The organism is Candidatus Campbellbacteria bacterium (assembly GCA_034521025.1).
GTDB lineage: Bacteria > Patescibacteriota > Minisyncoccia > Phycocordibacterales > JAXHMZ01 > JAXHMZ01.
This window is the reverse complement of the sequence record JAXHMZ010000004.1, coordinates 1-57,671: the sequence shown is the minus strand read 5'-3', so window position 1 is coordinate 57,671 and position 57,671 is coordinate 1. Positions and strand designations below refer to the sequence as shown.

The window sequence follows — 57,671 nt, the reverse complement described above, 5'->3', positions numbered from 1 at the left end:
TGTATAAAGGAATTGTAAAATAAAATGTGGTGCCCTTTCCCATCTGGCTTTCAAACCAAATAGTGCCACCATGCTTTTCCACTATTCTTTTCGCTGTATGAAGCCCCAGGCCGTTTCCGTCAGTTTCAACTCTTTTTGCGTTCTCTGCTCGGAAGAATTTTGTGAATATATTTTCGGATTCACTTTCTGAAATTCCTATCCCCTCATCGGAAACTGAGACAACCATATTGTTATCTTTGACCTCAGCTTTAACTGTAATATTACCTTCCTCTATTGTATATTTGAGTGCGTTTTCAATCAAGTTCTGCATTACCACCGTAAGTTGTTCTTGGTCCGCTTGGACATACGGCAAATTCTCACCTTCGTTTTTATAAACTAGCTCTATGCTCTTTTCCCGAGCCTGTATTGAAACCTCGGAAAATATCTTTTCTATGACCTTACTAATGCTCACCGGAGCAAAAACATAATCAACGTTCAAAGACTCCATAGCGTCCACATCCAAGAAGTTATTTACGATCTTGAGAATTCGCTGCGTAGATTCAAAGCCGTTTTCGGCGATCTTCTTTAGATCAGGAGCCATTTTTTCATCATCGCTTGATAGCAAAATTTCGAAAGCCCATTTGATAGCGGAAAGCGGAGTCCTCATCTGGTGCGTAGCTACTGAAATGAACTCTATCTTTAGATTATCGAGAGCTCTTTCCTTAGAAATATCGTGAAGAATTACAAGCCGACCCGTTTCTTTGTTTTTGTCATTTTTGACAGTCACCGTTGTAACCTCAACTATAAAATCTTCAGAAAAATTTAAAGTTTCTCTATCTAATTCATTTTCCGGAGAGATCATTGACCTCAGCTTCTCAAAACGCTCAGAGTCAGTGGGTTCAGATATGTTCGTACCTTCAACGTCTTCATTATGCAGTTTGAGCATTGCTTTAGCTTGCGGGTTGAGCATTTCTATATTTCCGTCTTTGTCGGTATAGATAAGTCCGTCGGTCAAGTTTGTAACCAGTGAACTTGTCTTATTCCTTTCTTCTTCAACTACCGCGAACGCTTCCATTATCTCTCTCTGAGAACGTTCCAATTCTTTTGTTCTTTCCTCTAGATCTTGCGTCCTTTCATTAACCTTTTCTTCTAGTTCATTTTGTAGGCGCTTTAGCTCGGTTATATTATTAATTCCCAAAAAGAAACCAATAAAATTACCTTCACGATCCGAACGCGTAGAAGCAGTAACACTAACAATGATCTCTTTACCCTCTTTTTTAACCAGAACAGCTTCAACGCTTTCCGCAAAACTGTCACCTTCTTTTAGGTGTGACAAAAAAGAATCAATTTTTTCCGATTCCTTAAAAAACCTAGTGACTTTCTCTCCGGTACCTTCAATGGCAGAGTAACCGGTCATTTTCTCAAAGGCAGAGTTTACGTCTATAAGTATACCCACGGGGTTCACGGTACAAACCGCCAGGGGCAAGAAGGCGTTATATTCGCGCAGATAGGTCTCGAGATCTTCGAGGTCTTCCTGCATTCGTTCTATTTCTTTATCTTCAGCCATATTTTATATTTACCAACTTATTTTATATTCGGAACTCTCTTCTCCCTGATAGATCGAACGCCGTACTTCCACTACAACATTGTCTGAGCCCGTAACTAACTCAACGATACCACCGAAATATCCTTTGTGATAATACTCGTTTATTGGATGCACATTGTATTCCTCGATTTTAAATATAATATACGAACCTTCATCAGAATACTCCACAGGCACAAGATCGCCAAAATCGTAATATTTATGCCAAACCTGAGAGCCACGACGTAATGTGACTTTCATTGATACAAAGCGCATTATAACCTTTATAAGCATTGAGCCTCGCGTCGACAATCTGCCCAACTCCTCTAGATCTTTTGGGCCCCAAGAGAAGAGATGAGCGGCGACAAGATATATTACCGGACCATAAGCAGCCGGATACCAGGAGTACGATTGAATTTTAGATAGATCGAAATCAACATCTATTTCATTCAAAAGCTTCTGAATTTTTTCTTGGGAGTCTTTGCCGGACATTGTCTTGATGGCGCCAAGCGAATCAGTCTTCAAAGAAATGCCGCGAACTCTACCATTGTTATTTTCTTGCCATTCCAATGCATTATTAACTTGATCGATCAACTCCTCACGTGTCGAAACGCTTGGAAAAGGAGCAAGGGAATTTCCGTTTTCTTTTTTTTCTAAATTATTACTCATCATTTCCATCTAACATCATAATCTCTACAATTATGCGCGTCTTCCTTGCAAGGTTTTCCTTCAAGCGATTCAAGGTCAGCGATGCCCAATAGCTGAAGTAGTCTTGTAAAAAAACCTTCGAAATACGCTTCCATATAATCAAAAAAGCCGTAGCCCGAAACTCTGAATTTCAAATATTTCTCCGAGCTATTTATTTCCAACGGTTCAAATTTGCCAAAATCATAATGTTTTTTCCAAACCGAAGGACCTTGTTCAAATGTACGTTCTAGTGAAATAAAGCGCATTATAGTTTTTACCAACAAGGAAGAGGTTGGCGCCGCGAATCCCATATCAAATATTTCTTCTTCGGACCAGCCGAAAATTTTCTTTGCCAAAAAGATACCTAAAACAGCTTGTGATTCCGGATACCACTCAAATCCCTTTACGTCTTTATAAGAAAACGGATAGCCCAGTACTGAGAGGGCTTCTTCAAGCGCCTCCAGCCCTTCTTCTCCTTTGCGCTCAAGAATAAACTGCATATCGGTATACAAAGAATTCCCTTTCGTATTACCCGATATGGACATAATTTCATCGGCTATGGGCTTGAGATCTAATATCTCTTCGGTATCCATAGTGCGAAGTATAACACTTATCAACCTTTAGTTTGTGTGTAAAAACCACTTATTTCATTTCCTTTTCCAAAGCATAGATCTCATCGCGCAATATCGCCGCCGTTTCAAAGTCGAGATCTTTAACCGCTTCATCCATGCGGCGTCGTTTTTCCTTTATGAGCGCGCGAGGATTTTTGTTGAATTCTGTTCTGTCCAGCTCAACTAGTTTTTCTACCGCCTTGTCGTGCTCGCTGCGCATGGTCTCTGCGATATCGTGAATGTTCTTTTCTATCGTCTTAGGGGTAATTCCATGTTCTTTGTTGAACGCGAGCTGTATTTCACGGCGCCTATCTGTTTCATCTATAGCTTTTTGCATAGATTCAGTTACTCTATCCGCGTATAAGATAACTCGTCCATTAACATTTCTTGCGGCACGGCCAATTATTTGCAAAAGACTTGTCTGCGAACGCAAAAATCCTTCTTTATCGGCGTCTAATATACCGATAAGGGCAAGCTCGGGAAGATCTAATCCTTCGCGAAGTAGGTTGACGCCGACTAGAACATCAAATTCACCCCTTCGAAAATTAGTAATTGTATCAATCCGGTCGATGGTCTTTATCTCGCTATGAAGATACTCGGACTTCAAGCCGCGTTCTTTCAGGTACTCAGACAGATCTTCGGCCATCTTTTTGGTCAGGGTAGTAGCTATGACCCTTTCACCTTTTTCGATCGCCGCCTCTGCTTCATTTATAAAATCTTTTATCTGCCCGGGGTACTCTTCATCACTGGTACCTGTTACCGCTCTCACATCTATTTTCGGATCTACAAGTCCGGTGGGGCGTATAACTTGCTCGGCAATAGTTGTTGACCTTTCTCTTTCATATGGCCCCGGAGTAGCTGAAACATAAAGCACCGGATTAACTCTTTTTTCAAATTCATCGAATTTCAATGGCCTATTATCTTTAGCGGAAGGTAAGCGAAAACCATACTCAACTAGAGTTTCCTTGCGAGATCTATCTCCTCCGTACATACCTCCGATCTGAGGTATGGTTACGTGACTCTCATCAACCACCGTCATAAAGTCAGGTGTTCCGTCTTCTTTATGGGGGAAATATGAAAGTAGTGTATTCGGCGGCTCTCCTTCGTTGCGCCCGGTGAAATGCCGTGAATAATTTTCAATACCGTTGCAATAACCAATTTCTTTAATTAGCGCTAGATCGTGCTTAGTTCGTCGTTTCAGTCTCTCTATTTCTAAAACCTTGCCCTCCTTTTCCAGATCTTTCACGCGAGTCTTTAGCTCCTCTTCGATTTTAGATATTATTTTATCTAGTTTATCCTTCTCGGTTACAAAGTGTTTGGCCGGAAAAATAAACAATGTTTCCGGAGTTTCTATTATTTCTCTCGTAGTAGCATCGATCTTTTCAATACTAGAAATACTAGAACCCAACAACTTGAAACGATATATAGAGCGTTCGTTTACCGGCATTATTTCCACACTGTTGCCAAGCGCCCTGAAAGTACCGGGAGTTAAGTCAGCATTCGTGCGCGAAAAATACACATCTATTAAATGCCTCACTAATTCTCCGCGTGAGATTTTGGCGCCTATATCAACTCGAAAATTTTTCTTTTCGTATTCTTCTGGAGAACCCAAACCGTAGATACAGGAAACCGAAGCCACGATTATTACATCATTTCGCGTTAACAAGGCCTGCGTTGAAGCGTGGCGCAAACGTTCTATCTCCTCGTTGATCATCGCCTCTTTTTCTATATATGTATCCGAGACAGGCATATACGCCTCAGGCTGATAATAGTCATAATAAGACACGAAGTAATGGACAGCGTTATTGGGAAAGAATTCTCGATATTCTTGGGCAAGTTGTGCGGCCAGTGTCTTGTTGTGCGCTATGACCAGAGTCGGTTTTTGTATCTCCTCAATAACGTTTGCAACAGTAAAAGTTTTACCCGTTCCGGTAGCCCCAAGCAACGTCACGTCTTCTTCTCCACGCCCAAATGCCTCTACTATTTCGTTTATAGCACGCGGTTGATCTCCGGCCGGTTTGTAGTTAGAAACTACCTGAAAGTGTTTTGTCATTACGGATTGATTGTATGCGAAAAATAGGAAGTTTCCAACAGCTAAATGCTTCAATCTATAGATTGAAGCATTTAGAACGGCTAAAATAAGTGTTTTTGGTATATCTACCGCGAATAACTATCTAAAAAGTTTTCTTTGAACTTCCAGTAGGAGTCGTTGTAAATAGAACTTCTAATATCCGCCACAAGCTTTATGATAAAACGAGCATTGTGAATAGTGGCCAAAATTGGACCCAGCATTTCTTTGGAGCGGAAAAGGTGTGAGATATAAGCTCGCGAATAATTCGAGCAGGTATAACAATCACAATCGCTGTCGATACTTGAAAGATCAGAACGAAAAGCATTGTTTTTAATGTTTATTCTCCCTTTATGGGTATACAAAGAACCGTTGCGAGCTTGTCTTGTGGGCGATACGCAGTCAAATGTATCCGCACCATTTTCTATCCCAATAAAAAAATCTTCGGGCTCGCCGATCCCGAGAAGATGGCGCGGCTTCTCTTCTTCTAGATTTTTAGCAGTAATACCGAGAATTTCTGGCAGATCTTCTTTCATATACGATCCGCCGATCCCATAACCATCAAATCCGAGATCTCTGATAGTACGGGCGCTCAAAGTACGCAAATCAGCAAAACTTCCACCTTGTACTATACCCCAAAGCGCTTGATGATCACTGTTCTCTTTAGATCTATGAAATTGAATGCAGCGTTCCGCCCACCTATGAGTACGATCCATAGCTTCGCGCTGATATTCTTTTGTTGAGTCAGCCGGAGGGCATTCATCAAATGCAAAAATTATGTCTGCACCTAAAGAATGTTGTATTTCTATAGAACGCTCCGGTGTTAGATAATGTTTAGCTCCATCTAAGTGCGAGCGAAAACTTACTCCATCTTCTGATACGCGGGCTAGTTGGCCTGATGATTCGGCTTTGTCGCGCTTTAAGCCACCGGAACTATCTAGCTCTTCTCTCGTCATAAATTTATTCAAACCAGTACCAAAAGAACCTCCCAATGACATAACTTGAAAGCCGCCTGAATCCGTAATAGTAGGTCCGTCCCAATTCATAAATTTTCCGATACCTCCCGCTTTTTCCACGATTCTTTCTCCCGGCTCAAGATATAAGTGATAGGTATTAGCTAGAACAACTTGTGCTTCAACATCTTTTATTTGCTCGGCGGTCATCGCTTTAACTGTCCCTTTGGTTCCTACCAACGTAAAAGCCGGAGTTTCTATATTTCCGTGCGGGGTAGAAATAGTACCGACTCGTCCCAAAGTATTGGTTAATTTCTTTTCTACTTTAAATGACATTGCGCTCATTGGAAAATCGTACCACGCGAAGTGTTCCTTTTCCATTTACTCTTTTGACAAAAAAACTCAATAGTTGTATTTTCAAAAAAGAAAGGAGGTGAGAAAGATGCGCAGGGTCGCCATAAGTAATTATTCGTGAGTCAGATCCGAATCGTTGGTAAGACCTACACAAGAGGATATTGATATACTCACCACCTCAGGACCTTTCGCCGAGAAGCTTGAGGAGGCAAAGAAGATAGTTAAAGAAGTCCTCGAGATCGAACATGACGCTCGAGAGATGGTCTTTGAAATAAAAAGATCAAGCAATAGAGGCCACAAGAAGAAACTAATGCCCTATCTCTATGGATACAGTTACTACAGAAAAGCCGCAGTAAAGGAGTTTAGAGATAAATTCCCCGTAAAAGATAGGGCATCGCCGTTTTACAGTTGTTTTCTCGTAGTTTTTGGCGATCTGTGCCTAGTGTGTGGCATCCAGAAGACAGCCATCGGGGAAACAGACGTAAAACTCAACATCTACGGCTCAGCTAAGCTTAACGGCAATATTCAAACCTAAATTTAGCCCGCGTCTGTTTCCAGGCGCGGGTATTAGTTTGAATATTACTCAAATACTGAAAGCAGTTCTATTTCAAAAATCAAAACCGATCCACCGGGGATAGGTCCGTAGTCTTCGAAGCCGTAAGCGAGCTGGGGAGGAATTGTTAATCTGCGTACACCACCTACCTTCATTCCTTCTATTCCTCTTTCCCAGCCGTCTATAACCTGACCTTCACCTAGAGTAAACTGAAAAGCGCTCCTCCCTGGTCGACGAGAAGAATCGAAAACCTCTCCATTTTCAAACCTTCCCGTGTAATGCACGCTTATAACAGCACCAACTTTTGCTTCTGGTCCGGTTCCTTCAACTATATCTTCTACTATAAACTCTTGTTGCGATCGTTTAATATCCAAAAGATCATGTTCACTTTCATTGCTCCTTTCAAAAGAACCCCCTAGGATATTTTCCCTCTGCTCTTCTGCGCGCTCTAAGTTACTCTCGATATGTCCTCCAGAACTGAAATAAAGAACTAACCCGGGTAAAACTACAGCCAAAGTGATCAATAATATAAAATAAAGAGCCATTTTCATAAGGTCTATGTTACTCTTTATACTATGAAAGACTCTAATTTTCCAGTGAGGATAAACAAATATTTAAAAGACAAAGGCATAGCGTCACGTCGCAAAGCTGATGATCTGATTCTTAATGGCGAAGTTACCATTAACGACGAAGCAGCCCAAATCGGACAAAAAGTATTTTTGGGAGACGAAGTAGCCGTTAGCGATAGAGCTCTGGAAGAATCCCAGAACAAAATTTACCTACTCGTGAACAAACCGGTTGGCATAGTAAGTCATAATCCACTGCCGGGACAAAAAGAAGTTTTGGATCTTTTGCCGCAAAATATGCGCGGCAAAGGGCTAGCCGTACTGGGTCGTCTAGACCGAGCATCAAGAGGCCTTATGTTGCTATCAAACGACGGCACGATTGTGGACAAATTACTTAATCCCAGATCCAAGCACGAAAAGGAATACATAGTAGAAGTAGACAAGCCATTGAGACACTTTTTCCTAAAACGTATGAGAGAGGGGATTCATCTCTCCGGCGGCATCACATCAAAACAAGCCGAGGTTGAAAAGATCAATGATACAACGTTTAAAATTGTTCTCACAGAGGGCAAAAAGCATCAAATACGACGCATGGCTGACGCGTTTGGTTTCGCTGTTCGAGACCTAAAAAGAATTAGAATTGCGACCCTTACTTTAGGAAAGCTAAAGGAAGGTGATCACAAAATACTAAAGGGTAAAGAATTAGAAAAATTCAGAAACGCGCTTGAGTGATAATTCCTATGAATTTTTATTATCGCGAGAGTCAAGAGAATCCAAGATCTCCTTGTCCTCAGGCGTCAACCCTTCTTCTCTTGAGTAATGATCAACTTTTTCGTTCCGTTCTTCCGTAGTTATTTCATCCTCTTCCGGCCCGTTCATGGCAAATAAAAATTCGTTGTTATGCTCTTCTTTATTTTCTTCTTGAAGATCACCAGATCCATCCTGTCTCGACTCGTTAGTTTCTTCTGTTTCTAATTTCTCGCGCGAATAACGTTCTGAGAACAAGACCGCGACTGAGATAACCAGAAACATAGTCGCCAGCCACCCGACAGAAGTCGGCTCGTCGCCAAAAACTATAACAAGAAACGACACCACGGAATATGCTCCGTAGCCAGCGATAACGCCATAAAGAGGATTGTATCTTAATGATCTTCCTAATTTCCGAGATATAAAAGGACATAGCAAGGAAAGTGCTCCCGGAAGAAAAAATAAAAAGACCCACAAACTAGAAGTAAGCGATAAACTTCCACCCGTTACCCAAAATGGGACAGTAATTACAAACAAGAGCAGCTAGAGAAGCTGCGCTTGCCGCACCGAGAGAGGCCAAATAGTATATTGACTCATCAATTACGTCAGCCTGTGGTGATGAATTGTATACTCCATTCATTACATGTAATTTTACCATCACTTTTTTGCTTTGGCTAGGATACAACAACAAAACCCGCGGTAAACCGCGGGTTTTGTACTAATCAGACTTTAAAGTTGCGCCAGACTATGTTTTTTTATCCAACATGGTCGTGAAGCACTCCAAGGCTGAAGACCTTTTTCTTCGTAAAGATGGCGTGCGTATTCCATATTTCCTTCTAACGTATGGATGTCATAACCGAGAGATTCAGACCTTTTTAGGTGGTACCCCTCATTTATCTGCATCACTCCTACGTCTTCACTTACAGCTCTACCTCTCAGTACCTTACCGTCCGAACCGTAATGTCTGAAAGTAGACTCACATTCGGCTACATAGATCATTTCCGGAATATCCGAAAAGTAGGCATAAACCTTCATCTCGGTTTCAGGATCTACCTGTGTGGATCTATACGGAACTTGGTTCTTAACTGTAGTCTCTGTTTTTTGCACGGCCACCTTACGAACTTTTGATTTTGAATCATCAGTACTTGCAGTGCTTTCACCATCTTCGGAATCTTCTTTTTCTTCGACAGCTATTTCAGCTGTCGAACGTATGGGAACATCGTCGTCAATACTAGCTTCTAATATTCCCTGTTGAGTAGCGAGTGAAAGCGCAAGCACTGTGACGGAAACCGTTCTAACAAATGCTTTGCGTGTCATTTTGTGTTCAAGTTTAATTTTAAGGAAAGAATAAAACCCCACACTAATGTGAAGCTGACAAGCAGTATATGGCCCTCAGCAAGAAAGTCAATTAATCGCAAAGTAGTAATACTTGACAAAAATACAAAAATGTTATAGGGAGCGATAATCGCTCTGTAGAGCCATGTTTTTTACTTTTTTACTAGTATTACACGTACTAATTTATATTTTGTTTACAATTAATGGTGTGAATTAAAGTATTTGTATTTTTATGTATACTCTTATTAGGGGAATCTTTCTTCCCTGGAAAGGAGGGATTTATGAGCGCTTTAGCTTTAAAAGCACTCCTTGAAAGCTCATTGAGTGAGAGGAGGTGATCCATTATCTAATTGAGTAAATAGGAGGTGGTACACCAGCCCATCTACAGCGCAGAGCTATGCTCTGCGCTGTTTCTTTTATATTGCTTTAAAGTTTGATAAGTCTACCAACTACCTCCTCCGCCGCCGCCTGCTCCTCCACCAGCGGAACCCCCGCCAGAACTTCCGCTTGAGGAAGGTGAGGAATAACTGGAAGAAACAGCAGTATCAAATCCTGAAAAAGAGCTATAGAAAGCTCCGGCCGTGAAGCTATCTCTGTTTGCGTCAGTATACCAGTCGGGTTCTAGATATATATCCTCCAATTCACTCGCCCACTGTTTATCTACTCCTAAAGCTATCGCGTACGGCAGAAATTTCTCAAAAAGTTTTGGGTTATTTCTTGGGTTAAAGTGAAACTCTAACCGATCTTTTTCAGCAATTGATAAATATTCTTTGAGTCCGAGAGTATGTTCTCGCACGGATACACCCTTTTTTGTCTTTTGCACCATTGCGTTCGCGAAAAAGATAACAAAAGCTATCATAAAGATAAGAATGAAGAATATTGATAGAGATAAGGCAATCCCGACAGAACCATTTAGGTCTAGAAGACCAAAAACAAAAGGAAGAAAGAACATTGCCAAAAAAGGCAGGATAAATAACAAATTATACTTTTTACGTACCTCGTTGGGATTTTGAGTGAAATACCCCACCTCGGTCATACTCCTTTCTAGTTCTTTCTTTATTGATTTTAGATCAACATAGAACTTATTCTTGAGATCTTTAATTGGTGTAATTTCAAGCGAAGATTCTATTTTACTTTTTATCTTTCCTCGATCTCCCCTTATTTCGCTACTTTCCGAGACCTTTTCCAATAGACTTTCTTTTTCTTCCCCAGAAAGTGTATATTTAGATGAAAATAGTGAAGATAAGATCTGTTGCTGGTGAGTCTTCAGACCTTCGTCTTCTTCTTTCATTTTTAGTAAGTAAAAGTTTACATTTTTAAAGAATAAAATCTTCTTGGGAATTGAAAGTATATGTAAATACCCTTGCTCTGCCAGATATACGATTTCGGCGGTAATGTCATGAGAATTTATCTTTTCATCGACCATAAGCCCAAGTTCAGCAGGAGAAAGGTCTTCAGGTACATCATATTGCCTGACAATAGTACCCCTTCCTTCCGGATCACGACCATACTTTCGCCAATGCGCTATCGCCCACCAAAAGAAAGCTATCAGCGCCGTAAAGAGACCGCCGATCATCAAAAATAGAGATGCGGTTGATATGCCCGCCAGCTCTTTTTCGGTCTCCGGTACAACTCCTTTAGGGAAACCAAGCGCCCCAGTCAAACCTTCTAGAGGAGCAAGGTTTGTAGCGCTAAATTGGACTCCGCTGACAGTTTCGTTCTCTGAGTTAGAGATCAAAGTAATATCGTCGCATTGTGTTTCAGCGCCCACTACACCCTGGTAGCAATCATACTGAATATCGTCTTCCGGTAATTCTTCAGGAAGTCTGATCGTAAAACTAGCTCTCTCGATCGGTACGTCCCACTCACTGCCTGTAGCATTCCAATAGATCTCATCAAATTCCTCATAAAACGAAACGGCATTTTCCGCTGTATAGGAAATTTTGTAAGTATGAAGCCCAGAGGAGATCGTCTCATTTGGATCTCCTATACGAAGTACATAACGTGAATTAGAATCTTCTCTTTTTATTTTATTTGGAGCTGTATCGCTATTAACCGAAAATTCAGGAATAATAAGCTTGTACTTCTCACCGTTCTCTTCATAGGTTTTAGGAATTTCTCGATAAATACCATGGCGGTCGTCTGAGACAAATCTGTAACGTATCGTTTCTTCTACTTCAAGCACTCCATCTTCACGAATTTCGAGCACTGTATTAAATTCCTCAATTGTTTCATTAGATTGAGCCTGTAAAAATGCAGGAAATGACAAAAGGGCCAACAATCCTATAATCCCTAGTACCTGTTTGATCTTATCCATATTTATAGATCGTTAGGCGCTCTCTCTAGGGTGACTTCTACGGCAATCTCTTCCTCTCCGCGTACTACTTTTAGAGTTACCGTTTCACCCACCTCTGATTCTCGGATTAGCCGAGCAAAAGAAACCTCGCTATTTATTTCTGTGTCGTTATATTCAACGATTATGTCCCCTTCTCGAAGGCCGGCAACGTCGGCTGGAGTTCCGGGCATCACCGCCGGAGATCCAATTCCTCCCGAAACGATGATCACTCCGTGCGATACCGGAAGGTCTTCTCTTGAGGCAGTTTGTTCGTCTACAGGCGCGTAGCGAACGCCTAGGAAAGGCCTAATGATCTCTCCATGTTCTTTAACAGAATCTACTATTGGCGAAACAACATCCGATGGTACGGCAAAACCAATATTTTCAGAACCCCGAGCCATTGCTACGTTGACCCCGATCACATTTCCTTTCAGGTCCAAAAGAGGGCCTCCGGAATTACCGGGATTAATACTGGCGTCCGTTTGTATAACATTTTCAAGTAATTCTGAGCGACCGGTTTGACTACCGGCGACAATGGAACGCGAAAGACCGGAAACTATCCCTGAAGTTATACTGTTAGAAAATTCAGACAGAGCGTTACCTATAGCTATAACGGATTGACCAAGCTCCAAATTCTCTGAGCTACCGAACTCCAGATAAGGAGCGTCGCTTATCTCTACGTCAAGCACTGCTACATCATAGACCGAATCAGTTGCCACTACACTGGCCTCAAGTTTCTCGCCTTCATTTGTAACCACACTATAATTTAGTGAGTCATTTTCTACCACATGGCGGTTAGTAATTACCATGCCGTCAGGAGAAACAAAAAACCCTGAACCCCCACCTATTTCTTGTTCTCCTGGATCATTTTCAGGCAACTCTAAATGCGGGGCAAAAAATTCAAAGAACCGCCTTTCTTCTTCACTGATCTCGGGCAGATCTCTTGTGGCAACAATTGATACAACCGCAGGGTTGGCTTTTGAGACAGCTCTGACAACAGCTTCTTCCTGTGCGACCTGATGACCCTCTTCCTTATGTACATCAGTGGTTCTTTTCTCGTACAGATCTTCTATCGATGTGTCAAAAATGAGACTAAGCGAGATCATTACCACGATCAAAAAGAACGCATTAAATAATACGGTTGTGATTATTATTTGCTTATTCTTCTTTAAAAAGTTTCTCAGATCATTAGGCATATAACTTCTTGGAATTTACTACGACTATTATAACAAAACTGCACTTGATCTTCATTTCAGTTCAAATGAAAACTGCTGTCCCTGGAGCACGTTAAAGTTTTTCACGTAAGCAAAGAGAAAAGTTGTCACTGGAGGCACAGTCATTTGCTTTCTCTTTAATGCTGAATTGCTCTCTCGTCTCTTCAAACGGGAGATCTGTATCGATAAGACCTAGGTCGTAGGCCAACCTATCGGATAATCCAGGCAAATACTGGGCTTTGTGCCACCATTTGATTTTGTTGGGAGAGGTCTCGTTAATGTGCCTGACCAATGTGGTTGTACAAGAACTTGTAATAGTATTATAAAAAGCTGGCTCACTTTCCAATTCGTCGGCTCTATTTGCTATGCGTAAAAATAAGTTTCTAACATTTTCTCTATTTGTATCTATCGGATACATATAAACCTCATGGTCTAAATGATCGGTCCGACGAAGGACCAGGTCGCGCTCACTTGCAAACAGATAATGCAGTTCATACTCTCGAAATAATCCGCGCAAGGCGGAATATTTCTCATTCTTTTCTTTGCGAGCTTCCACTGAAAACCCGATTGACTGACCGTCCTTAAAGTCAAATACAAAAAAGGTATGCGCCGCCGCTTCCCAGTCAGAAAATGGCTCAACTAAAAACCAAACCTTCTTTAATTCCGCTAGATCAAATATTTGCGAGTAGTATTGTATATTTTCTTCTCCGTCTTCATATGTCGAGTCTCTAATATTTTTTATACCCACCTTTGTTCCTTCTCCGCCTTCATAGATCTCCACCTGAGCCAGTTTAGCCAAATCGGGCGTCCATTCTCTGTCATTAGTAGGTTCTTTAAAGAAAACGAAGAGAGCAAACATCGCTATGGCAAAAAGAAGAATTTTACTTAGAAGTCTTAGCATTACCTGCATTATAGCTTAATAAAGCTAAATCAAAAAAAAATAAACCCGAAGATCAAGCGCACACCAAGATCTCGGGTTTATTTTTTTATAGAGCAAGATACATTTCTACAGATTCTTCCAGGTCGTCCGTTGCGTTACTTACTTGCTCAAGGAGTTCTTCTGCTTCTTCAACAGTGATCTCTCCCTCTTCAAGCTGTAACTCTATAACTGATAGAACAGTTGAGAGAACTTCAGCTTGAGCACTTAGCTCTGACCTTATCTCTTCTTTGTCTAACGTTGTGGTAGTGGTTATCTCAGTCCCACCGACTCCGTCAGTAAGATCGTCACTACCGCTCTGGGAATCTTCTTCACTCAGAGATCCTTCGGATCCTTGTGAAGTAGAACCTTCGGAATCTGATCCGCTTCCTGAGGTTTCATCAGAAGTTTCCCCTTCAGTAGAAGAGTCGGTACCCGTGTCAGTGTCTCCGTTTTCTTCAGAGTCACTATCACCATCGACTTCTTCGTCCTCCAAGTCATCTTCTGTATCACCCTCCGAGGCGTTTTCATCTTCCTCTTGCTCCTCTTCCGTTCGGTCTTCTTGTTGCTCTTCTTCTGTTTGCGTGGAAAGCGCGTACCAAGTACCACCAACCACCACAAGAAGCGCAATAAGAATATACAGAATTATATTTCTTTGCATGGTTCTAACTTATCCAATAAATCCGCTAGTAGTATAGCGTATTTATCTTTTTTTGTCTCTAGTTTTTAAAAACGAAGAGTAAAAGACTCGCTCCTATTTTGACCTAGGGCTGAAAGAGCTCTTCCGGCTCGATCACTACTTCACTCACTCTTTCGATAGATTCGGCGGTTTTCCTAATCTGAGAATAAAGTAGACCGACGCGGCATGAACCACCGACAGTTTGGTTTTGTGGATCTGAAAACGTCAAAGTCAGCGTACCATTATCATCAAGATCCGCAGATTCAAGCGTCAAACCTTCTAAAGGAAATTCGCTTGATAAGCCGTCTGAGACCTCACTCTCTGTAGGTCCATCTAGTAGTAAGTTTATATGCTTTTCGATTGTATATTCCGCGATTGAGCGCTCTGCAGGTACAACTGCTTCTTCGCTACACAGTACGTTCCCATCTTGATCCGTATCACTTTTCTCATCGTAGAAATAGAGCGACACATCTCTTGAGTCTACAACATCTTCTTGCTCATTGATCAGTCTGCTTCTTATTTCATCAAAAACACCATCTGTGACTGCCTCAGTTACTTCCCCCTCTTCTACTGTTACTACCGTTTCGTGCTCTGTAATAACTTGAGCTGACATTTCTCCGGACGACGGTTCGCCATAACCGGCTTCACTTGCCTCAAACGTAAATTCAAAACGAAAAGCGCTGTCGTTTACCTTTTCACTGCTATTCATTTCCAAGTTATCGCCGTTTCTTCCCGTATAAGTAGGTGATTCTTCGGTCATCCAAGTCCGAGCTGTTTGCTCATATTCACTTTCGAGACCATCTTCATCTCCTCCGACTACCATCCAAATTCCAAGAAGAACGAGAATGACAGCTATTATTCCAATTAGTTGTTTCATAAATATTTATTTAATTATAATTTTCGCCAAATCCCATTTAGCACCTAAATAGACGGCTGTACGTTCTAATATCTTACCACCAAACCTTTAAATAAAATACTTCTATGTACCCTTTTTCACGGGATTGCAGTCTTTACAAATACCCAACTCTTCCAATTTATCAAGGTATTTTATAACAGTTAGAACAAATTCAGCGTGACTCCAGGTCAATGGAGTAGCCGAGAGAGGCTTACCGGTGTGTGGATGAAGTTGTTCAGGCAAAACACCGGTTGAAAGAGAATACTTGACACACCAATCTAAATCTCTCTTAACGATTTCTAAGTCAGATTTTGTTTTAGCAGTATCTATCTTACATTGCGTCATCCAAAGCGTAGAGATTATCCATGGGTTGCCCGGAGTAGAATTGTCGATTCTGTAGTAACCGTCATTTTCATAACGAGCTAATCCCGACACTTCAGTTTTAACACTTAGATCCTGCTCAGTCTTTTTAAGAGAATTTTTTACTCTGGGATCTTCTGCATCTAATACTCCGAAGCTTATAACTCCATACACACTAGATACATCGATTGTCTTATCTTTTTCTTTAACACCGTTCTCATCAAGCGTCACCATTTTGACAAATGCTCCCAAATCTTCATCGTAGAGATGTTCTTCTAGCGCTTGTTTAACTTCAGTAGCTATATTCTTATATTGAGTTGCGGACTTGGTCTTTCCTAGTATGCCCGCAAATTGTGCAGCCGCTCTCAGAGCACCATACACGCTTGCTGCAGTGTAGGTATGAACGCCATACCTTTCTTCCCACAGATCATAACTGGGGAGCGGCAAACCTGTGTTTTTATCGCGATACACTGACAAAAAGTTGGCCGCCTTTTTAATAAACGAATTATAGATATTTTCTATAAATTCCAGGTCTTGAGAAAATTCGTAGTGTCTCAACAATGAAATAAGAGCCAGAGCCGTTTCGTCTTCTTGAATAGGTAAAGCCGGCTTTCCGTTCTGTACTCTGGGATGCCAAGAACTACCGAGTGTACGATCAGGCGCAAATCTGTGCATTAGGTATCCTTCTTCGGACATAACTTCCGCACTGAATTCAAAAAATCGCTTGGAAGTATAATAATAACCTGATCTATCGAGAGCTAAGCTGATAAATGCTCCATCACGCATCCACGTGTAGCTATAAGTATCCTTTCCCCTCTGAAGCATACTGGCGTCCGCTGAAGCTAAGATAGAGCCTTCGTCGTCAACAGCGGCTCGCATAAAAAGAAGGGATTTTTTAAATAGTTCAGCCGCCTCCTCTGAGAGGTCATAAAAGTTATAGTCATAACGATTTACCCACGCGCGCCAGTAGTCCTTGGTTGTTCTTGTCATGTATTGTGGATTTTTTTCGAGTACATACTGGTTTAATTTATGTGCTTCAGAAAATGACTCGGCAACACACAACCAATAGTAACCACTGGCCCTTTTACCAGACTCTATATTGAAAGAAAGCGCCACTACAGAGTCGGTGTTGCCATGCTCTACATTATTTAGCGCTAACATTCCGTCTTCGGCGTCCTTAAAACTACCCTGCTTACCGTAAGTATTGAATTCACCCACTGTATACTCATGAAACTGGCCTTCTGTCGTGAAAGCATTTATTAAGACCACGCGCTGCCCTTTGTAATGAACCAATCCCCTGCTGTAAGGGTCAAAATAAGCAGTATCGGCGCGATCGGATTCAGCAAGCTGAAACTCTTGGCAAAAATATAATTTGATTTCCCTATCACGCTCACTCAGATTTTCCACCTCCACGTTGCGAATAAAAATGTTTTTCTCGTTATATACCACATCGCCAAAGGATACTTTTACTCCAGCTTTATTATTTACCGCCCTTACTTGTCCAAGCAATGCGTCTTTAGCGCAAGTAATGGAAATTTCCCACTCGTCCTCGCTCAGCCAAGACATCTCATCATCAACATATACACCGATACGATGCACGCTGTCATGAGCTATGTGATTTTCTAGTCCAACGTAAGGAAAATACAAGTCACTCACTTGACCGCAAGAATCAAGTGAAACAAGCATAGAATTGTTGCCTAGGATAAGATTTCTGGCCATCAATAGAACTAATTACTCACTAATAAGAATACTTAACTAAATACTTCTTGACCACTGATCGCGCCTTTCTGCGAGTATTCGCACTTTGTAGGTCTTTAGCACAGGATTTGTCTTTAACAACATCTCGCACCCAATTGGCGAAGTGATTGCTCTCATCTCCGGCGTGAAAAGAAAACTCTTCATCACTCATTGTCGCAAGTTCATTATACAGATCCAATAGCGAATACAGCACAGCTCCATTGACAGCAAAAAAAGCAGTTTCAGGAGGGGCTATCACTAAACGCTTTTTGCGAGTTCGAGAGCTAGAGGACTTTTTTGCCGGGGCTTTCCTTACGGGTACTTTACGAGTTGTCTTTTTAGAAGCACCGGTATTTTTCTTTTTGGTTACATTTGTTTTTTTCATAGTTTTATACTCTTAGTGTTACATCATTTAATACATTCATAAAGGTGATAAAAGCATCATAAGGTGAATCATACGGGGAGAAATATTTGTGTACATCGCCGTCAGACCACCATTTTGTACACATATAATAAAAGTGGTCTGAGGTCGTTAGTGTACGCCAATCGTTGATCAACTTCTTATCCTTTGAAGCTTTTACTTTATCTTCTATCTCATAAAGTGACTTAATAGCGTCCTTCTGCATATCGTTGTGAAGCCAAGCCGAGAGATCTCGCTCTACGTCAGCCCAAGAAATATAATGGGGGATATCGATCTCATCACGTCTTTCATATCGATCTATTGCCTCCGTAGGTGTAACGAAATCATTGTCGGGATTTTTATACACTGCCGTCGGCAAGGCGCGGAGAAAGTCGAATATTCCGGTATCCTCCCACTGGTGCTCACCGAACGTTTCGTAGTCCATAAAAAGATTCACTATCTCGCCGGAGCCATTTACGGAGCTTATCCAATTTGCGAATTTCTCCGCCGTCAATGGATATTCAGCCCACTCGGAAGAAGAAAAACGAAATGCAATATCATCAGAAAGACGATAGTTTTTCAATAGCAAAGAAATGTTATCGGTTCCTTGTGGACGATATACAAAATTAGGACTCCTCCAGCCCAAAATATTATCCACGCCTTCTGCCAGTACGCCGCGATATCCCATTCTTTCCGCCGCTTTGGCTAATTCATTATTATATATTAACTCTGTGTTCCTAAATACAGTCGGCTCAACACCGAACAATTCTTTCACTCTCTCTTTATGCAATTGCGTCTGTTCTTCAAATTCTCTCTGTGAGTATAGAAACGCAAGAGAGTGATAGTAAGTCTCTGACAATATCTCCACTTGACCGGTATCCACAAGCTTTTTGAACGACTCCAATGTCTCCGGGCTGTATTCTTCGGCCTGATCTAAGAATATTCCGGTGATCGAAAAACTGAGTCTGAACTCTGGATGCTTCTTCAAAAGGTCTAGCATAAGGGAATTTGTGGGTAGATAACACTTGCGAGCTACTTTCTGAAAGACTTTACGATTATTTAGATCCGTATCCGATACATCGTCAAAGTATCCGCCTTTTGAGCCTATATCAAAGATCCGATATTTTTTTAACCTACGCGGCTGGTGAACCTGCATGTAAAGACAAATTGAAGTCATATTTTAATTATTTCATATTTTTAAATAACCTAGAAGTGAGCGAACGGTATATATCTTTGCATTTTTTCGCCGAGTTTGACCATGAAATATGGAAAAGTTCCTTGAATGCGTTGCGGCGCATTTCGTTGCCGAGGGATCTGTGAGAAATGACCGAAAGTATTTTATTCGCCATCTCTTCGATATCCCAGAAATCAGCCAACAGCGAATGCTTCACTACCTCTGATACTCCCGACTGCTTAGAAAGCAAAACCGGAGTACCGTTCTCTATCGCTTCTAAGGCAGTCAAACCAAACGGCTCTGAAACAGAGGGCATAACGTATAAATCAGCTGCCTTATAAGCGTAATCCAATTCATCTCCTCGAAGGAAGCCCGCGAAAAGAACATTTTTAGAGATACCCAAAGCTGCTGCCTCGCGTATCATCTGCTCTCTCATATCACCGGAACCGGCCACTACAAATAACGTATCCGGTCTGTATTCCAAAACGCGTTTGGCAGCGTTCAAAAAATACTCCGGGCCTTTTTGTAAAGTAACCCTTCCGACAAACAAAACAATTTTATTGCCTTTTTCTTTTAGAACACTTAAGGGAGTGTGAGGTCTTTCTTCTAGTTCTGTTGTCTCTTTGTTTTCATTTCTTATTACAGTACCGTTATGCACCACCCGGACTTTGCTTGGTGGTATACCATACTTCTCCACAATTATATTTTTTGTGAAATTACTTACAGCAACTACTGCATCAGCGATCTCCATTCCTTGTTTTTCAAGATTATATACGTACTGGTTAACTCCATTTCCACCGGTTCTGTCGACCTCAGTCGCGTGTATTTGGACCACCAACGGCTTCCCTGATATTCGCTTTGCGGCTATGCCCGCCCCAAATGACAGCCAATCGTGAGCGTGTATAACATCATATTCCTCGTATTTAGCTATTGCTTCGGCACGACGAGCATATATATTGACTTCCTCAAAAAGAGAGGCTCCGTAGAGATCTTTTTCTTCGGTTGTTAAGAGGTTGTAGCGATCGCTATACGATTGGCTGGTTAGATAAGGTGACAAAAGAGAGTCGATCGTTCTGACCTTCAGGTGTTTCAAAAAAGCATCGGCAAAAACAAAATTAGCCCCCACGTCGTCGGCAGCTTGTTTTCTGGGAAGGACAAAAGTTAGATCAACCTCGTCCTTGTGCTCGCCGAGGGCGCGCGCTAAACCCAAGCACGCCGTTCCCAACCCTCCGCTGTTATGGGGAGGAAATTCCCAACCGAACATAAGTACTTTTATTGCTCTATTGTCCATTTTGTTTAGCTAAATTCATATCCGGTTATTGACACTTAAAAACTCGGGTGGTTTTTCTCCAAACTTTTCATAAAGCTCGTGCCCCACATACAAAGCCATACCAAATAACAAATAACCCATCATCAGTCCCCAATAGCTCAATTCCGCGGACTCTACATAATCAATGAAGGTTATGGTCAGCCAAGAAGTTATTGAGATAGTACCGGCTATATTCGCAAATGTTGTCATTCGTTTCGACAACTCAATTCCTTTCTTCTTGATTGCTTTTGTCATCGCCCTTGTTATTGGACCGGAAAGGAGAATCCCATTGATTATTAATATCCCTATAACGGTTTGCATAAAGAAGAACTTCGGAGTGAACCTAAGAGCCTCCTCAAAAACCAACCATACGGAAAGAAAATCAAACCCAAGCCCAACCCATATCACGCCGGAAAGCACCGGAAACAGGGGAAAAATATGTTGTTTTAATATATTTGAAGACTGAGAAGAAAGGATCAAGAAATCCAACACGAGCACAGTGCCAACTGTAAAAATAGAGTGCACCGAATGCCCTATGTAAAACCATTGCGTCGGATCAAGTCTGCCTGTCCAAGCCGGGAGAGATATCAAGACCAAAGAAAGAACAAAGCCCGCAACGTATATATAAGGAAGAAATCTTCTGAAAAGAGCCGTTTTGGCAACACGCATCCATACAGTCACAAGGACAAAAGCTATAAAGAACGCGTAGAGAGGTAGAGTTAAGAAAACTGCTGAGCTTATCTCGCTCTTTGTCGGTACTATGACTATCCCTTCATGCGCACCCGCGGTACTAATGGAGTAAAGCTCAGAAAACGCAATTACAGCTACGGCGGCTCCCGCGCTAAACAGAGCAAATAATCTTAACGAAATCCATTCGAGAATTAACGACCCTGTCTCGTTGTGTCCGCCTTTTTTGGCTCTTACGCTTAAAAAATAGATTACGGCGCCCCAAAGCGCCGCTGCTCCAGCCAAAGCCAAACTGGCTTGTTTTATGAAAGAAACCAACTCAATGTACTCAACCGCGAGCATATTTTTTGATAGTTAAAACGGCTTCCACTAAAAAAACGGCCACCCCGAGACCGTACAGTACTTTCGCGATAACCCAAACTGCAAAGATCTCAAAGAAAAAAATAACCGGAACGCTAAGCAATATACCAACACCGGAAAGAAACAAAATTGCTTCAAAAGGACGCAATGATAGCCTGCCAGTGGACGATTTCATCGTATTAATCATACCATATAAGATATATCTCTAATTAAGAGACTCTGTGGACAGATTAGGCGGCTATTTTTGTTTTAGTTAACTTTTTCGAACTCGTATGTTCTTCCATCGTTAAGGTCAACGAGCATCATATTATCTTTAGTGATTTCAAGAATTTCATAATAAGTATGGTTACCGCCGACAGATTGTCTTAACACGGGACCGGATATATTCGGCAGTTCTTCCGGAACCACACTGGCGTCAGCAAAGATCTGATACGTCCCAGTTTCTTGGATTGCTCCACCTGAATATACAAACCTAAAAGTGCCACTGGCTTCAAAGCTCGTTATGCTTTGCTCATTTTGCGCATCCCTCCATGATCCTATTATATTTTCTTTAAGATCATTCTGGGAATTCTGAGAGACGTGATCTCGAGCTCCGCTACTTTCCTCAGACTCCGGATCTAAGCCCTCGCCTTCTACCTGTTCCCGGTTGGCAATTAGTGAATACTTATCGGTTTCCACCTGAACACCGCAAAACGTGCCCGATAGATTAAAAATAAGCACAATATACACAACAGCTAAAAATAAAAGTATGGCAAGAACTGTAATGATCAAATTTTTCTTCATAAAACTATGATTCTACGCAAAGCCAATCATTATTGTCATCCCAGTTCAAGGCGCCGTTTTCTCCGCCATTGTCGCCTCCAAATGTGTCAAAATTTTCCGGTTTAAACAAAAGCACATATCCGGTCGTTTGTCCCGAGGGCATATTACCACTACATGTGTAATTTTTTCTGTACAAATAACAGTGATTGGACTCATTTATAGGATCTCGCGGGAGACTTGAGATAAGCCCTTGGTTTACCAAATTTATAAGTCCCGAGTCTGGAAATGCTATCGAATCACCGGAATAACAAGAAGGATCACCTGAATCACCACTTACAGCATATGTTTTGCTGGAACCAACATCGGGATACTCTCCGTTTCTATCAAAATAGCGCTCAAGTGATGTCTGCATCTTTTTAACATCAGTGATCCTTTCCGTGTCTCGGCCTTTTTCTCTCATCCCGTTTATCTGCGGAAGAATAATACCACTAAGGAGGCCAATGATAACTATGACCCCTAAAAGTTCAACCAGAGTAAATCCTCTATTCATAGGTCTAATACTACACCCATTCACTAATATTTAGAAAGCGTTAACTGTGGAAACAATATTCTTTTGCTAAAAGATCTATATTGTTTCCAAATCAAGAGTCTTTGTCTCTCCTATTTCATTCACAAAACTGTCGTTGTGAGAAACCAAGATAACTACTCCCTTAAAATCTTTAACCGCTTTGGCAATTATTGGCAAATGGCGGAAATTTATATGATTCGTGGGCTCGTCCAAGACTATAAGAGCGGGCTCCTCAAGGACCAACCTTGCGAGCGAAACCAATCCCTTCTGACCTTCAGAGAGTGTGTGTATTTCCTTAAAAATAAGATCCGAGCCGATGAGGAATTTTGCCGCCGTGGCACGAATTTTCTCTTCATTGTTTTCAATTGCTGATCTTTTCAGCACTTCAAAAACGGTTGCGTCATGATCAAGGCGAGAAAAATCTTGCGAGTAGTATCCAATTTTAACTTCAGGACCTATCTCAGAAAACCGCGTTGGAGTTTCAATGAACTTTTCGAGAAATGTTGTCTTTCCTATACCGTTTGGTCCTTTTAGTAACAAAATGTCACCTTTGTGCAGCTCAAGACGCTTTTTCTTTTCCTTTTCTTCACCGCCCTTCATAAGGGAAATCGTGTGAAAGAGCACAACTGTGTCCGGAACATTTTCCTGTAATGGTATTTGAAAATTGGGTATCACTTTATCCTCTTTCCTGATCTCAACCTTGGATTCTTGCATCTCGCTTGCTTCTACGCGCATCTTTTTTGCGCGAGCTCGCATTTGCCCTCCTTTGCTGGCAAAAAAGTTGGCCTTGTCTTTCTTTTCCTGTATACCCTTTTTAAGTTGTGCGTTTTTTCTCTCTTCTGCCGCGATCCGCGAAGATATTTCTTTCACTACATCGTTATAGTTTCCAACATATTGCTCTACCTTATGAGTATGCACATCCAAATAGAGCACGCCGTTAGTAAAGTAGTTGAGAAACTCAGCGTCGTGAGAAATGACCACACATGTTCCTTGGTAATTTTTTAGAAAATCTCTCAGGTGCTCTATTCCTTTCTTGTCGAGATTGTTCGTCGGTTCATCAAGAAGTATAATATCCGGTTTCTGTATCAGAGCAAAAGCTAAGAGCAAACGCGCTTTCTGACCACCGGAAAATTTCCTAAGCGTTTTATCCTTATCAGCTTCGAGATTAACTATTTCAAGAACTTCGTCTATGCGCGGATCTATATCATACACAACCTCCTCAAAAGCATCCTGAAAATAATCACGAACTGTTTTATCGAGATCTTTCGTGTCTATCACTTGCTTCGCGACAGCAATTGAGGGATTTCGGTCGTTGGTTATCTTTCCTTCATGAGGTTTAAATTCACCGGTAAATAACTTGAAAAGAGTACTCTTTCCGGCGCCATTCTGTCCCATCAAAGCGATCTTAGAGCCGCGACGGATAGTAAAACTAACCTCATCCAATATCGGCTTTGTATAACCAAAATCGAAATCTACTTCGTCAAAACGAATAATTGTATTTCCAGACATAGAGGAGATTCTAACAGTTTTTAAAGTTGTGTGTAGTTGTCACTGTCATTATCAGTTTGTTTTTGACCCTTACTTCTCATTCCGTATGTTACTACCCTATAGACATACCACCCTATAAGACCAAATAAAATCATTTTAGAAACCGGATCAAGCCATTCCTCCACCAAAACATACTGCGCGTCTAGAACTAGACCCAAAATTGTAAGAATGGAAACCCAGACGAGAGAACCTATCGTTGTAAGCAAAAGAAACGTATACACCGGCATACGCGCGACTCCCGCCGGAACCGAAATTATTGTGCGAATACCCGGCAGTAATCTGCCCAATAGAACAGCTAACCATCCCTTTCGATCAAACCACCATTGCGCGTCGTCGATCTCTTTTTGAGTGAGCGTAAGCCAGCGCTCAAATTTTAGAGCAAAAGCCCTCACTCGCCTTTCACCAAACCAACGAGCCGCGATGTACCACAAAAAAGTCCCTAGAACGGACCCAAGAGTTCCCGCAATAACAACACCAATAACCGACATCTCGCCTCGCGCGGCAACAAAACCAGCAAAGGGCATTATCAACTCAGAAGGTATCGGAGGGAAGATGTTCTCAACCAGCATCAAAAGAGCTATGCCCAGATAGCTCCCCTCAGATATGGTCTCTGTTATAAAATCAACCATTTAGGATATTGTACCGCACTCACCAATAACTGCTTAATCGACTATTGTCGAATAAGCTTACTCAACAAACGTTAGAGCTTTTCCTTTCTTGTCTGCTCGGCCGGTTCTACCGATCCGATGAATATAATCTTCATCTGTGGCCGGCAAGTCAAAGTTTATAACGTGACTTATATTCGAAATATCCAGACCACGCGCCGCTACGTCAGTGGCTATCAAGACCTGAAGTTGATTTTCCTTAAACAAACCGAGCGCTCTTTGTCTTTGAAATTGACTTTTGTCTCCGTGAATACTGCCGGCCTTTATTCCCTTTTTCAACAGGGCGTTTGAAAGATTTTCCACTCCTCGCTTGGTCCTACCAAAAACGAGCACCTTTTCAAAACCAGGTTCATTCAAAAGTTCACAAAGTACGTTGACCTTTCCAACCTTTTGATCGATTTTTATGACATCCTGCTCCACGTTTTTTGCTGTTTCACCAGTTTTTACAGAAACTCTCACCGGCTTGTTCAAAAACTCATCAACCAATGATTCTATTTCTTTTGAAAAAGTAGCCGAGAAGAACATAGTATGACGCTCCGTTGGCATATGATTTAGAATAAATCTCATGTCTTCTATGAATCCCATATCAAGCATCCTATCTGCTTCGTCTAGAACAACAGAGTTATATTTTGAGACGTCAAGGATATCTTGATCCATCAGGTCTTCGATCCGTCCTGGAGTCCCGATAACGAACTTCGTGTAAGGTCGCTCGATCGCCCTTATCTGTCTTTCAATAGGAGCTCCGCCGACACAACATACCCCGAACACACTGGTCTTTTTAGTAAGTTCAATAAGTTCATCGTGAATTTGAATAGCCAGCTCGCGAGTAGGTGTAATGATCAGAATATTTTCGCTTGGATCCTTTAGAACCTTATCGATCAGAGGTATCAGGAAAGCAGCGGTTTTGCCGGTACCGGTATTTGCTATACCAACTACATCAAGGCCATCAAGAAGATGGGGAATGATCTTGTCTTGAATCGGAGTCGGGGTCTCGAAGCCCTTGTCTATTATATTTTTCTTAATTCGCTCATCTACCTCAAAATCATTAAATGAAGAATGCTCAGGTATCTCTTCCTGTTTTTCTTCTACGACTTCAGGTTTATTTATAAACTTATTTACGTCCATCTTTTGCACTTTCTTTCTCTGCTGGTGTGATCTAGAAGAACGTTTATTTTTGTGTTGTGACTTGTTTTTATACATATAAAACTACTACTTTTAAGAAAGTTTCCATAAACAAAATATAATGACTTTAACTAAAACCTTTACTCAATGTATTCTGAATATAAACGACTAGGTTTTGTTTTATTGAATAAAATAAATAGAATTTAATAGCTTAGCCCACAACAAAAACTAGTAGATTTTGAACTTACTCAACTAGTATGCGTTAAAATGATCGTTTGTCAACAAATATTATAGAAAACCCAATACGCTTACTCATACCTCAATGCTTCAATTGGGCTTTTCTCCGCCGCCTGTGTTGCCGGATAAATTCCAAACAAAAGACCCACTCCGGCAGAAACAAGAATACCAATTATTGCTCCCATAATAGGGAAGCTGAACGACCATCCAGATACGACAGTGCTTGCCAATATCACGGATACTCCGTAGGCAAGCAGACCTCCTATAACCACGCCGAGTATGCCACCTACTCCGGTTAAGATCACCGCCTCATAAAGGAACTGCCTGCGAATATCTTTCTTTGTGGCTCCCAGTGCTTTACGTAGACCTATTTCACGTGTTCTTTCCGTAACAGAGACCAACATAATATTCATGATTCCAACTCCACCAACTACTAATGAAATAGCCACGACTGCTGAGAGAAACGCCGTAAGGATCGCCACAATGGTTGAAACTTGATCAAGTAAAGCTTGTTGTGTTCGGACCACAAAATCTTTCTCTTCACCTGCTTCTATGTTATGAGTTTCTCGTAATGTAGCCTCCAGATCATATACCAGTTTATCGACATTTTCCGGACTATCAGCCTTGACTACTATTTCGTTAAAGTGATCCTGACCCAAAAGATAAATTTGCGCTGTTGTCCAAGGAATTACAGCCATTTCGTTAAAATTGAAAAACCCTACCTGTCCAACGTCTGGGAAAACTCCCACTATGCGAAAATTCTGATTTTTGATCTTTACATTTTCCCCTACAGCGGCATTCGGACCAAATAACTCTTCTTTGACGGTGGATCCGATCACAGCAACTCTTCTATTTGATTCAATATCGCTGTCGTTAAAAGGTATTCCTGATTCCGGATATACGTCAAAAGTATTAACAAAAAACTCCGCCGCAGCTCCAATTATCATCGGGCGATAGGTATTGCCGCCACGACTAATAGAGCCAGGAACACTTAAAACAGGCATGGAATCGACCAAATTAGGCACTCTTCGCTTGTCTCGAATCGCCTCCAGGTCCTTTTCTGTTATCGACTCTAAAAGAAAGCCGCTAAAATCATCGCCGGTGCCCGGTTGTATTACCGCCGTTTCGGCCCCCAACGAACTTATTTCTCCCACTATCAAATTCTCGGCGCCTCTACCTAAAGCCATAACGATAATAATAGCCGCCACACCGATAACTATTCCCAAGATAGTCAAAAGAGATCTTGTAGTATGAATCCAGAGTGCTGCAAATGCTGTCTCTATTGTATGTTTGATATTCATCTCTATTTCTTAAAGTTCTCTTTTGCTATACGCCGTTCACTGACAAATGAATCGCTCTCTATCTTTCCATCTTTCAGATATATGATCCTTTCGGCGTGCTCAGCCGTATATGTTTCGTGGGTTATAAGCACGATAGTATGACCCAGATCATCGTGCAGAGCTTGCAAAGTTTCCATAACCGCCCTTCCTGAGACAGAATCCAAGTTACCGGTGGGCTCATCGGCAAAGATCACATTGGGATTGTTTACTAACGCTCGAGCTATCGCCACGCGCTGTTTTTCACCTCCGGAAAGCTTGTATGTCTCATAGTCTAATCGATGTGAAAGTCCAACAATTTGCACCACTTCTTCTACACGCTCTCGCCACTCTTCTTCCGGACGCTTTGAGTACATAAGCGGCAGGCGTACATTTTCAAAGACTGTTTGCCTGGGCAATAGATTAAAAGTTTGAAAAACAAACCCCATTTCTTCGTTGCGAATATTAGCCACTTCATCTTCGGTAAATTCGTGGTAGCTCTTTTCGTTAAATCTATATTCTCCCTCGGTTAGATTTTCTAGAAAACCCAAAATATGCAAAAGGGTGGATTTCCCCGATCCCGACGGTCCCATTACTGAGACAAATTCGCCTTCTTCAATAACGAAAGAAAGGCCGTGGAGAACTTTGGTCTCGACCTCGCTGCTTTTATACGACTTTCTGAGATTGTCTACCTCGAATAGAGCCATAATGTATATTCTTCTTACTCTTCTCTCTCGATTTCTTCCACTCTCGAGCGAAGATTTTCCTCCAAAAACGTAACCACTTCCTCAGAGCCGGAAAGCCCACTTTTTATCTCGACCATCCCATCTGATCCACGCAATCCTGTTTCTACTGATAGTAATTTGATATTTTCTATACTCTTAGGACTTCCGCTCTCTATGACTCGCACAAAAGTTTCTCCATCTCTCGATATAACTGCGCGCGCTGGTACAGCAAAAACACCTTCCCGTCGTTCCGTAAATATCTCTACGTCTGCCGAAAGCCCGGGTTTAATATTTACTTCAGAATCTAAAATTTCTAATTCTACTTCAACCACTGTAACCCCCTCGACGTTTTTAGCTGTCGGCGCAACCGAGAAAACTTTTGCTGGAACCGCAACACCGTCATAAGCGTCGAAAGTAATCTCCGCTTCATCTCCAACCTCAACAAACGCAATATCTGCCTCAGGGACGTTAACAGTAATTATGTTTCTTCCTTCTGAAAAAAGCGTGGCAACCCTAGAGCCGGGGGAAACTACTTCACCAACTGAGACAGAGATATCTTCGATCACGCCACTAAACGGAGCAGTTAAGTCCGCGTCTGTTAGACTTTTTTCCGCGCGCTGTAGTGCTGCTCTCGCCTGAGCTAGAGATGCCTCACTTGAGCTCAGCTCCGCTTCAGTTGCCTTAGCGAGAGTTTTTTCTTGTTGCGCCAACGCTTCCTCTAATTGCGCCTCTGCCGTTCTTAGAGAAGCTTCTGCCTGCTCAACGGTCTTTTCTCTTGTTAAGACCGCCGAATTATAAGCATTTTTCTTTTGCTGGTAAGTATTTGATCTGGTGTTGGGTACCGGAACTGTCCATTCTATTCCAAAAGTGTATACAAAATCTTCCGGAAACTCTATATATAAACCGTCTTGCCCCAGAGGCACCGGACGAGTTGAAGAAACCGGCGCAGTTCCATTTTCTAGTCCGGAATAACGAAACGAATAACCGCTTTGTGTTCCAGACTGATAAAGTTCAATGGTATAGCTCCCCGACTCTTCGCCGGAATACGTTCCGGAAATGGTTGGCGGAGTATGTGAGTCATCCCCAGACTCTTTACCTCCACTTGTAAGGTATGCCTGAAGGTCATTAGAGAGGAAATTTTCCCTTGCTGCCTTGACTAATTGATCTTGATTTTCAAGCGTATTATCTAGGCTCTCTTCAGCATTATCTACAGCAGTTTGAGCTGAACTTACCTGCGCTCGAGTCGTCTCGGCATCTACCTCTCGCGCTCCACTTTTTGTTTCAGCTAGAGCGTCTTGTGCCGCCCTCACTTGAGCACTAGCCGACGAAACCTCACTCTTTTCTACTGAACTTTCAAAAGACATCAGGAGATCTCCAACCTCCACAGCAGAGCCTTCTCTAACTTGGATATCAAAAATACGACCGCTGGAGGCAAAGCTCAAATTGACCTCTTGGGCCGGCTCGACTACGCCGGTCTCGGTTATTACTTGCTCAACATTAGTCCTCTCTAGTCCACGAGTTTCTATACCGGTATTTTGGTTTCGGCCGGTATTCATTAGGAGAAATATAACAACACCCAAAATCAAAAGGCCGGGAATTAAATACTTTGGCTTCCTGAAAGTTTTAAGCTTTTTCATTTTCGTACTTATGCAAATGCAACCCCTTGATAATAGCAGTTTTTTATCTCTAGTACATTACCTTGCGTATTCAAATCCAAAAGTAATTTATAAAATGAGACAAGATCAATACCGCGTAAAAAGAAGCGAGAACCACTCCTTCTTTTCTCGAAATATCGTTTTTACTTCTGGAGAATAGATAAAAGAGTATGAGCCCTACCACCATAAGGACCGAGGTGAATGACAGACCATTACCCGCAAAAATAGCGAACGTACCAGTAAATAGAGCGAGAAAACTGAAAATAACAGTATTCGCCACGGCAGAACCGAGATAATTACCCAAGGCAACGTTTGCGTTGCCTTTCTTAACGGCTCTTACGGCAATTATTAATTCCGGCACGTTGGTACTAATAGACAAAAGTAATAGCCCAATAATAGAACTAGGAATACTTAAGAGCTCTGAGAAATAAACTGTCTCGTCAACCAACACGCTTCCGGCTAAGAAAATAACGATCCCTCCAAAAACGATCCTAGCAAAATCATATTTGGTAGCTTTCTCTTCCGAATGCAACTCCTCTTCCACGTCCTCTACTATCTCAGTAGCGGATTCTGGTTTTTTCTGCCACCACCATCTTCGGTGTGGCTTTTGCAGTAAAACGATCAGCATCAAATAAACCAGTAGGCCAACCACGCCTTCGATCACTTGGACCTGCCCGTCCAATATGAACAACACAGGGAGCACTACTACCAAAAGCGCTGCAGCCAATTGCTTCATACTTAACGCGTTCTCCAAGCGAATTCCGCGGCCTACTATTGCCAAGACCGGAATAATGAATAAGAGAATCACAAAAGAAGATCCGATCGTATTGCCCGCGGCTATTTGCGGAGTGCCGTTAATAACAGAGTTGATCATTATTGACAACTCCCCGATTGAAGTTAAGAATCCCAAAACAAAAAACGCAACAGTAAAACTGTTACGCTTTAGTTTCCTAGCTACCGTATTAGTGGCGTCGATTAGCAATCCGGCAAAAAACCAGAGAAAAACCGCGGACGACAAGAAAAGTACAAGATGAAATATAATTTCCATAGAATGGGCAATCTATTCAGAGCAATTGAAAATTCAGTCACTCTAAATCTTTTTATTGTCTTATTGTAGCTTATCTTTGACTCCTCTCCAAGATACGATACCTATAGCGCCTATAGCGGTAATGAAGAGTAGGAATTGAGCAACCCATCCAACGATAGGTATAAAGGTAAGCAAGAAGTAGGCGATAACACCAATAGTTATACTCTGCCACGAGATACTGCCGGTATCTTCCTTAGCGGTCCATTTTAGGATCAAACTACCGAATACAATTGCCGCTGTAAACCAACCAGCGATCAAAAATGAAACGTAAGAAAGGATCACCATAATTCCTACTGGTATTCCGATAAACGTTGCCACTAGAATAATAAACGCGACCGGAATGAGTACGAGTAGCGCGAAACCGAGCAGGGTATGCTTCCACCAAGTTTGCGATAGAGATCGTTCAACAACTCTTGAGGAAAATCTTCTGAGAACCAATCCCAAGAGAAGCGCTCCCGCGAGTAAGCTCAAAAATCTAAAAATAAGTCCAGTCGTTTTGGTGTTTATGCCAGCAAAGGCGAATTCGCCATCTCTGTAAACTTCTCTAAGATCTCCAGAACTTACTTCACCATCAATTTGAGCTTCTGAAGAGATGTTAGCTTCGGTTCCAGAGCGGTGGATCACATCTCCCGATATAACAGCACCAGAGCCGATCTCTATCTTGCCGCCTTGTATGTCAACGTCACCCCCGACAGGTCCGTTGATCACAACACTACCGCCGTCTATATATACATCTCCATTAACCTCTCCGTTAAGCGTAATATCGCCACCAAAGGCAACAACGCCGCCATTGACCGTAGAATCAGGAAGCAAAATGACCGAACCAGCCAGCGCTAAAATATCATCATCGACTGAACCGCTAACAGTTACAGAACCACCGGCCGTTTGCATACTGCCACCTATGTCTCCAGAAACATTGATCTGACCACCGAGAATTGTTAGGTCATCGAGCACTTCTCCCGCGACGAGCAGTTGACCTCCTGCCGCAACCAGAGAACCCTCAACAGCTCCGAGCATCGAGAAGTCTCCCGCGCCCACATAAAGATTCTCTGTAACGACTTCATCAGAGGATACTGAAACCCCTTCGCCGCCGCGAACCTCCAGGGCCTCTGCCGCTGTCGGTATGAAAAGCACTCCCAGTAAAACTACCAAACTTATTCGCTTAAATATCGCTTTCATCATTTACTTTTTACTATTAGATAATCTATTCAGTTACTAAATTATAATAGAATTTAGATCGTGTCAATGAGAGATACTTAATTAGTTTTACCTTATTGGAGAGAAAAATTTGATCAAATTTTCAATATGTTCATCTAGTTCTACTCCGAGTTTTTCCGCCCCTAGATAGATCGTCTCCCTTTCTATTTTGGCGGCAAAATCTTTCTCTTTTAGTCTCTTTTTTATAGATTTCACCTTCATATCACTATACGGAACAGGATTGATCTTTTGGTAGGCATAAAATATTCCGCTGATCTCATCGCAAGCCATGAGTGCGGCCGCCAATTTCGTCTCAGGAATCACAGAATAGCCATTGTATCCATAAGCATGAGCTTCCACCGCTTGTATCAACTCTTCGGGATAACCCCATTCCTTGAACCACTCTAATGACCTTCCCGGGTGCTCATCTGGATATTCTTCAAAGTCCAGATCATGCAAAAGACCCGTGATGTACCAAAGATCTTTGTCCTCATCAAAAAGATCGGCGTACCCCTCCATAGCCAGAGCTACCATATTTGAGTGGTGACGCTGGTATTCATTTTGTACGTGTTCGTTTAGGATCTCTTGCGCTTCTTCTCTAGTTGGCAAATTCATAAAAACTACTATAACAAACTATCTCATTTGTTGCTAAGAAGATAAACGCGTATGCATAGAAGTGAAAGTCACAATAAACACAATAAGTTCTCATACGCGTTTTGCTTGTGTTAATATATCCGTAACGTGAGTATTGCAGAAGAGACACAAAAAGAAGCGGTCAAATTGCTCAGAGAAATTTCCACCGCAAAAGGCTTCGTCGCAACAACAGAGGAACACGATAACTATTACAGAGTCTGGGGTCGCGATGGAGTAATTTGCGCGCTAGGGGCACTGATGTCCGAGGAGGAAGATCTGATAGATACGTCGAAAAAGACCCTGGAGACGTTGAGCGAATTTCAAGACCACACCGGACGCATTGTGAGCAACGTTTCGTTGAATGGAGAAAAGATAAGTTACGGGACAACCGTGGGAAGGGTTGACGCGACTCTTTGGTACGTCATCGGAATGATGCGCTTCACAGAAGCTACCGGCGACAACTACTTTTTTGATACTTATAAAGAAAACATAGAAAAAGCCCTATTTTATCTCGAATGCCTCGAGCTCAACGGACGAGGTCTGATATATGTTCCCCAAGGGGGCGACTGGGCAGATGAATACCTACATGAAGGTTATGTCCTGTTCGATCAACTGCTATACCTGATCGCCTTGACTTTATTTGCAAAACGCACAGGCGATGAGTATTACACCGAAAAGGCAAGTAAGTTAAGGGAGATCATAAAGGTGAACTACACACCCACTGAGGAGAACAAAGACAGTGATATGGTCTATCATAAAAGTCTCTACCAAAAAATGGTGGAGTCGTATGTGCCCCCACTTCCGATCGCTAGCTTCAACCCGCACCGAACTTATCACCATAAAGATGTCTTTGCGGTCAGCTTGTTTATGATGTTGGAGTTAGCTGATAAGGAGGCCTGTCGAGATATAATAGACAGCATCGGAGTGGAATTCGTGAATAGTGATTTCCCTATTGTTCCCGCTTTTTATCCGGTGATCCACGAAGACGAACCCGACTGGAAGAAACTTGAAGCCAATTACTTGTTCCACTTTAAAAACAAACCGTTTGAATTCCACAACGGCGGACGCTGGCCGATGGTACACGGCTTCTATATTGCCGGCGGAAACCATGATCTACACTCGGAGGTGGAAAGGTTTGCGCAAATTCTCGCTCGTGATAACTTTAGATTTCCGGAGTTTTATCACGGCAGAGATTGCACGTCTATGGGAGTCTCACGCTTAGGAATGAGCGCGGCCGGATACTTGATCGCCTATCATTCGGCAATTGAAAATAAGAAACCATTTGGACGGATTATATGATAATCGCATGCGACCTAGACAGAACACTTATACCGAACGGATTCGAGGACAACAACTCTTCGCTTGAGAGATTTTATGAATTCGTCAAAGACTTTGACCACACCCTGGTTTATGCCACGGGGAGAAACTTAGAGATGGTAAGAAGTGCTTACGAAGAATTTGGATTGAAAGTGCCCGACTATCTTCTCGCCTCGGTTGGAACGATGGTTTATAAACGCGAAGGAGACAAACTTTCGCTTGACCCGAACTGGATAGACTACGTATATACAAAACACCCCGAATGGGATAGAGAAGAGATATCGCTGAAGCTCGACGCGATCGAAGAATTAGAATACCAGGAAGAAGAGGTGCAGAATGAATTTAAGATCAGCTTCTACGTTAAAACCGAGGAAGATAAGGAAGAAATAGAAAAAGCGGTTCACCAGATGCTCGAAGGCAGAGAAGGAATTGAAATAGTGTATAGCGTTGATCCTCATAAAAAGATAGGGCTTCTCGACATACTGCCAACAACCGCGACCAAGCTGGGGGCGCTTGAATATATCAGGGTTACTCTAGAAAAAGAGAAAGAGGATGTGATATACGCCGGCGATAGCGGTAATGACATATTACCTCTCACCTACGGATACAAAGGAATACTTGTCAAAAACGCTCCGGATGAAGTCAAAGAAGAAGTTTTGAATATCGCTAAAGCAGCGCAGATCTCAGAGTTGGTTTACGTCGCGTCCGGTCAGTACGACGAAGACGGCAACTATGCTTCAGGCGTAATAGAAGGGATCAAGCACTTTAAAGAGGCAAAGGATTAACATTGATCAAGCGGCGCCAATTCCCAAAGAATCACGTGCTTTTTTCAGCGTACTCTTCTTCGCCGTCGGTTGTTTTTTCGGCAACACCTTCTTGCGGCGCGATATCACGACCCAAAGCTGTAGCTACTATCGGAGCCACCGTTGCCGTGACTATACTCAGAGCTATGATCGCGGCTAAAAGGCTTTGATCTAAAAGACCTTCACCGAATCCCAAGAACGCTACCGCCAGTGAAGTAGAAAGCTGAGGCATTGACGCTACTCCCAGAAACACCCCTTCTCTATTGCTAAATTCTCCCAAACGCCCAGCTAGCCAACCACTGAAAGTCTTAGAAGCAATCAATCCGACTACTATGCTGACAGTAAGAAACAATGCCCCAAACCCTTCACCAAACACAGAAAGATCTGTTTGCGCGCCGATCACTACAAAGAATACCGGCACCAGAAAACCATAACTGATCGCATGCAGCTTTGCTTTGATAAGACTGTTTTTGACTGTTCCAGAAAGAACTAAGCCCGCAAAGAAGGCCGCGATTATGGAGTGCAGTCCCACAACCTCAAAAAGAACCACAAAACCAATGAGCACGAGTACGATAAAACGAAGTTCTTTTTCAAACAGGTCCTGCTCTACCGGCTGGCGCACCGAAAAAGCAAGCCAGCGAACCTTGGGAATAAGCCAACCAATAAAGGCGATCAATACAACAAGACCTCCGTACATCAAGAGGGTTATGGGAGAGAAAGAGGTTGTCACCGACTGCAAATATATTGAAAGAAGCACCAAACTCAGAGCATCTACCGTCACGGCTGATCCCACGAGAACTCTCCCTATATCGGTACCTATGATCTTTTGCGACTGCAGTTGGGGTATTAAAAGCGCGATAGCCGAGGACATAAAAATAATTCCCATGAGGACCGCCGTTTCCATCTCGTAGCCAAATGCAAGCGTTATAGCTATACCCGTCAGAGCCGGCACAGCACCGATAAGGAGACTGGTAAGAACAAGGCGTTTTTTCATTCCCTTTGTGCTGGTGAGGCGCGACTCAAGTCCGGCCATGAACATAAGAAAGACAAGCCCAATAGTAGCCAAGAACTCTATGGTTTGATCCGGCTCAAACATATCGAGTCCGCTAGGACCCAATATAATTCCACCTATGATGAGAGACACTACCCAGGGTATCTTCATCCTTGTGAATATCTGCGAGAAAATAACTGCCACCAAAAGTATTAAAAAGAAAGAAGAAAAAGGGGACATAAATCAATTGTACCGTTTTGCTGTCGTACGTACAAAGTTCTGAAAATGTGTACAGCTATTCACAAGTTGCAAGTTGCTTTTGGTCTTATTTTTGCTGTACAGTGTCAGGTATGTTAGAGGTAGTATCTTTTGGGCTAACAGTCACCGGCGAGATAATCATCGCGCTTGTTGTACTGTCGGTCCATATGCATATAGCCAAAGAAAGGAAGATAGATCGCTACGTCCTCAGGTATATGAAACACGAACGAATGTTCGTTTACTTTGGGATTTTCTGTTTACTGGCCGGCTTTACTCTACAAGTATATATCAATCTATTTACCTAATAGGCTAATAGGCTAAATAATAATAGCGCAAAAATAAATGCTTCAATCTATAGATTGAAGCATTTAAATTGATCTTTCTGTTTAGTTTTTGCTTAAAAAAGCTTACTCACTATCGTCTTCAGTGTCTTCCCTTCTGTTGACCGGCGCACCTTCTTCCTCTACCGAGATCGAAATAAGACCGTCATGAGCAGCCCTTATTCCTGAGACCAATTCAGACAATGATCCTTGATCGCCCTTTCGAGAAAGGAAGCCATACCAAGGATAGTCTATCTCAACTTCTCCTCCGGACTCCGCTCGCGCGGTTACTTCCGTGTTTGTAGGGATGAAACCAAACAGGTGAATTCTCGTTTTATAACGCACTTCTGTTTGTTCATCATCTGTAGTTATGTCTACTACATTCTCGTCACTGAGAGCGGCGCTCGCTACCTGAACACCAAAATCATTGGCATCGGTAATTTCGTCTATCTCTTGAAGACGTGCACGTACTTCCGCCTTGGCCTCTTCGCTAGCTCCGCGCATCTCTTCACCGGAAGCCCTGACACTCAAAACATGGTCAGCGCTTCCCGGCTCCACGTCACTGTCTGAGTCATCGCAGTCTTCTTCTGCCGGACAAATTGCACCGCTCATCTCTAAACTTTGAAAAAGTTTAGGAGTTGATTTATCAATCCCTCGCAACCGCATGATCTTTGGAGAGGCCTTATCGATCTCTTTTGTCGCTCCAGCTCTGCTCTCTACAGTAGGAACGCCATCTCCGTCATCATCGGGATCTTGCGGATCTACAATGCTTCCAGGTTTATTTGAACGGGTCGAATTGTAATCTTGAGCTTCAACTTGGGCTTCAGACGCTTCAGATCCGTCATCCAATCCATCATCGTCGCTATCCGCGTCTCGAGTGTCGGCTTCAGCGCCTTCTCCGTTTTCACTATCGCTTTGTGTAGTTTCTACCTCTCCTTCAACTGTAGTTTCTGTTTCAACCGAAGTGTCAGCGTCTTCTTCGTGTCCTTCGGCATTTACTGCGTTAAAGAATCCAAGTGCAAACACCATTACGGCGATCATTAGGAAACTATACAATTTAGTGTTATCCATATAAATGTTTAATTCTTCTAATATTTATTAATACTTTTAATATACAGCACACTTAGCCAAAATACAAAAGCGGCGGATAATGATCCGCTGCTTTTGCCTCTTAAGGTGTTTACGATAATTTTTACTCTTCTTGGCTTTCTTGTTCTCCTTGGCTTCCCTGGTCTCTTCTTCCAATCGCTGCTTCTACTATATCTTTTGGCAACTCAGCGCTAGCCAAAAGTGCATCACGCACAGTCCTACCCGCTTCATCGCCGATCTCATCAGCCGCGTTAACGGCACCGAGCACAGCGGACCTTGCGGTTTCTCCGGTATCTCCACCGATCTCTTGAGTCGCTTTAATTGCTCCTCGAACTCCATTTACCGCGGCATTACCGATATCGCCACCAACTTCTGAAGTTCCTTGTACGACACCGCGAACTGCTTCTTTTGCCGCTGTTGCAATATCTCCGCCTGCCTCTGAGACACCGCGTACCGCACCGCTCACGACATCAGATGACGCTTCTACGGCAGTAGTTCCCATTTCTGACGCACCCGTTATTGCTCCTTTTACAACACCGGACACTAATTCAATAGCCGCGCCAGTAACTTCACCTGCGTCTCTGAGCGTATCTACCACTAAGTCTTTTACGCTGCTCCTGAGCGTACCGAGTATATCAGCCGCTCCTTTGACCGTAGCCACAATAGTATTTTTTGTTTCTTCTATAATTCTATTCAACATATTTCTGTATTAGTTATATCTATTAATTCCTTGTGTTCATTATAACATGAAAAAGAATCTTAAAAATCTTCAACGTATCTATCACAAAGTGAGATGCAGTAACCAAGACCAAGATAATTATAAAAGTACCTTTTATAAAACACGGCACACCTTGCTTTGAAAAGCTGAATAATACATAATCGCGCTAGATTCGCTTGTTGGAAGGAGAAGAGAGTGGCTTACGAACGTGTCTTTATCGGCTATCCGGTAACAGAGAGTTCTGATTTCAGAAACGAGAAGATCGAGATCGTGGGGGAAAAAGACAAAAGCGTAATAACAGCCATACACTGTCACTTACTCTTCGCAGACAGGAAGAGAATGCCGGTATTCCCTTTCTTTTCTTGTTTTACGCCTCAGCTCGTGGAGATCGCTGAGCAAACCGAAGAGACCCAGAGATTTCTTGCGTCGCCTTTTAAGTTTTTTCGGGAGGAGGTGGATTTACTCTGCCTCTATGGCGAGAAGGGTATTGTGCCCATTATGCGGCATTGGATGGGAATCGCTGTAGAGCTGAAAATTCCTATTATAGCCGCATCGCCATCCACACTCTAAGGTCTACACTCAGAGATCTACATATAGTCGACAGCGTGTACATCTAAAAGTCCACCACCAGCTAACGCTTTGCGTTAGCTGGTTTTTGTTATTCCTCCAACGAAATGCGTTTGAGCGTGAGTGCGTTGATAACGACAATAACCGTTGAAAGACTCATTATGAGAGCCCCGATCTCCGGACGTAGGAAAAATCCCCACGCCGCGAACACTCCGGCTGCCGCGGGGATCGCCACCACGTTATACCCGAGCGCCCATACGAGGTTTTGGACCATCTTTACGTACACCTTCTTTGCTAGTTTTATAAGACGAACCACGTCGAGTGGATCGTTATCGGTCAGCACTACGTCTCCCGCTTCAACTGCCACGTCCGTGCCAGCGCCGATCGCAACACCCGCGTCAGCTTGAGTGAGCGCAGGAGCATCGTTTACTCCATCGCCGACCATAAGGACCGTGTGCCCCTGTTCTTGCAACTCTTTTATATGTTTGTACTTATCCTCCGGCAACACGTCGGCAAAATACGTATCAATACCCAATTCAGCCGAAACGGCTTGTGCCACTTGTTCGTTATCTCCAGTTAGCATCGCTACTTTGATACCCATATCGTGCAAACTCTCGACAGCTTTGTGCGAAGACTCCTTAACCGCGTCCGAGAGAACGACATAGCCGAGCAATGCCTCGTGGCTTGCAACATATACAAGTGTTCCGGATACGTCCTCCGGCTCTTTATAGCTTACACCCAATTCATCCAGCAAAGCCGCGTTGCCGGCAACGTATTCTTTTCCATCGATCTCGGCTTTTACACCCTTTCCGGATACGTTTTGAAAATTAGAAATTTCCGAGAGATCGATCTCTTTAGAGCGAGCGTCTCTCAAGATGGAATGGCCGGTTATGTGGGAAGAATGTTGCTCCAATGAAGCCGCTACTCTGAGTACTTCGTCGGTATTATCTGCCGCAATGTTCACCACTTTAGTTACTCCGAATTCCCCGCTCGTTAGCGTACCCGTTTTGTCGAACACCACGTAGTCCGTTTTTCGTATCATCTCTATTTGAGACATATCTTTGATAAAGAAACCGTTTTTGACCGCAAGCGATGTAGTGATAGTGGTAACCGTTGGAATAGCGAGCCCAAGCGCGTGCGGACAAGCGATCACAAGTACCGTGATAGCGAGCGTTATCGCGAAGGCAAACGGCTCGCCGATCACAAACGTCCAGACGAGAAGCGTGAGGAGAGCCGTCGTAGCGGCGACGAACGTCAGCACCGCCGATGCCTTGTCTGCCATCCTTTGCGAACGTGGTTTGGTTTTGCCCGCTTGTTCTATAAGTTTCTGTATCTGCCCGACAGTCGAGCTCTCCCCGACCCGAGCTAGCTCGATCGTGAGCGAGCCATCAAGACAAATTGACCCGGCAACGATCTCCATTCCTTCTTTCTTTTCGACCGGCTTTGATTCTCCGGTGATGTGCGACTCGTCAACGCTAGAATTTCCTTTTGTAATAGTTCCGTCCGCGGGCACTTTCTCGCCCGGCTTCACCAACACTGTGTCTCCTTCCTCTAGCTCGGAGATATCGACATCAACTTCAGTGCCATCTGAAATTTTGTGCGCCTTTTTGGGTAAAAGTTTGGCTACTTCCTGAAGAGCGTTCCCAGCGGCTCCGCTCGATTTTGCCTCCAAATAATGACCGAAAAGAAGCACCCAGACGAGGGTTGAGATCTCGAAATAGAACTCAGCATGGAGTGAGGGAATAAAAGTCGAGGCAACGGAAAAGAGATATCCTGCTCCCACAGCAAGAGAGACAAGCGTCATCATGCCATACTGACGTGCCTTTATCTCATGCCAAGCGTGCTCAAAAAAGACGAGCGCGAAACCAAAGATCACGGTCGCGATCCCGAACTGCACCCACTTTCCGAGATCAAAGAACGTGAGATTAAGGGTTTCCGAGACCTTTGGATGTACCAAAACGAGCGGTAGCAAGAGAAAGGTGACCACCCAGAACCGTCGTAAGTACAAATTAGCGTCGCCATGACTCATAATACTATCAAGCATAAGCCAAATATATTAACTGGCAAACCTTAAATTTTAACAAGCATGCCTACGGAATTTTCGATCTGTCCTGAGCACTAGTATTTAATATTAAAAGTGTGCTATATTTGCTCTGACCGTGCTTAATGCCACACGAGAAAGTAGTCTAGTGAGTTGAGCGTACTACTAACTAAGCCGGCTTAAAAACATAATCCCTAAAAGCTATGCTAACTCGTCTTTTTACTTTTGTCGGTTTAATAGCACTAATGTTTTTTGCTGTATTTGCTGTAGATACAGCCCGCGCACAGACTGAACAAATCAATTCGCAGTCGGCCGAAGAAGCCAGCTTGCAGTTTTTCTATAGCGACACTTGTCCGCACTGCCACGCCGAACAACGTTTCTTGGACCAACTCTCCAAAGACTATCCGTCTGTAGAGATCGAGCGTTACCCTATCTCTAACGCTGACTATCACGATCTATTGCGAGAACGAGCCGAAGAAACAGGAGCTGAGCAATACCTGGGAGTGGTTCCACTGACCTTTATCGGCGATAGCTACATAGTTGGCTTTGACAACCCCAGTGGCACGGGCCAAGAGATCATCGGATTGTTGGAGCAAGAATTTGGTCTTCCTCAAAACAAAAACAGCACCGAGCGAGAGGATGGCGATAATTCTATTTCTCTACTTGGTCTGAACATTAACCTGAGTGAGCTATCTTTACCGGTTGTAGCGATAACGCTGGGTATTCTTGATGGCTTCAACGTGTGCTCACTTGGCGCCTTGATACTAATTTTGGGCTTGGTTCTAACTCTAGGCTCCCGACGAAAAATAGCTCTTTATGGCGGAGCTTTTGTACTGACTACCGCCGTTATTTACGGCCTGTTGATACTATTGTGGCACCAGCTATTCTCCTATTTAGCACCGCATATGTTCTGGCTAGAGCTCACCTTGGCCGCGATCGGCATCGCCGGAGGTGTTTATTTCATTAAAGAATACTTGCGTTTCAAACGCCACGGTGTTACCTGCGAGAGCGGACAATCACCATTGATAAACAAAACCACCAAGTGGGTCCAGGGTTTGTTCCAGAACCAGAATAGTGTCTTTACTCTGATCCTCGCGATAGTAGCGTTTGCGGCTGTGATCACAATAGTTGAATTCCCTTGCTCGGCAGGAGTGCCGGTAATGTTCGCCGGTATGCTCGCGGGCGCCGGATTATCAGCCCCGAGCTATACGGGGCTGATCGGACTATTTGTCCTGTTCTATCTCTTAGATGAGTTGATAATCTTTGCCATTGCTGTCTGGCGACTTCACATATGGCTTGCCTCCCCATCTTTTACGATTTGGGCGGCTCTGATAGAGGGCTTGGCGCTTCTCTCTATTGGTGCCTACTACGCTCTCAGCATTCTTAACTATTTCCTATAGATCTCTCTTTTTAGTTTAAGGGCACAATAGACCCCCCGATTGCCAGACTATCCTCTGAGACAATAAGATCATATCTGCTCTCACTGCCTCCCCCCCCCTACCGAATCATCCGAAAGTTTTGTTATAAAAAAAGCACGGCGTTTGCCGTGCTTGTAGGGTCAGTCCAGTCCATTAAGGAGGATCTCTTCGAGTGCGGTCGCATCGTGCACTTCAATGCTCGAGTGTTTCAAGGTAATGTACTCGTACATTTCCAGCTCATTCAACGCGCGTGTAACTGATTCGCGCGTGACTGCAATCAACTCTGCGAGCATTTGGTGTGTGATCTTCACAACAACATCGTTATCGCAAAAGTATTTGCGACAGAGAAGTGCGAGCATGCGCGCAACTCGAGTGCGCACCGATCCTCCGTGCACAACAGCTGTTGCTTCGCGCTGATTACGAGCCGCTTCTTGAGTCATCGGAAGCAATACTTCACTTGGTACATCCTCAAGTCGATACGCTTGTACTTGGGTTTGAACCAAGGTAGTCGCGTCTTCGCGATACTCATCATCTCCAAACAATCCTCCGAACGTGTCCTCCGGACCGCATACGCACGCGCACTTATCACTGAACTCATAGTTTGTACGCGCGAAAGGCTGCGTTAGTAGAACCAGTCCACTTACAACCTTGAACACTGTATCGGCTTCGTCCATCTCGCGATAAATGTGGTCACCAGGTTCATAGTTGAATAGATTAGCCGTCGCATCTTTGTGCCATCTGCTCGCGCGCGTCAAGGAATCTACCGTTCTCCCGTGCGTATTTGCTCCATTCACGACTGACTCCTTTCAAACAACAGGTTTAGTTTACTCTGCCGGAAAAATACCTATTTGTAAACAAATAGAATCGAGCACTTAGCACTTCTCGCTATTGGCGCCTACTACGCTCTCAGCATTCTTAACTACTTTCTATAGATCTCTTGTTGGTTCTTTTATAAAAAGTGAGCAACATAGTAGAGGTTGCTCGCTTTTTGTCACTGCGAAGCTTAAGACAACTTGTTGTATTTCTTACACCAAAGGATCTTTCTCTGGCTTTTCCACCGCGAGCATTGATCTACTACTCTGTTGTTACTCCGTCAAAATGTTCGTCATCCGCATCTGCTACTTCTTTTGTCTCGTGCGAAACTCCGTCGCGGTGTTCAGGTGGTGAATACACCGTGTAAAGTTTAAGATGCGTATCTGAAGATGTGTTAACTACGTTGTGCCTTGCGCCGGCGGGTACAACAATTGCAAAACCATCGCCTATCTCACGCTCTTCTCCATTAAGTATAGCTTTACCTTCGCCAGCTTCACATCGAATAAACTGATCGAGCTCATCATGCACCTCTTCCCCTATCTCGCCACCAGGAGCGATACTCATAAGCACCAGTTGGCTATTGGGAGCCGTATAGAGAACTTTTCGGAACATATCATTCTCTAGCGTGTCCTTTTCTATATTTGTTATGTATCCTTTCATATACATACATTATACACTATTAATACAAAACATTGTCTTCGTTTCGTGCTCCGACAAAAGAAAAATATCCGGAAAATACCGGATATTTTTCTTTTGTCGCGTGGCTATATAAACCATACTCACGACGTGTAACTAGTTTCCAAATGAATCCTGCTGTTGCTCGCCACCTGAGGACTTCATAGCTGTGTAGATAAGCCACAAAGCGGAAAGTCCGACAAGTACGTACACAACACGAGCTAGAGCTGTCATATCACCGAAAAGTGTAGCTACAAGGTCAAAGTCAAACGCACCGACTAGACCCCAGTTCACACCTCCGACGATCGCCAAAACGAGCGCGACCCAATCGATTGTTGATAGTTTCATATAAAATCATTTTTATTCTTATAAAGTACACACACCGACCGTACGTATTATACCACTCGCTCACCGTACTTAATAGATCAATCGATCTACTTATACACACCTGCTTTTCTAGAGACAAAAATTGCTCACTAATTTTAATCTAGCTCCATAAAGCACTCGCACGGCTTGTCTCGCAATAAAGCCCTTTGCTCATCTAAGGTATTTATATAAACAGATTGCTCGCTCTTGCCTTTTGCAAGTTTTTCGTCCAAGGGTGACCAGTGATTATATCCGCGCCGCTCCATTTCTTTGACGAGTGCATCGTGTCGCTCGTACAAAGCGCGCGTTTTACCTACCCAGCGCTTGGTTTCCGGATGCTTTGAATACCCGCCCTTACCTCCGTGCTTTGTGAGAACATTCCACAAACCATGAAGCTCTCTGTGCTCTCCGAGCAGATGTTTTCGACACAAGTGCTTAGTATCAATATCCCAAATCCTCATAGTAATCTAGTGAAAGATCATTAAACACCAAAACTCTCAATAGTCAACTTATTTTGAATCAGTATTTTGTAGTAACTTAAGTATCTCTTCTCGTATGACCTCTGGACTACTAAAGATCTGTCCTGACTCAGTGAATGTAGCGAGGGGGCTCGGGATGATCCTTGGGTCCTCTCCATCGGAAGTCTTTAGCTCAACCTTTCTTTCAAGCGAATACCGCAAGAAAACGTCCTCCGGTATCGGGACATTGTTGTGCAAGATATAGTCCGCTTTCTTCCCCACTCTGCCCTCGATCCTTTTTATAAAATCTTCTGCCGTATAGTCGTCCGTCTCTCCTTGCTTAGTCATAATATTCAAAATAATGACAATTTTTGCCGAAGAGCTCGCGATGGCCTCCTTCATCCCCAAAGGTAGCAAGGTAGGAAGTGTGCTTGAATACAGATTCCCAGGGGAAACGATCAACCAATCAGCCTCTTTGATCGCATTTGCCGCCACGTCTGAAACTCGAACCTCAGGCTTGAGATAAATATCAGAGATCGAATGAAAGTTAGGATTCCAAAGCGGATTCTTGGCAATAGTATCTATATTGGTCTCTCCTGTTACCGTGTTGCCTGTGGTTAACCTCGCGCACAGCTCGGTATTTTCGGTAGTCACCGGAAGTACGCGATGAACACCCAAATCACACACCTTCCAAATCTCCTCGAGAGCCGTATATGTATCACTCACTTTCTCGAGGGCGTGAAAAAGCAAGTTTTTTACAGAATGAGTATGTAGAGGACCGCTTTCATAACGATAAGAAAGCCCGTCTACGAGAACCTCATCGTCACAAAGCGCGAGTATGCATCTTGTCAGATCCCCGGTGTATCCACTACCGTCGTATTCTTCCCGCAAAACACCGGTCGAACCGCCCGAATCAGTACTGGGACAAATCCCGGTAATTTGAATATCAGGGATTTCCTTGATCGCTTCAAGAACCTTAGAGTGCCCTCCACCGCCGCCAATAGTAACCACCTTTTTCATTAACTGGATTATAACCCAACCGCCCGTTTTGACGTAATAAAAAATAGTCAACGTGGCAGGTTGACCTCTTTACGTCAGATCAGAAATAGTTCGAGTTAAGGCTCAACTGAAACTGAAAAGTTGCCAACTTGGGGGGCGGCCGCTTTATTTAATGACTCGGTCTACTATCCAGCTTTTCTGAATGCTTCCTTCAAGAAAGACGTAGTGACAGTTGATAGCTCACCCCTGTCTCTGTGTGATCGGGCTGTAATCAAAGCGACGAGATAAAGAGCATATTCATGAATTGCTGAAAAGTCCTCGTCTGCTTCATTACGAATAATATTCGCGCTTTCGGGGTACAGCTTTTTAATAATTGTGAGATAGGAATCGCATACCGCCTAAGTACGACCCAGTTTTTTAGCCGCTGTTTCGTAGCTAGTCCTGACCTTTCGACCTGTTGGAGAAAGTTCTTTCCTGCCCTTTTTAGGAGTTTGTTTTGTATTTTCTTGAAATTTTGCTTTTCTCGCCATATAGCCTCATTATACTCTCGACGCAAAGCCGCTCAAACTACTGGTTAAACACTAAAGCCTACTCGGTTTTAGCATTTAGACAGACTTCCTAGGCCTCTTTATACACCACCAACTGGCCGGCTTTACTCACTTGCTCAATTCCTCACCTTGTTCCATCTCTTCCAAATGTATGCAAAATTCCGACTTTTGCATAATTTTCTTATACCCCTCTATTTTTTGTTCGCCCGAAGAAATGAGCGGAACTCTTTTGCACTGACCCCTATGAGACGGAGGTTGTTTTGTACAACAAATGGCGGCAATTCCTTGTAGCGCGGGATTACCACAGGTCTGCTAAGATCCTTTCGCCAATATATGCGATGATCGCCCTTTTCGCGCTTAAACCGGCATCCTTCTTTCAGAACAAACGCTTCGAGTTTTTTCCAGTGAACTGAACCGAGCTCCGGCATAGAGTTACTACAACCTAGGCAGGCATCGACACATTAACGTCAACAGACTCCTGCGATACTGCTGGTGGTTGCCAGTGTTTCTTTACTTTCCTCCACCCAAGCTCTTTGAGCGCCTGCTCTGTGGTTCCTTCCTCAGCAATCTCTTCAAAAAAGATGTCTACGAGCTCTTCAAATCGTTCTTTCGCTTTTTTCTCAGTTTTACCGACCGTAGAAATATCTAGCGCGGGTGAATACGCAACGACCTGTCTACCGTGCTTAATAAAATTCACTGTGAGTTGGAGTTTTTCCGGCTTCATATGCTAATATCTTATCAAAAATTAACCGCTTTTTGTATTTTCTGTGTGTAGATCATATTTACTTCAATTCAAACCTTGCAATATCCGCCAGATTTTTACCATCGCGAGGGTGTCGAGCTCACAGTAGGCGCGCAAATCTTCCAATACCTGCTCCTGTCTATTATCATTCTCTCCCCGTAAAATGGTTTGAGCCCACAGGCGCTGAGCAGTACCTCCGTCCGACACCTCTAATTCTTTGTAGCTTAGTTCCGGAACCAAGACAGGTAACACGGCTTTGATCGACGCGCTTCCCAGAAAATCTCTGTGCTCGAACCACTTCTTTGAAAACGGGACCATCAGATCAACCACTCGGTCATTCAGATCATGGAGAAATTCAGATTCTTCAGGCACCATGTCCGCCAACAGAGAGTTGCATGTTTTCTCAAAACTCTCATTCCAGACTACTACAGCACCAGTTGACCCGATGTCCTCTTTTAGTCGCGACACTATGGCGCTTGCGGGGTTACTAGATTCCGTGTGCAAGTAGTCGGTATGTACCACTTCCGCGTCGGGCGCATCGATCCGATGTAGAGAGTACTGAAACGGTATCTGCTGATACGGACGCATACCATCAAATGGAGGTATAACAGATCCATACGTCTCATAATCCAGAAAATAGAGCGGATATTGAAAAGACTGAAGAAAATTTCTGATCTCGTTTGCGTCTCGGCTTTCCTCTTCTTCCAACAGCTTTATGTATTGGAGCGATTTATCTCCGAGCGGATACTCTTCGGGTATATCATGAATAAATTCAATGCCGGCATCTTCCAACTGAGCTATAAGCTTCGGCCTTATCCCCGGCAAATTATAAATACTGTGCTTGTCAGTATCTGGATACAGATATCGAAATACATCCATCCATTCCTGAAAACCCCTCGAAGAAGCATAGCGCGGTGAAGGATCCGGCATGTCCGGTTGACTGATAACAGACAGAGCGTCCTCAATACCGCTCTCCGTAATTGGTATCTGTGCTTTTACCTTTTCGGTTATGTCAGTGGTTGCGGTAAGCCCCTCTACACTGATCTCTCCTTTGCGTATATATGTGTTATCTACGTGAATTACTCGAGTGTTCTTGATCTCAAGCCCGCATCTCTCAAGAACGATAGTTTGAAAAGCAAGATCCTCTACGTGTTCGGGCTTGGCTTGGGTGCTCGCTTTGATCTCATAGAGATTGTATACATTGGACTCAACATGCTCGAGAACATCGACGATGCAGGTGATATCGCCCGCCTCAAACCTACCTTGCTGAATCACAAACGCTCCCTCGCGAAGCGCCTCCATGGTTTTTTGAGGCAGTAGTTTGTAGTCAGAGTAATCGTTCCACTCTAGTTTGGTAGCGTGCGGGAATAGTTGGTTCGCGTACGACTCAAAGAGATTGCCGTCATCGAATCGCGCCTGCAGATCTTCATCCACCGGCGGTAGTTTGCTTTTGTCGTGCTTTTTCAGCCAGACCCAAGCCGGATGTTTTAAATATTGTAAATAATCAGATTTTGAAAGCATAAATTAACTGGATTATAACCTAACAGTGCGATTTGACGTAATATAAAATGGTCAACCTGGCAGGTTGACCTATTTATTTATCTTTCCCACTCAAATATATCGACGATATTTTCAATCGCTGATTTAATGCGGCCGATGACGCTCTTTCGTTCCAAAATAGGAGGCGGCCCGCCTTCAATGGCGTCTGCAATCTGCCTGTTCTTCTGGAAGTCGACCGGTGTATAGATATTCACCGACAAGCTCCTCAAACTGCTCGCGTGTTATATTCTCCTTCTCTGTCATGTCTTTTAGAACATCGGAGCGCTCACTTTCCCAAAACTTCTCGAAAGCTTCTTCTACACCGTTTGCCTTATCGACCTTCGGCAAATTCTCCTCGATAAACTTTTTGATCAAATCTTTCTTCTTGCGAAGACGAACATCCCGATCAAATATTCGCAATATTTCTTCCGTCTTTCTTCTCTCGCAATTCAGTCAGATTTAATATTTTTTAATCCAGCAATTAACTGAATAATATAGTCAAAATTCACGATATCTCGAACCGTCAGCTCGAGCTCAAAATCAATCTGGTCCAAAATTGACTCAGCCTCGCCTTCACTGCTCTTGCGCTCTTCGTAAATATCTAGGTACTTGCTTTGATAGTCATAAAACTCTTGCTCACTGATCTCAAGATCATCAAACGAAAACTCCGCAAATGTCTCAAGTGATGATTTGATCCGTAACAGATCTCTAAATGTCTTCACAAACTCAGATCGTTTCTCTTCGCTATCAAGTGTGTCAATTGCCTCAACACTCGGTGTTTGTTCACAAAGCTTGTCGAGTTTCTCATCAAATTCTTTCTTTTGCTCCTCGTCACGGTTTTTTGAACACCACCTCCTTGGCATTCTCGTCACCAAAAAGGGCGAGCGCCTTGTCCGTTGCTTTCTTCAGGTTCCGGAAAGACACAATATTTCCGTGCGGCTTATCAGAATTTGAAAGCCGGTTCGTGCGCGAGTACGCCTGGATCAGTCCGTGGTATCGCAGATTCTTATCTACATACAGTGTATTCAGTCGCTCACTATCAAAGCCGGTTAAAAACATATTAACCACAAGCGTCAAATCCACCTGCTTGCTTTTTATTTTTGCGCTGAAGGTCATCGGTATACGCTAGAACCTATCGGTCGAAAAATTCGTCCCGAACTGCTCGTTGTAATCCTTGATACAGTCCTCCAGAAAATCTCGCGAGTGCTGGTTGACCACAGCACCCTCGCCACCAAACACGTCCACGTCCAGCATATCCGCGACGCTCATCCTCGTTCGCGTTGAAAGTAAAAATAGTCGCAATACTCAGATTGTCCGGTTTCTTTTCCTTAAACATCCGGTAGTACTTCTTCAATACATCGATCGACGTCGTCGCAAACAGCGCGTTAAATTTGCCGCTCTTTGTTTTACGCTTCCAGTCGCCGAGCACGTAGTCGGCAATTTTCTCCAACCGCTCCTCGCTCTCTAACACCTCTCTAGTATCCACGGCCTTAACTTCCACATCAGAGAATATGTCCGCATCCAGTACGTCCGGATCTTTTTGCTTATACTTCCCGACATACTCCACCGAAAAGCCAAGCACGTTATTATCCGCAATCGCATCGGTGATGATATACCTGTGCAAACACTCATCAAACACATCCGCCGTGGTCACACCGCCGACGTGGTTCTCGGCAAAGATCGGCGTGCCGGTAAATCCAAATAGCTGCGCCCGCTTGAAAAAGTCCTGTATCCGCGCGTTCGTCTGCCCGAACTGGCTCCGATGACACTCATCAAAGATGATCACCACCTTTTCATCCTGCAGATACTCGAACTGCTTTCTGTACGACTCACGGCTTATGGCGATATCAAGCTTCTGAATCGTGGTCACGATCAGCTTCTGGTCTTGATCTTTCAGCTGATCCACCAGCGTCTTGGTCTTGTCTGTCCCGTCCACTGATCCGGCGGAGAATGAGTTGAACTCGCGCGTCGTCTGAATATCCAAGTCCTTGCGGTCCACCACAAACAGCACCTTCTTGATCTCCGGTATGCCGCTCAATACCTGACTCGCCTTAAACGATGTCAGTGTTTTGCCGGAGCCGGTCGTGTGCCAGATGTAGCCGTTTTTGTCTGTCTCGCGCACTCGGTTTTCAATCGCCCGCACGGCGTAGTACTGATACGGCCGCAGCGCCATCGGTATCTCTGCCGCCTCAGCGAGCACGATATACTCAGCGATAAACTTCGAGATCGTACACTTCTCCAGAAACGCCTCGGTAAAATCCTCGAGCTTGGTGATTTTGTTATTTTCTTTGTCTGTCCAGTGAAATGTCTGCTCGAACGATTGCTTCGGGTTGTTCGAGAAGTATTTGGTATTCACGCCGTTCGAGATCACAAAGATCTGCACGTACTCAAACAATGTGCCGGTAAAGGAGTGCTTGTGATACCGCTGGATCTGGTTAAACGCCTCTTTGAGCTCCATTCCGCGGCGCTTGAGCTCGATCTGCACCAACGGCAAGCCGTTCACCAAAATCGTCACGTCGTAGCGATTCTCGTACCGCCCTTTCTGGGTGATCTGCTGGGCAGCTTGGTACTGGTTTTTGCACCACTGATCAGTGTTGAAAAACCGCACGAACATGTCGCTCTCATCATCTCGCTTCAGGAGAAACCGATCACGCAGTGTCTTCGCCTTCTGATACCGATCGCCTTTGTTGAGATGATTCAGTATCCGCTTAAACTCATCATCCGAGAACGTCGTTTCGTTAAACTCCTCGAGCTGAGTACGCAGGTTCACCTCGAGCGAGGATGTGTCCGGCAACGTGATCTTCGAAAACCCCAGCTGTTCAAGCTGATCTAGCAGTGTCTTTTCAAGCTGTTGCTCGGATTGGTGGGGCATATTACTTAAATTGATGTGCAATTTTTACTAAAAAATCTGTTGACTCTCGGAATTCTTGATCGTTCAAATGTAGGATTGTGTGAGTTTTCTGGATGGTGAATTGTATGTCTTATATAACTGCGGATTAGTTACTTGTTTTAAGCGTTGTGCTTTCTGTCCATTTTCTATTTCATACCAATCTCGCTTTGTTGCTTGTTTATCTTCTTTTTTTAATTCTTGAAGTAACCAATCATCAAACGTTATTCCATTGAGATGTCCGGCTTGATAGGCCTGAGACTTAATAAAACCATATAGCTCATTGTGGAATTCGACTGTATATAGGTTGTAAACATCAGTAATTAATCTCACCCCAAGTAGGACTCTTGTCTCCAAACACACCCCAGTCTTCTGTTACGTCCTTAGTCGAAATACCACTACCAGAAATCATTTTCAAACTGAATTAAACGGGCACCAGACCGTACTGGAAGTTGATACATATATGGTGAATGTGTAGAGATGATTATTTGTCCTATTTCTTTGACTCCTCAAAAAGTAACTCCGACAACTTAATCTGAGCAGATGGATGTAAAAAAACCTCTGGTTCATCTATTACTATTATTTTCTTATCGAAATAAATAGCCGCAATGATTCTAAAAAGATTTAACAACCCACTACCTAAACTCATATCAATATCAAAATATTCACCATCTGATATCTTGTAAGATATAACATCACCCGCTTTTGCATAAGACTTTTCCACCCCAATCACTAAAATCTTCAAAAACTTTTCTAAAAATATCTGTAAATTTTTGTTTAGTTTTCTTGTCTCTTCTATTTTTGCCAAAAGCTGCGATAACTTGTTATCAATGGAACTTCTATCCATATTACTATTAACTAAATAGTCCTTGTGTTCTAAAGTTCCTTCGAAATTATACTTTGCATTCCAGACTCTCTGATCTTTTATTATCTCTATTTTACTTTCAAAAAATTTCCGCTTTTGTGAACCGTAGACCTTTGTTCAGTACCTTCTATTTTATGGAGTACTGTTTTCAGAGGAAGTTGCCTCTACTAAAATATTATCTGATCTGTAATTTTCACATTCCAATCCTCTACAACAAATTTTATTTTTTCAATTAAGCCTAGAAAGTACGTCAATAAAATTAGTTTTACCAGAATTATTTTCACCTATAAGAATGTTTAAACCAACTTTATCTTGGTAGTATCAGGATAAAGCAAATTTATTCCATCACCTTCATTTAAGTTTCGAAACCTTTAAAATTTTTAATTTTTACATTCTGAATATACATATTTTTACACAAACATCTTCTGCATTAAGCCCTTTTTCCATTGCTCGGCTCGGGCGATTTGCTGTTCCTTGGATTCTATTACTTTATCCAGAGAAGTCAAAAAGTTAGCGATTTTTTGTTGTTCAGATAGGATGGCCGAGACAAGACTCATCCTTATTAATCTGACGCATATATATGATATACGGTTACACCAGTGACCAGCCGCATGATCACTTTTTTGTTTGTGAATATAGTAGCTAAGGAAGGTGTTCAATATATCATTCGATTGCACTTTAAACATCACTACCCAGTACATACCCCTTTTTCTTTTAAGGCATGGCTGTGGCTAGCCTCTAGGAGTAACATCTGATGTCGGCATGAGTGTCTGTTCCCTCTTGCTTAAAACACTGTCATCCTTTGAAATATCTGTGCTGGAAACAACTTCATCAATTAGCTCGTCGTATTCGCTAAGAAGCTCGCCATAATGGATGCATTTGTTTTCATTCTGCACAGAGATCCTTTTTTTGATATACCTTTTCCCTTTTTGAAAGACGCAGCTTCACCCAACTTTTTCTCCTCCCACTCCGGAAAATTATTTCCGTCGTCATCTTTAAAACGAATCTCTTGCGCAAAAATCTTTTGCATCATTCCTTTCTTGTACTTCTCCCACGCTGCTTTTTCTGAACGCAGATACTCGATCCATTCATCGACGGAGCTGAGGAAGTCGGCGATCTTTTGTTGTTCATAAGTGATGGAAGAATTACAGAAGCTTTTATCTTCAACACTGTCGCTTTGTGTTTGAGATAGCGGCAACTGACTCGTTGCTCCATGTGGCAATAGATTTTAGCAAACGCAATACCTTGCTGCGAGTTAAATAACTCTAATTCAGAAAAGCAGTTACAACTTGAATCCTAGAATTAAATTCGCCCAATTATCATCTATGCAAAAGTGTATATTCCTTCCATTCCAAATAGCAACCTTGCCCACTAGATTCTAAAGTGTTCCTGGTGCTACAAAAGCAATATCACCTTTAGCGATCTATCTCTAGGATTTATTTCTTCGTCCTCTTTTATGTATTCAATCTTTGTCAATACAAACTTGCCTCTACCTAAATTCCCCATTTTCATTAAAGGGTATCCTGAGTTAATATCTGTATTCAGAATAGTTACCCCCAAGCCTATATTGAACTATAAAATCCCCCAACTTCTTCTCCTCCCACTCACCCTCAAAACCCGGAAAGCGGAGTTTTGGAATATTCTGGGTTTTCTTTTGTTGGGACTTAGTAATTACTATTTCTAGCTTTTCTGGAGATCAATCTTATAAATGTTCCTGTAATATAAATATAAAACTCTGCCAACTCTTCGCTTGGCTTTGGCGGCAGAATGCCACTAACGCAGAACTAGTCCAATGCTCTTGACAGAAGAATTCATGAGCTCCCTTGACTCACGTCCAAAAACTTTTCCTCTGAGCTTCCACTTTCAACCTTCGTTAACGCTTTATCATCACTTTTGTTTGAAATTCTAAAATCATCTGAACTTGCACAGACTGATCCATTAGTAATGGCATCTTGATGGTCTGCCACTTGAATGACAGTTCTAAAGACATAAATACCGCTGCATAGGCAGGCTCGTCCAATCAAGCGTCAGAGTTTCATCCTCCGTCAGCCAACTCGTTTCAGACTGTCGATAATTGTCTTTGGTCGTTGTGATATCTATCCCGAGTCAATGTTTTTTATTTCAATCTTAAACCGATTAAAATCCTTACTCGTTATTTCGGCCAGCTCGTCAATGGCAGCATTTACCTGATTAGCTAAAGTCATTTCACCAAAAATATACTTCTGACCGTTATCCGCCAGAGGTGACTGTTCAAGATACCCTTGCAGCTCTGAATATATTGGCCTTACTTGATCCTTTTTGCTTTCGGTGTTGTTCATATTAAAACGGCTTATCTATCTCCAACTCATCGCAAAAACCTGCGATCGCATCCCGTGTTTTCTGCTCCTTTGACTGCAGTTTCTTCAGATCGTTCGCTACCGCATCAATATCAATCGGCTCTTCTTCCTCGAAGGTGTCAACATAGCGCGGGATGTTGAGGTTGAAGTCGTTCTCACGGATCTCGTCGAGGTAAGCGCAGTGTGCATACTTCTCGACATCTTTGCGTTCGTAGTATGTCTTGAAGATCTTCTCGACATTCTCGTTGGTGAGGTAGTTCTGGTTCTTGCCTTTCTCAAACTCTTTTGAGGCGTCGATGAACATAATGCAGTCATCGTCTTGCCGACATTTCTTGAAGACCATCACGATCGCCGGTATCGAGGTGCCGTAGAAGAGGTTCGCCGGCAAACCAATAACCGCATCGAGATAGTTCTGGTTCTCGATGATGTACTGGCGGATTTCCTCTTCCGCACCAGAGTGGAACAGCGCGCCGTGCGGCAGGACCACTGCCATGGTGCCGCTCTCGCTCAGGTGGTAGAGCATATGGGTGACGAACGCATAGTCGGCGACGCTCTTTGGGGCAAGACGGCCGGACTGGGAAAATCGCTCGTCGTGGGCAAGTGTGGGGTCGGTATGGCCTTTCCAATTTGCCCCAAACGGCGGATTAGCGACAATCACCTCCGCTTGCAAGTCCGGGTGTGCATCGTCAGTGAGTGTGTTGCCAAGCCGGATATCGAAGTTTGAAAAGTGAACACCGTGAAGGATCATATTCATCCGCGCGAGGTTATAGGTGGTCGGGTTGAGCTCCTGGCCGTAGTAGTCGGTAACATCGGTGTACTGGTCAAGTCGCAGGAGGAGCGAGCCGGATCCGCAGGTCGGGTCGTAGGCGCTTTTGATGCGCTTTTTGTCCGCCGTCACAATGCGCGCAAGAAGCTCTGATACTTTTTCAGGCGTATAAAACTCGCCGCCCTTCTTGCCTGAACCGGCGGCAAACTCCGCGATGAGATACTCGTAGGCATCGCCAAGCAGGTCGCTGCCGTTTATATGAAACTCGATGCCGGCGAGGTGGGTAAGGATCTCGATGACAACCTCGTTTTTGTCGTTTTCTCGTGCGCCGAGCTTGCTGGAGGTCAGATCAACGTCGTCGAACAAACCCTTAAAGTCATCTTCGCTTTCGGTACCGGCGGATGTCTGCTCGATGTTCGTGAGGATATTCTTGAGGTCTTCGAGGATGAACGTGTTCTGTCTCCTCGATTTCCTCCTCTGCCCTTTGGCTACGAGGTAAGAGAACAGCTCTGACGGGCGCAAGAAATAGCCAAGATGCCCGAGACAGGCGTCTTTGATGTGCTCGAGGTATCTTCTCGCCTTCCTCGCTTCCTTCGGTTATCTCTTTGTATGTAAAATTTTCGCTGGCAAGCAGTTTTTCATCGACGTATTTTAGGAGTCGCTCGGAGAGGTATTTATAGAAAATGAAGCCAAGAATGTAGTTCTTGTACTCGTCGGCGTTCATCTTGCCACGCAGTGCGTCCGCAACCTTCCACAGCTGTCGTTCCAGCTTTTTCTTTTCCTCTTCTGGCATACTATCCCAATCCTACCCCGTAAATAGGGCTTTCACAAGCAAAAAACCACCGCTTGGCGGTTTTGTATAGTGGTACTACTTAGTTAGATGTTGCCTTAATATCCTCCGTAGTCGTAAGTATCGTATGAGTCATAACCATAGTTGTAATCATATGAATCGTACTCATAATCGTATGAGTCGTATCCATCATAGTTGTAATCATACGTGTCATGCCCACTATAATTATAGCTATCGTATGAATCATACGAATTTATCCCAGAGTTTAAGCTATCATTCGAATCATATATACTCCTTCCTTGGTAGTAATCAGGATCAGTATTCCAAGAAGGAGAGTTCCAATCGCTATCATATGAGGGATCATTGTATGTATCGTTGTACAAATCACCGCATAGCCATAGTTATAGTACGGATTGCATTTAGTTCACTTATGTAACATAATACACATATGTACCATCACTTCGATAATAGCCATCAACATTAACGTAGGCAGAAGAAAGCAGTGGCATTGTTGCAACACCAAATATTGTTATTGATAAAATTGTTTTGTAAATCGTATTCATTGAACCGTCAATAACATTCATAGATTTTGATGTCAATGTTTTAGACCTTTTAACAGTTTATGCTCGACTACGTCACAATTACCAATTCCACCAGAGAGGATTCGATACCACCCAGAAAATGCTATTATTATCAATGACTGAACAACAATACAAACTATACGAATGCTCGGAATGCCATTTGAAATACAAACAGAAAGAGTTGGCGGAAAAATCCGAGGCGTGGTGCCAAGAACATCAAAGCTGTAACCTTGAGATCATCGATCACGCCGTGCGGGTCGTGCTTTTCGCCTGCGCGGAAAACAAAAAGCGAAGCCAAATGGCCGAGGTGATCTTAGATCGTTTTGCCACCAGAGCAATAGCAAAGAGCGCGGGCACGATGCCCGCTGCCGCGAGGTGGAGCCGCGACTGGGAGCAATTTTTAGCAGAGATGGGGCGTTGCCGTACCGCCGGAATCGCTTGCCCCTAAAGAAGTGACCGACGAAATGCTTCAAAGCGCCGAGTCATATTATTTTCTTCGGATGCCCTGCCCCCTCAATGTTTCCACCGAGAAATTTGAAGAATGGGCTATCGCCGATCCGCAAACGGATGAAGAGTTACGCGCCACGCGGGATGAGTTGGTAGAGAAGATCAAAACGCTGATTGGCGAGGAGAAAGTTTTTAATGTGAGGCACCGAGGTACAAAGCCGGTGTCGACACAAACGACTTTGAGTTAGCAGTAGGCTGAATGCCACCGAGAAGATGCTACGATCTGAACTCGTGAGCTGGCTCGTGAGGTAGCTCACGAGT

The 57,671-nt window shown here is 43.2% G+C and carries 58 protein-coding genes and 2 pseudogenes (1 of these 60 running past the window's edge); 9 read left to right on the top strand and 51 right to left on the bottom strand.

Going from position 1 to position 57,671, the window contains the following annotated elements; all coding sequences use genetic code 11:
- The 5 genes from U5L75_01795 to tgt all read right to left on the bottom strand — a co-directional run.
- On the bottom strand, nt 1-1,546 hold the 5' portion of the coding sequence (locus U5L75_01795; GenBank protein MDZ7726293.1) for an ATP-binding protein. 8 nt of this gene lie to the left of the window's left edge; 1,546 of the gene's 1,554 nt are visible here — the first part of the coding sequence; its start codon is at nt 1,544-1,546; its stop codon lies beyond the left edge, outside the window.
- A 9-nt stretch (nt 1,547-1,555) separates the two neighbouring features.
- Nucleotides 1,556-2,230 carry a hypothetical protein gene (locus U5L75_01790; GenBank protein MDZ7726292.1) on the bottom strand — a complete coding sequence of 225 codons (675 nt, stop codon included), beginning with the start codon at nt 2,228-2,230 and terminating at the stop codon, nt 1,556-1,558.
- Complete coding sequence (locus tag U5L75_01785; GenBank protein MDZ7726291.1) at nt 2,230-2,841, bottom strand: hypothetical protein; 612 nt, start codon at nt 2,839-2,841, stop codon at nt 2,230-2,232. The genes U5L75_01790 and U5L75_01785 overlap by 1 nt, the downstream gene beginning before the upstream one ends.
- A 49-nt stretch (nt 2,842-2,890) precedes the next feature.
- A complete protein-coding gene (uvrB, locus tag U5L75_01780) occupies nt 2,891-4,912 on the bottom strand; it encodes an excinuclease ABC subunit UvrB (protein MDZ7726290.1) in 2,022 nt (673 codons plus the stop codon).
- 104 nt (nt 4,913-5,016) lie between these two features.
- On the bottom strand, nt 5,017-6,261 hold the full coding sequence (gene tgt, locus U5L75_01775; GenBank protein ID MDZ7726289.1) for a tRNA guanosine(34) transglycosylase Tgt: 1,245 nt from the start codon (nt 6,259-6,261) through the stop codon (nt 5,017-5,019).
- Nucleotides 6,262-6,370: 109 nt separating this feature from the next.
- Here tgt and U5L75_01770 point away from each other — a divergent pair, with 109 nt between their 5' ends.
- Nucleotides 6,371-6,769 (top strand): hypothetical protein, encoded by a 399-nt coding sequence (locus U5L75_01770; protein ID MDZ7726288.1) that lies wholly within the window; start codon nt 6,371-6,373, stop codon nt 6,767-6,769.
- Between the two features lie 44 nt (nt 6,770-6,813).
- Here U5L75_01770 and U5L75_01765 read toward each other — a convergent pair whose 3' ends face one another.
- Entirely contained in the window at nt 6,814-7,338 is a 525-nt protein-coding gene (locus U5L75_01765; protein MDZ7726287.1) for an FKBP-type peptidyl-prolyl cis-trans isomerase, read from the bottom strand.
- Nucleotides 7,339-7,362: 24 nt separating this feature from the next.
- Between U5L75_01765 and U5L75_01760 the strand changes: the two genes are divergently transcribed.
- Nucleotides 7,363-8,085 (top strand): pseudouridine synthase, encoded by a 723-nt coding sequence (locus tag U5L75_01760; protein ID MDZ7726286.1) that lies wholly within the window; start codon nt 7,363-7,365, stop codon nt 8,083-8,085.
- A gap of 6 nt (nt 8,086-8,091) precedes the next feature.
- On the opposite strand, the gene U5L75_01755 is transcribed toward U5L75_01760, so the two are convergent.
- From U5L75_01755 to U5L75_01640, 24 genes are all read right to left on the bottom strand, one after another.
- Complete coding sequence (locus U5L75_01755) at nt 8,092-8,577, bottom strand: hypothetical protein (GenBank protein MDZ7726285.1); 486 nt, start codon at nt 8,575-8,577, stop codon at nt 8,092-8,094.
- 252 nt (nt 8,578-8,829) lie between these two features.
- Nucleotides 8,830-9,417, bottom strand: coding sequence for a hypothetical protein (locus tag U5L75_01750; protein ID MDZ7726284.1), 588 nt, complete (start codon nt 9,415-9,417; stop codon nt 8,830-8,832).
- A gap of 460 nt (nt 9,418-9,877) precedes the next feature.
- Complete coding sequence (locus tag U5L75_01745; GenBank protein MDZ7726283.1) at nt 9,878-11,752, bottom strand: DUF2207 domain-containing protein; 1,875 nt, start codon at nt 11,750-11,752, stop codon at nt 9,878-9,880.
- Nucleotides 11,753-11,754: 2 nt separating this feature from the next.
- Complete coding sequence (locus U5L75_01740) at nt 11,755-12,966, bottom strand: trypsin-like peptidase domain-containing protein (protein MDZ7726282.1); 1,212 nt, start codon at nt 12,964-12,966, stop codon at nt 11,755-11,757.
- 91 nt (nt 12,967-13,057) lie between these two features.
- On the bottom strand, nt 13,058-13,885 hold the full coding sequence (locus tag U5L75_01735) for a DUF4105 domain-containing protein (GenBank protein ID MDZ7726281.1): 828 nt from the start codon (nt 13,883-13,885) through the stop codon (nt 13,058-13,060).
- A gap of 85 nt (nt 13,886-13,970) precedes the next feature.
- Nucleotides 13,971-14,561 carry a hypothetical protein gene (locus tag U5L75_01730; GenBank protein ID MDZ7726280.1) on the bottom strand — a complete coding sequence of 197 codons (591 nt, stop codon included), beginning with the start codon at nt 14,559-14,561 and terminating at the stop codon, nt 13,971-13,973.
- Between the two features lie 103 nt (nt 14,562-14,664).
- Nucleotides 14,665-15,456: a GerMN domain-containing protein gene (locus U5L75_01725; protein MDZ7726279.1), complete on the bottom strand. Its 792-nt coding sequence runs from the start codon at nt 15,454-15,456 to the stop codon at nt 14,665-14,667.
- Nucleotides 15,457-15,558: 102 nt separating this feature from the next.
- A complete protein-coding gene (locus U5L75_01720; protein ID MDZ7726278.1) occupies nt 15,559-17,553 on the bottom strand; it encodes a glycoside hydrolase family 15 protein in 1,995 nt (664 codons plus the stop codon).
- Nucleotides 17,554-17,572: 19 nt separating this feature from the next.
- Nucleotides 17,573-17,956: a hypothetical protein gene (locus U5L75_01715; GenBank protein ID MDZ7726277.1), complete on the bottom strand. Its 384-nt coding sequence runs from the start codon at nt 17,954-17,956 to the stop codon at nt 17,573-17,575.
- A 4-nt stretch (nt 17,957-17,960) separates the two neighbouring features.
- Nucleotides 17,961-19,148, bottom strand: coding sequence for a glycoside hydrolase family 57 protein (locus U5L75_01710; protein ID MDZ7726276.1), 1,188 nt, complete (start codon nt 19,146-19,148; stop codon nt 17,961-17,963).
- Nucleotides 19,149-19,155: 7 nt separating this feature from the next.
- Nucleotides 19,156-20,436 (bottom strand): glycosyltransferase family 4 protein, encoded by a 1,281-nt coding sequence (locus U5L75_01705; GenBank protein MDZ7726275.1) that lies wholly within the window; start codon nt 20,434-20,436, stop codon nt 19,156-19,158.
- 15 nt (nt 20,437-20,451) lie between these two features.
- Nucleotides 20,452-21,483, bottom strand: coding sequence for a hypothetical protein (locus U5L75_01700; GenBank protein MDZ7726274.1), 1,032 nt, complete (start codon nt 21,481-21,483; stop codon nt 20,452-20,454).
- A complete protein-coding gene (locus tag U5L75_01695; protein MDZ7726273.1) occupies nt 21,470-21,676 on the bottom strand; it encodes a hypothetical protein in 207 nt (68 codons plus the stop codon). The genes U5L75_01700 and U5L75_01695 overlap by 14 nt, the downstream gene beginning before the upstream one ends.
- Before the next feature lie 74 nt (nt 21,677-21,750).
- A complete protein-coding gene (locus tag U5L75_01690; protein ID MDZ7726272.1) occupies nt 21,751-22,284 on the bottom strand; it encodes a hypothetical protein in 534 nt (177 codons plus the stop codon).
- Between the two features lie 4 nt (nt 22,285-22,288).
- The gene (locus U5L75_01685) at nt 22,289-22,813 is read right to left on the bottom strand and encodes a prepilin-type N-terminal cleavage/methylation domain-containing protein (protein ID MDZ7726271.1); all 525 of its coding nucleotides are present in this window, start codon (nt 22,811-22,813) and stop codon (nt 22,289-22,291) included.
- A gap of 75 nt (nt 22,814-22,888) precedes the next feature.
- Nucleotides 22,889-24,340 carry an ATP-binding cassette domain-containing protein gene (locus U5L75_01680; GenBank protein ID MDZ7726270.1) on the bottom strand — a complete coding sequence of 484 codons (1,452 nt, stop codon included), beginning with the start codon at nt 24,338-24,340 and terminating at the stop codon, nt 22,889-22,891.
- Nucleotides 24,341-24,360: 20 nt separating this feature from the next.
- Nucleotides 24,361-25,008 (bottom strand): DedA family protein, encoded by a 648-nt coding sequence (locus U5L75_01675; GenBank protein MDZ7726269.1) that lies wholly within the window; start codon nt 25,006-25,008, stop codon nt 24,361-24,363.
- 57 nt (nt 25,009-25,065) lie between these two features.
- Nucleotides 25,066-26,169 (bottom strand): DEAD/DEAH box helicase, encoded by a 1,104-nt coding sequence (locus U5L75_01670; GenBank protein MDZ7726268.1) that lies wholly within the window; start codon nt 26,167-26,169, stop codon nt 25,066-25,068.
- Between the two features lie 305 nt (nt 26,170-26,474).
- A complete protein-coding gene (locus tag U5L75_01665; GenBank protein ID MDZ7726267.1) occupies nt 26,475-27,704 on the bottom strand; it encodes an ABC transporter permease in 1,230 nt (409 codons plus the stop codon).
- Nucleotides 27,705-27,706: 2 nt separating this feature from the next.
- Nucleotides 27,707-28,426, bottom strand: a complete 720-nt coding sequence (locus U5L75_01660) for an ABC transporter ATP-binding protein (GenBank protein ID MDZ7726266.1) — start codon at nt 28,424-28,426, stop codon at nt 27,707-27,709.
- Between the two features lie 14 nt (nt 28,427-28,440).
- Complete coding sequence (locus U5L75_01655) at nt 28,441-30,081, bottom strand: efflux RND transporter periplasmic adaptor subunit (protein ID MDZ7726265.1); 1,641 nt, start codon at nt 30,079-30,081, stop codon at nt 28,441-28,443.
- Nucleotides 30,082-30,151: 70 nt separating this feature from the next.
- Entirely contained in the window at nt 30,152-31,147 is a 996-nt protein-coding gene (locus U5L75_01650; GenBank protein MDZ7726264.1) for a hypothetical protein, read from the bottom strand.
- Between the two features lie 60 nt (nt 31,148-31,207).
- Nucleotides 31,208-32,368: a polymer-forming cytoskeletal protein gene (locus tag U5L75_01645; GenBank protein MDZ7726263.1), complete on the bottom strand. Its 1,161-nt coding sequence runs from the start codon at nt 32,366-32,368 to the stop codon at nt 31,208-31,210.
- Nucleotides 32,369-32,452: 84 nt separating this feature from the next.
- Complete coding sequence (locus U5L75_01640) at nt 32,453-32,998, bottom strand: HD domain-containing protein (GenBank protein MDZ7726262.1); 546 nt, start codon at nt 32,996-32,998, stop codon at nt 32,453-32,455.
- 126 nt (nt 32,999-33,124) lie between these two features.
- Between U5L75_01640 and U5L75_01635 the strand changes: the two genes are divergently transcribed.
- Nucleotides 33,125-34,315, top strand: coding sequence for a glycogen debranching protein (locus U5L75_01635; protein ID MDZ7726261.1), 1,191 nt, complete (start codon nt 33,125-33,127; stop codon nt 34,313-34,315).
- The gene (locus U5L75_01630) at nt 34,312-35,118 is read left to right on the top strand and encodes an HAD-IIB family hydrolase (protein MDZ7726260.1); all 807 of its coding nucleotides are present in this window, start codon (nt 34,312-34,314) and stop codon (nt 35,116-35,118) included. Before U5L75_01635 ends, U5L75_01630 begins: the two co-directional genes overlap by 4 nt.
- Before the next feature lie 31 nt (nt 35,119-35,149).
- Here U5L75_01630 and U5L75_01625 read toward each other — a convergent pair whose 3' ends face one another.
- Nucleotides 35,150-36,367 (bottom strand): cation:proton antiporter, encoded by a 1,218-nt coding sequence (locus tag U5L75_01625; protein ID MDZ7726259.1) that lies wholly within the window; start codon nt 36,365-36,367, stop codon nt 35,150-35,152.
- A gap of 110 nt (nt 36,368-36,477) precedes the next feature.
- Here U5L75_01625 and U5L75_01620 point away from each other — a divergent pair, with 110 nt between their 5' ends.
- A complete protein-coding gene (locus tag U5L75_01620; protein MDZ7726258.1) occupies nt 36,478-36,690 on the top strand; it encodes a hypothetical protein in 213 nt (70 codons plus the stop codon).
- A gap of 102 nt (nt 36,691-36,792) precedes the next feature.
- Here the strand turns inward: U5L75_01620 and U5L75_01615 are convergent, their stop codons facing one another.
- Together U5L75_01615 and U5L75_01610 are read right to left on the bottom strand one after the other, a co-directional pair.
- Entirely contained in the window at nt 36,793-37,776 is a 984-nt protein-coding gene (locus U5L75_01615) for a hypothetical protein (protein ID MDZ7726257.1), read from the bottom strand.
- A gap of 121 nt (nt 37,777-37,897) precedes the next feature.
- The gene (locus U5L75_01610) at nt 37,898-38,494 is read right to left on the bottom strand and encodes a hypothetical protein (protein ID MDZ7726256.1); all 597 of its coding nucleotides are present in this window, start codon (nt 38,492-38,494) and stop codon (nt 37,898-37,900) included.
- A 213-nt stretch (nt 38,495-38,707) separates the two neighbouring features.
- On the opposite strand from U5L75_01610, the gene U5L75_01605 reads away from it, so the two are divergent.
- The gene (locus tag U5L75_01605; protein MDZ7726255.1) at nt 38,708-39,082 is read left to right on the top strand and encodes a hypothetical protein; all 375 of its coding nucleotides are present in this window, start codon (nt 38,708-38,710) and stop codon (nt 39,080-39,082) included.
- Between the two features lie 88 nt (nt 39,083-39,170).
- Here U5L75_01605 and U5L75_01600 read toward each other — a convergent pair whose 3' ends face one another.
- On the bottom strand, nt 39,171-41,123 hold the full coding sequence (locus U5L75_01600) for a heavy metal translocating P-type ATPase (protein MDZ7726254.1): 1,953 nt from the start codon (nt 41,121-41,123) through the stop codon (nt 39,171-39,173).
- Nucleotides 41,124-41,365: 242 nt separating this feature from the next.
- Here U5L75_01600 and U5L75_01595 point away from each other — a divergent pair, with 242 nt between their 5' ends.
- Complete coding sequence (locus tag U5L75_01595; protein ID MDZ7726253.1) at nt 41,366-42,520, top strand: glutaredoxin; 1,155 nt, start codon at nt 41,366-41,368, stop codon at nt 42,518-42,520.
- A 158-nt stretch (nt 42,521-42,678) separates the two neighbouring features.
- On the opposite strand, the gene U5L75_01590 is transcribed toward U5L75_01595, so the two are convergent.
- The 17 genes and pseudogenes from U5L75_01590 to U5L75_01510 form a co-directional block, all read right to left on the bottom strand.
- On the bottom strand, nt 42,679-43,212 hold the full coding sequence (locus U5L75_01590; GenBank protein ID MDZ7726252.1) for a Crp/Fnr family transcriptional regulator: 534 nt from the start codon (nt 43,210-43,212) through the stop codon (nt 42,679-42,681).
- Between the two features lie 400 nt (nt 43,213-43,612).
- Nucleotides 43,613-44,011, bottom strand: coding sequence for a cupin domain-containing protein (locus tag U5L75_01585; GenBank protein ID MDZ7726251.1), 399 nt, complete (start codon nt 44,009-44,011; stop codon nt 43,613-43,615).
- A 132-nt stretch (nt 44,012-44,143) separates the two neighbouring features.
- On the bottom strand, nt 44,144-44,374 hold the full coding sequence (locus tag U5L75_01580) for a DUF378 domain-containing protein (protein ID MDZ7726250.1): 231 nt from the start codon (nt 44,372-44,374) through the stop codon (nt 44,144-44,146).
- Nucleotides 44,375-44,508: 134 nt separating this feature from the next.
- Nucleotides 44,509-44,853: a pyrimidine dimer DNA glycosylase/endonuclease V gene (locus U5L75_01575; protein ID MDZ7726249.1), complete on the bottom strand. Its 345-nt coding sequence runs from the start codon at nt 44,851-44,853 to the stop codon at nt 44,509-44,511.
- Nucleotides 44,854-44,901: 48 nt separating this feature from the next.
- Nucleotides 44,902-45,870 (bottom strand): gluconeogenesis factor YvcK family protein, encoded by a 969-nt coding sequence (locus U5L75_01570; GenBank protein ID MDZ7726248.1) that lies wholly within the window; start codon nt 45,868-45,870, stop codon nt 44,902-44,904.
- 377 nt (nt 45,871-46,247) lie between these two features.
- Nucleotides 46,248-46,379 (bottom strand): hypothetical protein, encoded by a 132-nt coding sequence (locus U5L75_01565; protein MDZ7726247.1) that lies wholly within the window; start codon nt 46,377-46,379, stop codon nt 46,248-46,250.
- Between the two features lie 460 nt (nt 46,380-46,839).
- On the bottom strand, nt 46,840-47,121 hold the full coding sequence (locus U5L75_01560; GenBank protein MDZ7726246.1) for a hypothetical protein: 282 nt from the start codon (nt 47,119-47,121) through the stop codon (nt 46,840-46,842).
- Between the two features lie 63 nt (nt 47,122-47,184).
- Complete coding sequence (locus U5L75_01555; protein MDZ7726245.1) at nt 47,185-48,660, bottom strand: DUF2779 domain-containing protein; 1,476 nt, start codon at nt 48,658-48,660, stop codon at nt 47,185-47,187.
- 174 nt (nt 48,661-48,834) lie between these two features.
- On the bottom strand, nt 48,835-49,053 hold the full coding sequence (locus U5L75_01550; GenBank protein MDZ7726244.1) for a hypothetical protein: 219 nt from the start codon (nt 49,051-49,053) through the stop codon (nt 48,835-48,837).
- Between the two features lie 74 nt (nt 49,054-49,127).
- The gene (locus U5L75_01545) at nt 49,128-49,541 is read right to left on the bottom strand and encodes a hypothetical protein (GenBank protein MDZ7726243.1); all 414 of its coding nucleotides are present in this window, start codon (nt 49,539-49,541) and stop codon (nt 49,128-49,130) included.
- The gene (locus tag U5L75_01540) at nt 49,510-49,794 is read right to left on the bottom strand and encodes a hypothetical protein (GenBank protein ID MDZ7726242.1); all 285 of its coding nucleotides are present in this window, start codon (nt 49,792-49,794) and stop codon (nt 49,510-49,512) included. Before U5L75_01540 ends, U5L75_01545 begins: the two co-directional genes overlap by 32 nt.
- A gap of 16 nt (nt 49,795-49,810) precedes the next feature.
- The gene (locus U5L75_01535) at nt 49,811-51,550 is read right to left on the bottom strand and encodes an HsdR family type I site-specific deoxyribonuclease (protein MDZ7726241.1); all 1,740 of its coding nucleotides are present in this window, start codon (nt 51,548-51,550) and stop codon (nt 49,811-49,813) included.
- A 63-nt stretch (nt 51,551-51,613) separates the two neighbouring features.
- Nucleotides 51,614-51,922 (bottom strand): hypothetical protein, encoded by a 309-nt coding sequence (locus U5L75_01530; GenBank protein MDZ7726240.1) that lies wholly within the window; start codon nt 51,920-51,922, stop codon nt 51,614-51,616.
- Between the two features lie 136 nt (nt 51,923-52,058).
- Nucleotides 52,059-52,493, bottom strand: coding sequence for an AAA family ATPase (locus tag U5L75_01525; GenBank protein ID MDZ7726239.1), 435 nt, complete (start codon nt 52,491-52,493; stop codon nt 52,059-52,061).
- An 880-nt stretch (nt 52,494-53,373) separates the two neighbouring features.
- Nucleotides 53,374-53,559, bottom strand: a pseudogene (locus U5L75_01520) (restriction endonuclease subunit S).
- A 967-nt stretch (nt 53,560-54,526) separates the two neighbouring features.
- On the bottom strand, nt 54,527-54,748 hold the full coding sequence (locus U5L75_01515; GenBank protein MDZ7726238.1) for a hypothetical protein: 222 nt from the start codon (nt 54,746-54,748) through the stop codon (nt 54,527-54,529).
- A 1-nt stretch (nt 54,749) separates the two neighbouring features.
- Nucleotides 54,750-56,325, bottom strand: a pseudogene (locus U5L75_01510) (type I restriction-modification system subunit M).
- 693 nt (nt 56,326-57,018) lie between these two features.
- On the opposite strand from U5L75_01510, the gene U5L75_01505 reads away from it, so the two are divergent.
- Both U5L75_01505 and U5L75_01500 read left to right on the top strand, forming a co-directional pair.
- Nucleotides 57,019-57,351, top strand: a complete 333-nt coding sequence (locus U5L75_01505; protein ID MDZ7726237.1) for a hypothetical protein — start codon at nt 57,019-57,021, stop codon at nt 57,349-57,351.
- A gap of 52 nt (nt 57,352-57,403) precedes the next feature.
- A complete protein-coding gene (locus U5L75_01500; protein ID MDZ7726236.1) occupies nt 57,404-57,598 on the top strand; it encodes a hypothetical protein in 195 nt (64 codons plus the stop codon).
- The last annotated feature ends 73 nt before the right edge of the window (nt 57,599-57,671 follow it).

What these genes read in the sequence shown, in the direction of transcription:
- U5L75_01790 (MDZ7726292.1), bottom strand. Translation starts at nt 2,230, where the DNA reads ATGAGTAATAATTTAGAAAAAAAAGAAAACGGAAATTCCCTTGCTCCT.
- U5L75_01785 (MDZ7726291.1), bottom strand. Translation starts at nt 2,841, where the DNA reads ATGGATACCGAAGAGATATTAGATCTCAAGCCCATAGCCGATGAAATT.
- uvrB (MDZ7726290.1), bottom strand. Translation starts at nt 4,912, where the DNA reads ATGACAAAACACTTTCAGGTAGTTTCTAACTACAAACCGGCCGGAGAT.
- tgt (MDZ7726289.1), bottom strand. Translation starts at nt 6,261, where the DNA reads ATGGAAAAGGAACACTTCGCGTGGTACGATTTTCCAATGAGCGCAATG.
- U5L75_01765 (MDZ7726287.1), bottom strand. Translation starts at nt 7,338, where the DNA reads ATGAAAATGGCTCTTTATTTTATATTATTGATCACTTTGGCTGTAGTT.
- U5L75_01760 (MDZ7726286.1), top strand. Translation starts at nt 7,363, where the DNA reads ATGAAAGACTCTAATTTTCCAGTGAGGATAAACAAATATTTAAAAGAC.
- U5L75_01750 (MDZ7726284.1), bottom strand. Translation starts at nt 9,417, where the DNA reads ATGACACGCAAAGCATTTGTTAGAACGGTTTCCGTCACAGTGCTTGCG.
- U5L75_01745 (MDZ7726283.1), bottom strand. Translation starts at nt 11,752, where the DNA reads ATGGATAAGATCAAACAGGTACTAGGGATTATAGGATTGTTGGCCCTT.
- U5L75_01740 (MDZ7726282.1), bottom strand. Translation starts at nt 12,966, where the DNA reads ATGCCTAATGATCTGAGAAACTTTTTAAAGAAGAATAAGCAAATAATA.
- U5L75_01735 (MDZ7726281.1), bottom strand. Translation starts at nt 13,885, where the DNA reads ATGCTAAGACTTCTAAGTAAAATTCTTCTTTTTGCCATAGCGATGTTT.
- U5L75_01730 (MDZ7726280.1), bottom strand. Translation starts at nt 14,561, where the DNA reads ATGCAAAGAAATATAATTCTGTATATTCTTATTGCGCTTCTTGTGGTG.
- U5L75_01725 (MDZ7726279.1), bottom strand. Translation starts at nt 15,456, where the DNA reads ATGAAACAACTAATTGGAATAATAGCTGTCATTCTCGTTCTTCTTGGA.
- U5L75_01720 (MDZ7726278.1), bottom strand. Translation starts at nt 17,553, where the DNA reads ATGGCCAGAAATCTTATCCTAGGCAACAATTCTATGCTTGTTTCACTT.
- U5L75_01715 (MDZ7726277.1), bottom strand. Translation starts at nt 17,956, where the DNA reads ATGAAAAAAACAAATGTAACCAAAAAGAAAAATACCGGTGCTTCTAAA.
- U5L75_01710 (MDZ7726276.1), bottom strand. Translation starts at nt 19,148, where the DNA reads ATGACTTCAATTTGTCTTTACATGCAGGTTCACCAGCCGCGTAGGTTA.
- U5L75_01705 (MDZ7726275.1), bottom strand. Translation starts at nt 20,436, where the DNA reads ATGGACAATAGAGCAATAAAAGTACTTATGTTCGGTTGGGAATTTCCT.
- U5L75_01700 (MDZ7726274.1), bottom strand. Translation starts at nt 21,483, where the DNA reads ATGCTCGCGGTTGAGTACATTGAGTTGGTTTCTTTCATAAAACAAGCC.
- U5L75_01695 (MDZ7726273.1), bottom strand. Translation starts at nt 21,676, where the DNA reads ATGAAATCGTCCACTGGCAGGCTATCATTGCGTCCTTTTGAAGCAATT.
- U5L75_01690 (MDZ7726272.1), bottom strand. Translation starts at nt 22,284, where the DNA reads ATGAAGAAAAATTTGATCATTACAGTTCTTGCCATACTTTTATTTTTA.
- U5L75_01685 (MDZ7726271.1), bottom strand. Translation starts at nt 22,813, where the DNA reads ATGAATAGAGGATTTACTCTGGTTGAACTTTTAGGGGTCATAGTTATC.
- U5L75_01680 (MDZ7726270.1), bottom strand. Translation starts at nt 24,340, where the DNA reads ATGTCTGGAAATACAATTATTCGTTTTGACGAAGTAGATTTCGATTTT.
- U5L75_01675 (MDZ7726269.1), bottom strand. Translation starts at nt 25,008, where the DNA reads ATGGTTGATTTTATAACAGAGACCATATCTGAGGGGAGCTATCTGGGC.
- U5L75_01670 (MDZ7726268.1), bottom strand. Translation starts at nt 26,169, where the DNA reads ATGGACGTAAATAAGTTTATAAATAAACCTGAAGTCGTAGAAGAAAAA.
- U5L75_01665 (MDZ7726267.1), bottom strand. Translation starts at nt 27,704, where the DNA reads ATGAATATCAAACATACAATAGAGACAGCATTTGCAGCACTCTGGATT.
- U5L75_01660 (MDZ7726266.1), bottom strand. Translation starts at nt 28,426, where the DNA reads ATGGCTCTATTCGAGGTAGACAATCTCAGAAAGTCGTATAAAAGCAGC.
- U5L75_01655 (MDZ7726265.1), bottom strand. Translation starts at nt 30,081, where the DNA reads ATGAAAAAGCTTAAAACTTTCAGGAAGCCAAAGTATTTAATTCCCGGC.
- U5L75_01650 (MDZ7726264.1), bottom strand. Translation starts at nt 31,147, where the DNA reads ATGGAAATTATATTTCATCTTGTACTTTTCTTGTCGTCCGCGGTTTTT.
- U5L75_01645 (MDZ7726263.1), bottom strand. Translation starts at nt 32,368, where the DNA reads ATGATGAAAGCGATATTTAAGCGAATAAGTTTGGTAGTTTTACTGGGA.
- U5L75_01640 (MDZ7726262.1), bottom strand. Translation starts at nt 32,998, where the DNA reads ATGAATTTGCCAACTAGAGAAGAAGCGCAAGAGATCCTAAACGAACAC.
- U5L75_01630 (MDZ7726260.1), top strand. Translation starts at nt 34,312, where the DNA reads ATGATAATCGCATGCGACCTAGACAGAACACTTATACCGAACGGATTC.
- U5L75_01625 (MDZ7726259.1), bottom strand. Translation starts at nt 36,367, where the DNA reads ATGTCCCCTTTTTCTTCTTTCTTTTTAATACTTTTGGTGGCAGTTATT.
- U5L75_01620 (MDZ7726258.1), top strand. Translation starts at nt 36,478, where the DNA reads ATGTTAGAGGTAGTATCTTTTGGGCTAACAGTCACCGGCGAGATAATC.
- U5L75_01615 (MDZ7726257.1), bottom strand. Translation starts at nt 37,776, where the DNA reads ATGGATAACACTAAATTGTATAGTTTCCTAATGATCGCCGTAATGGTG.
- U5L75_01610 (MDZ7726256.1), bottom strand. Translation starts at nt 38,494, where the DNA reads ATGTTGAATAGAATTATAGAAGAAACAAAAAATACTATTGTGGCTACG.
- U5L75_01600 (MDZ7726254.1), bottom strand. Translation starts at nt 41,123, where the DNA reads ATGCTTGATAGTATTATGAGTCATGGCGACGCTAATTTGTACTTACGA.
- U5L75_01595 (MDZ7726253.1), top strand. Translation starts at nt 41,366, where the DNA reads ATGTTTTTTGCTGTATTTGCTGTAGATACAGCCCGCGCACAGACTGAA.
- U5L75_01590 (MDZ7726252.1), bottom strand. Translation starts at nt 43,212, where the DNA reads ATGGACGAAGCCGATACAGTGTTCAAGGTTGTAAGTGGACTGGTTCTA.
- U5L75_01585 (MDZ7726251.1), bottom strand. Translation starts at nt 44,011, where the DNA reads ATGAAAGGATACATAACAAATATAGAAAAGGACACGCTAGAGAATGAT.
- U5L75_01580 (MDZ7726250.1), bottom strand. Translation starts at nt 44,374, where the DNA reads ATGAAACTATCAACAATCGATTGGGTCGCGCTCGTTTTGGCGATCGTC.
- U5L75_01575 (MDZ7726249.1), bottom strand. Translation starts at nt 44,853, where the DNA reads ATGAGGATTTGGGATATTGATACTAAGCACTTGTGTCGAAAACATCTG.
- U5L75_01570 (MDZ7726248.1), bottom strand. Translation starts at nt 45,870, where the DNA reads ATGAAAAAGGTGGTTACTATTGGCGGCGGTGGAGGGCACTCTAAGGTT.
- U5L75_01565 (MDZ7726247.1), bottom strand. Translation starts at nt 46,379, where the DNA reads ATGGCGAGAAAAGCAAAATTTCAAGAAAATACAAAACAAACTCCTAAA.
- U5L75_01560 (MDZ7726246.1), bottom strand. Translation starts at nt 47,121, where the DNA reads ATGAAGCCGGAAAAACTCCAACTCACAGTGAATTTTATTAAGCACGGT.
- U5L75_01555 (MDZ7726245.1), bottom strand. Translation starts at nt 48,660, where the DNA reads ATGCTTTCAAAATCTGATTATTTACAATATTTAAAACATCCGGCTTGG.
- U5L75_01545 (MDZ7726243.1), bottom strand. Translation starts at nt 49,541, where the DNA reads ATGCCAAGGAGGTGGTGTTCAAAAAACCGTGACGAGGAGCAAAAGAAA.
- U5L75_01540 (MDZ7726242.1), bottom strand. Translation starts at nt 49,794, where the DNA reads ATGACCTTCAGCGCAAAAATAAAAAGCAAGCAGGTGGATTTGACGCTT.
- U5L75_01535 (MDZ7726241.1), bottom strand. Translation starts at nt 51,550, where the DNA reads ATGCCCCACCAATCCGAGCAACAGCTTGAAAAGACACTGCTAGATCAG.
- U5L75_01515 (MDZ7726238.1), bottom strand. Translation starts at nt 54,748, where the DNA reads ATGAACAACACCGAAAGCAAAAAGGATCAAGTAAGGCCAATATATTCA.
- U5L75_01505 (MDZ7726237.1), top strand. Translation starts at nt 57,019, where the DNA reads ATGACTGAACAACAATACAAACTATACGAATGCTCGGAATGCCATTTG.
- U5L75_01500 (MDZ7726236.1), top strand. Translation starts at nt 57,404, where the DNA reads ATGCCCTGCCCCCTCAATGTTTCCACCGAGAAATTTGAAGAATGGGCT.